Consider the following 43543-nt stretch of genomic DNA (forward strand, 5'->3'; position numbering starts at 1 on the left):
ATTTAAGTGGGCTTATACAAATAATCCGGCATGGATTTTTTACGATATTGTATTAGCTGAACGGTTCGGGCTTGGTAGCCGGATTGATACGAATCAGATAGATAAGTGGGAGCTTTATCGAATTGGTCAGTATTGCGATCAGCTTGTTCCTGATGGGCGGGGTGGAAGTGGTACTGAGCCTCGTTTTACTTGTGACGTGTATATTCAGTCTCAGGCTGAGGCTTTTACAGTACTCCGTGATTTGGCTGCCATTTTCCGTGGCATGACTTACTGGGGAAATAATCAGCTTTGCGCTTTGGCAGATATGCCACGCGATGTGGACTATATATTCACACGGGCCAGTGTGATTGACGGACAGTTCACCTATGGCGGTGGTTCTGAGAAAAAGCGCTACACAACTTCGATGGTGAGTTGGAGTGATCCCGCCAACAACTTTCAGGATGCAATCGAGGCCGTATCTGATAATGATCTGGTTCGCCGCTACGGCGTCAATCAACTCGATATGACAGCTATCGGCTGCATTAGGCAAACAGAGGCAAATAGGCGTGGGCGCTGGGCGCTGCTGACAAATAGTAAAGACCGAACCGTTAATTTCAATGTAGGGTTGGATGGTGCCATTCCGCTGCCTGGTCATATCATTGGCGTTGCGGATGAGATGTTATCCGGTCGGAAGATGGGAGGGCGTATTAGCACGGCGTCGGGCCGTAATATCACTCTGGACCGCGTGGCTGATGTCAAAGTGGGTGACCGGTTACTCGTTAACTTACCTAGTGGCGTGGCCCAAGGTAGAACGGTACAAGCAATAAACGGGAAGGTAATCACTGTCACAATGGCTTACAGCGAAACACCGGAAGCAGAAGGCGGCTGGTCTGTTGATGCTGATGATCTAGCCATTCAGCAATATCGGGTGACCGGAATTTCTGACAATGACGACAACACGTACAGTATTTCTGCCGTCCAGCATGATCCCGATAAATATGAGCGGATTGATACTGGCGCTCGTATTGATGAGCGACCAATCAGCGTAATTCCACCAGGTGTCCAGCCGCCACCAACGAATGTTGTCATTGATAGCTTTTCAGCTCTATCTCAAGGGCTGGCCGTAACAACATTGCGTGTGACATGGGAGCCTGCTGCTAGCGCAATAGCATACGAGGCAGAGTGGCGCCGTGATAACGGTAATTGGATATCAGCGCCACGTACTTCCGCTCAAGGATTTCAGGTTGAAGGAATTTATGCGGGACAATATCAGGCTCGTGTTCGTGCTATTAACCCCTCTGAGATATCTAGTATTTGGGCGAACGCGCAGGAAACAACACTAAAAGGCAAAGAGGGGAATCCTCCCATACCTGTTGGCTTTGCTGCTACTGGCATTCTCTTTGGTATTACCCTGAGTTGGGGTTATCCGGAAGGGGCTGAAGATGCGTTAAAAACAGAGATTGAATATAGTCTGTCTGCTGATGGCACTGATGCCATGTTGTTGAGTGATGTGCCGCACCCGCAACGGAACTACACCATGCAGGGATTGCGAGCAGGGCAAGTGTTTTGGTTTCGTGCGCGGATAGTTGATAAATCTGGCAATCAGTCACCGTGGATTGATTGGGTTCGTGGCATGTCCAGTACAGACACAAGCGCTATTCTCGAAGCGATTGGTGATGATTTCATTAATAATACAGAGGCAGGGAAGCAGTTATTTGATAATGATTTTATGAATGCCGAGGCGATACTGGAAAATGCTCTTGCGAATGATGCTGGTATCGTGCAGCAATGGGCACAATATGGTGAGAATAGAGCCGGCGTTATCCACTTAACGACCACGACTGCTGACGCTGAAAGGGCACTCGCTGAGTTTGAAACATTGGTTACTGCAACATTCGAAGGCCAAACGGCAGCAATCGACCAGAAACTTACCGCCATTGTTGATAGTAACGGCGCAAGCACAACTTACAGCTTACGTGCGGGAATCAACTATAACGGTAATTTAGTCAATGCTGGCATGGTAATTGGTGCGGAGTTTATTAATGGAGTAGCTAAATCATCAATTGGTTTTACTGCTGATCAATTTATATTGCTCTCGGGTCCATCTGGTAATGTTTCATCACCGTTTGCGGTTGTTAATGGGCAAACATTTATCAATGACGCATTTATTCAAGACGGCTCTATTAGTAACGCCAAAATTGGTAATTACATCCAGTCAGCTAATTGGAATGGATCTACAATTGGCTGGAATATAGATAAAGATGGGAATGCCACATTTAACAATGCCACAGTTAGAGGACTAATCACAATGGATACAACCACTAGTGGCATCCGGACAGTTATAAATAATTTAGGAATAACCACGTACCACAGTAATGGGCAGGTCGCAGTTAAATTAGGGTATTTCTAATGGCGGAACCTATTCTATATGTCTCCCCCAGCGATGGGGGAAAGGGTGTCTATATGACATCTGGAACACGGTTACTTAGATTTCTAGGAAACTACGACACATTGGGAACAGGCAACCCGCCATCCGTTGTTCTGAATGGGTATACGGGGGGGCAATTATATTTAGTCCCGACATCCTTCGGGGGTGTTAACACCCCCGCGGGGTCGGCCTCTGCCTATGCGTGGTATATTAATGGTTATTCAATGAAGGGTAATCGTATCACTTTTGGCACTACAAATGAGAATAAGGGATGGGCGACATTCTCAGCGTTTGAGATTCCGACATCCCCATCGTTTGGAACCTACGGATTATTCTTGCAAAATTCGGCTAATTTTATGGCAATAACCGACGCGACAGCATTGGGGTTTTGCACATGGAGGGGGCAGGTCACTATATCGTCAGATTGGCAAGTACCAGCAGGGATACCGAACCGTGATAATGCTATCGTGTTTGCCAATTGGAACGATCCTAATGTGTCTTTACTTTACGATAGTCCCAATAAAAATATTCATTGCTTTGCTATCAACTCTACTGGCTCGACGAGTAACGGTTCAGTGGTTGCTAACGTGTGTGTTTTCACTACGGGGTTTTTCCCCGCACCACCTAGCGCGGGAACGGCGGGGCTAGCTATTTTTAATACGTCAGGGCAATGCACATATTCATCCCGATACGCGCCGCTACTTCTGGCAAATACGACACAGCTAAGTTCCACACCTAATACATGGGTAAATACTGGCATAACAAGACCCATGATACCCCTACCTAGCCTTGGTGGGCTGCCAGCAGGACTGGAACAAAGCGGGGGCTTTATAGGGTGGTATCTAACCGCTATGAGGATGTCGGGGTCAAGTATAACGGCAGGACAAGGTGCGTATTTAAACAGCGTCCCAATGAGTGACAATAGATACGGTAATAGCCCGTTAGCTTTACCTGTTCTAAATACTGACACTTACTTTTAAATCAAATTAGGAATAATCATATGTCTTGGTATAAGGCAGGTAAAGTCACGTCCGTAGCCGGAACAAATGTTATTACCGGTACTGGCACGTTATGGAGTAATCCAATATTTGGCATTGCTCCCGGACAAATGCTTTTCGTTCCCGGTGCGGGTCAGGTTGTTATATATGAAATATTAGCTGTTGATAGTGACACCAAAATAAGAACAGTAAGTAATGTAACTTCATCCATTACTAATTCAGATTATGCAATAGTAACAACCGTATCAAATTCAATGTCTGATTTAGCACGGCGAACCGCTGTTCAATTGGCTTTATACCAAGGTTTGCTTGAAGACTGGCAATTAATAACGACTGGCACTGGCAACGTAACAATAATAGCCCCGGACGGCACACAAGTAATAATGCCATCGCTTAATCAGATGAATGAGAATATCAACAGCAAGATAACACAGCAGCAGTTAACAGGCGTTATTGGTACTGCCAGATACGTTACTATGAATGTAACCCTCGCAAGCGCTACTGCTGCACTCGTTGCGGCTGAAATAATTGTGCAAACAGCCGGTGGATTGCAATATAAAATACCGAATTTCAATAAAAGCATAAATCTAGCTACGGTGGGTGCGGGTGGTATGAATGCGGGAACCGCTCCGGCGAATGGATTTGTTGCACTATATGCAATTTATAATCCGTCTAGCACTGCATCAGCATTGCTCGCTGTAAATACAACCGGCAGTGTTGCACCCGAAGTATGCGGTGTAACTATGCCAGCCGGATATACCGCATCTGCACTTATCAGCGTATGGCGAACCGCATCTAGCTTATTAGTTGAGGGGCAGCAGATAGACCGTACAGTAATTATTGCCGCCTCAGCAGTTTCTTCAGGATCTGGAAACGTGACAAGCCAATCATTTAGCCTTGATGCGGCAGCACCCAAAAATACAAAGTCGGCCTTAATTGAAGCGATAATTAATGCGACAGGGTCTGGCAACTCTTTGATAAGGGTAGCGGCATCAGATCGTCAAATTGGACGAGTGTTCTCTCAAATAGGGGGGCCACTTGCGAGTTTTTCTGCGTGGGTACTTGTTACCAAAGCATCGAACGCTTTATTCCTGACAACGGGATCAGGGGTCACCACCCCCAGTTACAGCGTGTATTGCAACGGCTATTCATTTTAAGGATAAATCATGGATTATTTTGCGTTCGAAGATGTTAGCAGACAAAAAATTATTAATTGGTCTTCTGGCGGGATAGATACCGACTATTTTGAATTTACGGGTAATATCGAATTCAGTGATGAGCGATGGTATAACTTTTATTATAGCTTTCCGGACTTCATGCGTGAGTTTCTTCCTGTGCCGACATATGTCCCGCCAGCAGAGAGTGAGATTAAGAAAGAGTAAGTTAATTCATTTTCCTTTCAGCAATTACCTTAAACTCTTCTTCATACTCAAACTGACAGGTAGCAACAGGTCCTGATACTGGTTCAAGCCTTGAAACGCCATCCCACCACATCATATCGCCGTCAATTATTACTTTCTTTGAGGCCCACTCAGGTGCGCCCGTAAAGCTCTCTTTATTTCCAGAGATAATGTTCCATTTCATGAGTATGTGTCCTTTGATGTGGTGGCGATAGGGTATGAATTGATCAGCAAACATTCAAATTGGTTAGACAGATCAATGATTGTTTATTGATCGGTTAAAACGATCAATCTTGGTTGGCGTAGAATTTTGAAGCAGATGGTAATATTGACAGTGTGATTGTTGGCAGGGATGCCTGTGGGAGTGGTAAGTAGTGAGTGGGGCAAAAATGGGGCAAAAAATTACCGCAAACTAACTCGAACTATGCCAATCACAGTTGAGACACTTTGCGGTAAGTCACTGCCAGCCACGAAGTTCACACGAACTTACGCGAATTTAAAAACAACCACTTCACATAATGAATATGGGTGTCTAATAATTTTTTTCATCTCTGAATAGTGTCAGCGCAATTTTAAATAGCTTGGGTTTTGTGCAGTGAAATGCCAACCCAAGAGATTCCTATCCTTTAGCAATAATTCACTTCGCACCTGAGAGCAAAATTTCATTCAACACTTATGTAACAATTTGAAGCGATAGTTATTATTTAAATCAATTGATACAGGTGGTTGTGATGAGAGTTTATTTAATGTTATTTCTTGCCTTTTTCCCCGCATTTTCATTTGCTAGTGAACCTCAAACCCTCTTGGCGGTACCCGCAATCATGAAAGTTTCTGAGGCAGTTTGCAGTAATCGTTATGCAAAAAAAGAACGTATTGCCTGCATGAAATTAGTCGACTCTTCGATTCTTAAGGCTTACTGGGTAGGGCAAATGAAGAATACCTGCGCCTCAAAGTTTAATGTGTCAAAACCGGGCTGCGTCAATATTAAAAGGCTGGTGAAAGCATTAGATAAAATGGGCGATCAATATCTTGAAGAATAAGATAAACAACCCGTAGTTGCTATGAAGTGCATCACGGGTATTATTCAATTTCTTCGTGTGATAATGCCCACAGATAAAGAGATGCGGTTGTTCCATAAGGCGCGTAACGGCGACGATATTTTTCAAAACGTTCACGTGGCAGTGTTTTATGACGATATAAATTCATCATGCCACGGCGGATCGCCAAATCCCCCCAACTGAGCACATTCGGGCGGGAAAGTGAGGAGATAAGCAGCATTTCCGCAGTCCAAACACCCACACCATTCAGGCTTGATAACTGAGTAATCACTTCATTATCGGGTAACTGGGAAAGAGCCGATAAATCTAACGAACCATCAAGTGCAGCCTCAGCCGCGCCTTTAATGTATCCGGCTTTTTTCATGGTCATTCCGCAGCCTTGAATCGCTTCGATGGGAGTTGCTGCAACGGCCATAGGTGTTACGGCACCTAATAATGCCACCAGACGTGTATTGACGGTGAGGGCGGCTTTAACTGAGATTTGTTGATCAACGATATTTCTGATTAATGCAGCAAATAAATCGGGTGATAACGGGCGGACGATCATCCCTAGTCGTTCAATGGCCGCGGCCATCTTTTTATCCCGCTTTTTGAGGTGATTAATCTCTATCTCACCGTAGCTATAATACATACCTAAAAACTCCCTCGTGTTGTGTGCGAAAAATAAAAAGCATAGCGCTAATTCCTTGCGACGCACACTCCGTTTCTTGCTTGTTGTCGTTAAGCGCTTTCAGCCAATGAAATATCCTGATGACCAATCCTCTGCAGTAAGACTGAGATATCAATAATATCCACTTTATCCGCTTGCAAGTGAGTCGTGGCATATTCATACCAAATGCCGGATTGCAGGAATAAAATGAAAAGCTCTCTGTCCAGATGATTCTCATTCACCATATTGACCATAATATTCAGTGCTTCAGATAATAATTTCCCTGGTTTGTAGGGACGATCTGCCGCGGTTAGTGCTTCAAATACGTCGGCAATTGCCATCATCCGCACCGGGATGCTCATCTGTTTGTAAGTCAGCTGATAAGGATATCCTTTGCCATCCATACGTTCATGATGCCCACCGGCAATGGTTGGCACATTTGCCATTGTGCGTGGGAAGGGGAGTTTTTTTAGCATCACAATCGTCTGCATAATATGCTCATTTATTTTATAACGATCTTCTTCCGTCAGTGTCCCACGGCGAATACTGAGGTTATAAATCTCCCCACGGTTATAAAGTAAGGTTGGCTCTGGCACTTTGAAATCATAATATTCTGGACGTCTGTTTTTATTATCGCGATAAATAATATGTTCTTCTTTATCTGCCAGCATAGGTTCTTGTACTGGCAATGATGCGGCTGGCTGCCGGGCTTTACGTGCTCGTTCCTCATTAGCAATACCTGCGTTATCATCCAATGTACGCGTCCAGCGATAACCGGCAATTTGCTGGATACGGGTTATTGCTTCATCAGACATAAATTCGCCGCCGACATTACAATTAGCGATAAAGTAAAAATCTTCATCTAATTGACGTAATTCGTCAGCCAGCAATTGTTGGTCAGTGTCACTGGCAGTGACATTTGCATGGCGACGCAAGAAAGCAATTTCTTTCTCGCGTTTTAATACTTCGAATCTCATACGGACTTCATGGATACGGTCATAAATTAATTCCAGTTTTGTTGATTTATCGACAACAAATTCAGGTGTTGTTATTTTGCCGCAGTCATGTAACCAGCAGGCAGTATGCAATTCTTCCCACTCATTTTCTGATAAAGTAAAGTCCGCGAATGGCCCTTCTTTAACATTAACGGCGGCTCGGGCCAGCATTTTGGTTATTTCAGGTACGCGCTGACAGTGTCCACCGGTATAAGCACTCTTGGCATCTATCGCTCCGGCAATAAGCTCGATAAAGGCATTGAGCAGGTTTTTTTGTTCTTGCAACAATCTCTGTGTTTCCACAGAGACAGAGAGACTACCCACCAAGGCGTTTACTAACTGAATCTTCGCGCGTTCACGTTCCGTATTTAATACATAAGGGTTAAATAGCAGCAGGAAACCTAACAGTTGCTCATCATGGGTTTTCATTGGTACAGCAATAAAACGTAGTGGTAAATATGGCTGTAGAAAATCCTGTAATTGGCTAAATATGTTTTCTTTATTCAGTGTTCCGGTGATGGTTTTTCCTTCAAGTACCGGTTGGAAAGTAGTGAAATTATCTTCTGCTACTTGCAATGAAGACATCTCTGCTACGGGAATATTTTGACCATTCCAGCGAAATGCTGTTGGTGTAAAGACGCCCTCATTTTTATCGGCAAGAAAGATAATTCCTCCCGTCATAGCAGCAATGTCGGTAGTTTCACTCAATAATCCCTGCATCTGACGGAAGAAGTTATTTTCAGCGGTCAGCATATTACCCATTGAAATAAACTGTTTCAGTGTCGATTTCATTTTCGACATTGATTTGTGCAGTTCATCCACTTCTTCAATCACGGAGTGTTCTAGCTCTCGCTCCTCAAAATATAAGTTACTGATTGAATCAGCATCCTGACGTAAACGAATAAGGGGCTTGGATATCTTTCTTGAGAAATACCAAACAATTGGCAAACTGAGCATTAGTAAAATAAATGCAATAAAGGTTGAATGATTACGAATAGAATTTGCATCCGCAGTTAGATAGCTTGCAGGTGTAGCAATAACCAATTGATATCGATTCCCACTGTTATTAATGTCAACAACTGAGCCATACCAACTTTGGTTTTGGGCTTCAAACAGAATACTACGATTATTATTATCGCCATTTGGACTACTTCCCGACGTGCTATTTTCTTGAGCATTAAGCAAGGTTTGCAATACTGGGATCTGCTTGTCAGTGTGAGCCGAAGCGGTCGTGTTCCCTTTATCTTTAGGTAGGCTGGCGATAACCTCACCGCGAGAATTAATAATAATAGCCTGACTACCCGACGGTAAATTTTGCCTTATTAAAAACTGTGATAAGGATGCGAGAGAAACATCCAAACCAATAATTGCCTGTTTATTCTCCGCTTGCCGGCTATAGGTAAAACCGGCTTCTCCTGTGCCTTTAAAAATATAGATAGGGGAGGTGATCAGTGTCGGACTAGCTGAGGCCAAAATAAACCAGTCTCTGCGCCGGGGGTCATAGTTATCATTATCGCGAGGCATAACTGCAATAACTTGTTGCTGTTTATCCAGATAAATAAAGCGTTTTTCCGGCAAGCTATCCAGAAAACGATTGCTTTGGATCATCCATTCGGCATTTTCTGGGGCATGAAATAATATACGGTTGGCATCCGTCAGCCGCCGTAGCATGAATAAATCCCCGTTAGGATAGGCACTATATACGGCACTGGCGTAGTCATTTTGCTTTAAGATTTCAATAAATTTACCGACAAATCCCATTCTCTGTTCAAGGGTTGTGAATTCCGTAATTTGCATGCTAGCCAGAATATTAACAGACATCATCATTGGCCGAGTCACGGCATCCAACTCGGCGGCAATGGCTTCACCTGTTTTTTGATACTGCCTATTGGTACTGATCTCAGTCAGTTTGGTCAGTTGGCTATGACCAAAAATAATGATTACGGTGCCGATTGAAACAATCAGCAAGGTAAAGAGTGCCGCAATCTGGATATGTAAGGGATAGCGGTTTTTTAGTCCGAACAGGTTGCTTGGCATCATAACCGCCCCGAAAGATTATTATTTCATCAATTCTAATCATAGAATGTGCCACTCTAATTAACATATTCCTCTTTCTTTCAGTGGCTTATGGTTAATTATATGATTATGAAAACTTTTTTAGAGATAGTGTCAGGATTGTTGGATGAAAAAACTGATGACTGAGCTAAAAAAAATGTTTTAGCGCGCAGAATACCTAAAAGCAGTATTTAGCAGTCCGAATGACGACCAGTAGAAAGGATGTGAGATATCTAAATAAATAGAAATGTATTGGTAGGTAAGGAGATAAACACAAGTCGTAAAAACGATCTGATGCCCGTTTGTGATATCCAGAGCTTTAATCCGGTGTGTGGAGGCTTAAATAGTCATGATAATGCAGAGACGCAGGGTCATTATCTGATGGCTGCAATCGATGATGTCCTCTAATTGCAGTGGGGGCAAAACCAAAACGTTTGCGAAAACGTTCAGCAAAACGTGATGCGCTCTCGTAACCGACTTGGCTGGCAATAAGTGAAATTGGCCAGTCTGTTCCTTGTAATAGGCGTAAGGCACTGGTCATTCGGACATCAATCATCAAGTCACGTAATAATGTATTTTCTGCAGCCAATTTCCGCCGTAATACCACTTCGCTCATTGCCATATGTGCGGCGACTTCAGAGGCTGACCATATTTTGTGTGGATCAATTGCGAGACAACGACGAACCTTTTCACTTAATGAATTGCCTTCACTGAGTATAAATTTAACACCACGTTGAGCTAACCAAAGCAGTAATTCAAGCATGCGGTGCCTGACGATAGTCGCAGGGATATCACCTGTATCTGATATTGCTTTAAAAGTATTGCTGAAAGTATTAATAAATTCGGGTGCTAAATTGCGTACGGGCATAACGCCAGGAATAACATCAAGACAGGCTGAGGCCGGATGATTGGCAAAAGTAGCAATCAACCGAGGATCACAGCGAAGTTGGTGACTGAAAAATAACCCATCATCCGATAGGCTATTAATGACATCGACGGTCTGGCCGCTGCTGACCGCGACTATTTCGCCGGATTGGACAATACACTCTTGATTATCCCAACGGATAACCTTATGTCCACGGTTCACCATAATGAGCAAAGGATGCTCAATATAAACAGAGGTGAGTAGTAGCTCTGTGTGTTGAATAACATGTGCCGAGCTACCCACACCAGGGCAAAAATTAATTGTACGTTCCATCGATATTCATTTCACAATTTAAGCCTAAGAATATCTTTACGCCTTGAATAGCAGACTAGCAACTTATTTTAATAGAAAACTCACAGTAACTGACTATTTTAGCGAAAAGTATTAAGTATGAGAATAATAGCCAGTTAGATATGGGTAATTGTTACTGCCAATATAATTACATGTTAAAAACAATGACAATCAATCATCATGTTAATAATTGCATTGGCAAGTAACTACTGAGCGGTCAGCCAATATATAGCGACTATCTGAACTGCCGATTACTGTGTTTCACCCAGCAGTAATGCATGGTCAGGGAACTGACCATAGGTATTATTAACAGCCTGTTGTCGGGTAGATTGCCCAACCAACTCACTTAAGGCATTGAGGCGCAGTTGTAATAAGCGTTTGATCTCAACTTCATTATCCAAAATAGCTTTTAGCTTCTCTCGTAATAACTCTTGTAATGCCAGAGATGAGCAGGAGGATATAGTGATATTTGCGGTGCTTTCTATGGCTTTAAGGTAAGTCATTTCCAGATCAACCAGCGTATCCCATTTTCCTTCAGTAGCCAGCACAAGCATTTGCTCACTGAGAATCAGGATTTGTTGATATTCGGACAAAAGGTGCTGGTGACGTTCCATTAAATGGGGTCCTAATTGGGTTGATAATTGGGGCCGATCTGCCGCCAGGCATCCGCAATGTTCTCTAGCAAAGATGCGACTTCATCAATAGCCTGTTCGTCATTATATAAATTAGCATGTAATAAGCGCCGTGACATGTAGTCATACAAGGCTGACAAGTTTTCTGCCAGCTCGCCGCCTTTTTCTATATCGATACCTGCGCTCAGACCATTATTAATAATGTTGATCGCTTTAGATATCTCAGCCCCTTTGGCTGGGATATCACCTTGAGTCATCAGAATTCGTGCACGAACCAGGGCGCTTTGCGCCCCGTCGAATAGCATCACGATCAACTGATGAGGGCTGGCACTCATTACGCCACTTTCCAACCCTACTTGCGCGTAGGTTTGGCTCCCTGATCGGTTATACATACACTATCCTTTATGAACTGAATTGCTGTGTTAAGAAGTTAGCCGTGCTGTTTAATGAGGTCATCATTTTATCTAATTGCGTAAACTGTGTTTTATAACGCGCAATAGTGGCAGTGATGCTCTCAGTGGTAGCAGTAACTTGTTTGTCTAAACTTTTTAATGACTTATTGATACCGTCAGTGGCATTTTTCAGTGAGCCATTAGTTGTATCGAGAGCAGTATTAAGCAAGTTATCAGTTAGGGTAGCAAAACCGGTGGTTTTACCATCGCCGACAAAGAATGCAGTGACACTGTTGGGTTTATCTTTTAATGCAGCATCAAGTTTGTCTGAATCAACGACTAATTTCCCATCAAGATCCTGTGTAATGCCTAAACTGGTGAGAGTTTTAATATCGCCGGATTGAGCCGACCCGATTAGACCTTTCAACTGAGTTTGGATATTACGTAAAGTGCCATCACCAACTAATGCCCCATTACTGGTGGACTGGTCGGCACCGGCTTCAACTGCTGTATATTTCGTTAAAGAAGCAAAGGTGGTTTGCAGCGAGTTATATGCATCAACAAAAGATTGGATTGCCGTTTTAGTCGCTGAGTTATCACGAATGATGTTTAATTGTTCTGGTGCGCCAGCCTTTGTCTCTGATTTTAGATTAATTGTTACGCCTTGAGGCGCATCTGTAATTGTATTGCTTTGACGTACAATGCTGGTGCCGTTGACCGTTAATTCAGCATTCTCTGCGGCGACTTTTTGTGTCATCCCACCACTACCACCGGTAGCACTTGGCGTATAGTTCAGAAAATCATTTAAAGTATCATCGCCAGTCACACTCACAGTCATTTCTGACTGAGTTCCGGTATCTTTAGCTGTTAATGACAAATAATAGGTATTGTCATCGGCTTTCATAATACTGGCGCTGACACTGCCTTCTTGTTTATTAATAGCGTCACGAATATCAGTCAGTGAGGTTTTTCCACTCTCTAACGTGACTTCTAGAGGTTTTTTCTGCCCTGGTTGACTAATAGTAATAGTTCGGCTGGCATTACTATTACCCAACTGCTCGGTTGCGGTTGCGACGTCAGAGGACAACAGTGATTGTGCTTTAGCAATATTAGTGACTTCAATAGTATAAGAGCCCGCAGTGGCTTTGCTGTCCGTGGTTGCACTAAATGCGGTATTACTACCACTAACAGTTGTGGTGTTTATGGTGTCTGCTTTTTTTAATGCTGCGGCTGAAGTTTCTAATTTTGCTAGGGCACTTTGCAGCACACCAAAGGCCGTCAATTTGCCTTTATAGCTGGTTTGCTGTTGTGTTAGTGGGGTTAAACGCCCTTGTTCTGCAGTACTTAACTGATCTAACAAAGACGTTAAATCTAATCCTGAACCGGTGCCCAATGCACTGATACTTGCCATATCTAATCCTTAATTTTCAAGTGTCGTTGCAATGGTTATCGGCTGAGGAGAAAGAAAGTTTACACATAAAAGTAAATTTATAATGGCTGGAATAACAGGGGATAACAGGGGGCTATTTCTGCCATTGAATAGGTAAGTAATATAAGGAGGAAAGGCAGAATAATATTATAAATTTTTAAAATTATTTAGTGGAATGACTAAAGGTTCCTTAAAGAGCGCCGATACAAGTTGTGACGGTGATGAAGCCGTGGGCAGTAAGCCCAAACCATAACCCAACAGCATTTAAGGAATAATACTATGGCGGTAATTAACACTAACAGCTTGTCTCTGATGACTCAGAACAACCTGAACAAATCCCAGTCTTCTTTAGGCACCGCCATTGAGCGTTTGTCTTCTGGTCTGCGTATCAACAGTGCGAAAGATGATGCTGCGGGTCAAGCTATTGCTAACCGCTTCACCTCTAACATCAAAGGCCTGACTCAAGCAGCTCGTAACGCTAACGATGGTATCTCTATCGCTCAGACTACTGAAGGTTCACTGAACGAAATCAACAACAACTTGCAACGTGTTCGTGAATTGACCGTTCAAGCGCAAAATGGTTCTAACTCAAGCAGCGATTTGACCTCAATCCAGGACGAAATCAGCCAACGTTTAGGCGAAATTGACCGTGTGTCTTCACAGACTCAGTTCAACGGCACTAAAGTTCTGGCTGAAAACACCACCATGAACATTCAGGTTGGTGCAAATGATGGCGAAACTATCTCCATTAATCTGCAAAAAATTGATGCACAGAGCCTGGGTCTGGGTAGCTACAGTGTTAGCGGTGTGACCAACTCACTGTCTGCATTGACTTCAACAACTGGTGGTGTAACCACAACTACTGCTATTGATATGACCGCGGTTAATACTATCGCAGGTGATAAAGGCTCAACTGTACACGGCGTTGGTGCTGCAAAAGCTGACGGTACATATGATGACTACGTTATCCGCACTACTGATGGTAAGCAATATAAAGGTGCAGTTGCTGCAGCTACTGGTGCAGTAACTTTCGCTGATGCTGCAATTACTGACACGGCGACGTTGAAAACCGCTGCTCAATATACCCCTACTGGCGCAGCAACAGCTTCACCATTGGATACTTTGGATAAGGCTATCAAACAAGTTGATGGTTTCCGTAGCCAACTGGGTGCGGTACAAAACCGTTTCGAGTCTGCTGTCACCAACTTGAACAACACCGTAAACAACCTGACTTCTGCTCGTAGCCGTATCGAAGATGCTGACTATGCAACAGAAGTATCTAACATGAGCCGTGCGCAGATCCTGCAACAAGCAGGGACTTCTGTACTGTCTCAAGCAAACCAGGTTCCACAAACTGTTCTGTCTCTGCTGCGTTAATTCCACAGCGACTTTACACGTTTTCAAACCCCGCTGCGGCGGGGTTTTCTCTGGCCTTGGCGAAATAACAAACAGAGCTATTTCGCCAGGAGTGAGTTCAAATCAGGCGGTAATTGTTCGTTTTTAATGCTTTTTGTCATTACTTTTCGCTCTGTTTTTTCAATATCAGCAATGTGTTAACAGTAAAAGTTACTAGCATAAGCCAAATAGCCGCCTTTTTATGGGCTTATTCAGGCGATTGTCTGACGGGCCTGACAGGATAATGGTACGACTCTCTTACCCTTAGGTGCCTGTCTAGTGAGCGATCTGTATACCGCCGAAGGCGTGATCGATAAAAATTCCCTCTGGCAACGCTATGTTCCCTTGGTTCGCCACGAGGCACTGCGTTTGCAGGTGCGCCTGCCAGCAAGTGTGGAATTAGACGATTTGTTGCAGGCTGGTGGCATTGGTCTGCTGAATGCTGTGGAGCGCTACGACGCTTTACAAGGAACCGCGTTTACCACTTATGCCGTACAGCGTATTCGTGGCGCTATGTTGGATGAATTACGTAGCCGAGATTGGGCACCGCGCAGCGTACGGCGTAATGCCCGTGAAGTGGCCAGTGCGATGCAACAAGTTGAACAGCGTGTTGGACGCCCGGCGACCGAGCAAGAAGTGGCACAAACGTTGGATATCGATTTGGGGGAGTACCGCCAAATCTTGTTAGACACCAATAACAGCCAACTTTTCTCCTATGACGAATGGCGGGAAGAGCATGGTGAAAGTGTCGAACCTCTGCTGGAAGGGCACGAAGATGCCAATCCGTTGCAACATTTATTGGAAGGAAATTTGCGCCAACGCGTCATTGAAGCGATCGAGGCATTGCCGGAACGCGAAAAAATGGTGTTGACGCTGTATTACCAGGAAGAGCTGAACCTGAAAGAAATCGGAGCCGTGCTTGAGGTGGGGGAATCTCGCGTCAGCCAGCTTCATAGTCAGGCGATAAAACGCTTACGTGCCCGCCTGAATAACGACTCTTAATTCACTTTCGCTCAGTGATATCACGGTGTTTAACTTTATTAATGCAGGTCTTCTCATGCCAGAACTTCAGTTAAAAAAGCGGCCACTGAGCCGTTATTTAAAAGATTACAAGCACGGCCAAACTCATTGTTCACACTGTCATAAACAACTTGATCGTATGGCGTTGGTTTTTCGCGGACAAATCATTAATAAAGAAGCGATCTCCGGAATGGACCAACCCATCGATGATCAGGTCTGGTTGAAGCTTCAAAATGAACTCACTGCATTATGTCGTTTTTGCAGTGAAATATATTGTAATAGTGCGCCGGGTTATTTTGATATTATGGCGTTCAAACAGTACCTATTTGAGCAAACTGAGATGAGCCACAGCACTGTTCGTGAATATGTTGTGCGCTTGCGTCGATTAGATGAAATGTTGGTTGCTACGAATTATCCAGCAGAAAAATTCGCCAGCGAAACTATGCACCAGCGCATTATCGATGAACTGCCCAATGCGGCGCATAACAATTACCGCATTGCTTTGCGTAAATATGATCAATATTTGGCGTGGCAAAAAAATTATTAACGGTTAACGGCAAATACCTTGCTTGCGACTTTGTTACAACACCGCGCCCGGTTCAGTTTCCTACTTGCCGGGCGTTTTGTTTTTCTCCTCTCTATCCCCGCAGTACTATTTCTCAGTGAAATTATTTTCCAACATCTATAATAAAAATAAGTGATTATTAACCTTACATCTGATAAATCTATTAAATAGCTACAATTCGTGAATTCCTTGGGGGAACCGTGACTCTTCAACAACAGTTGGCGCAATTTCCGCGTCTAGACTTGGTCGGTAGTGCCACTCCGCTGGAGAAACTGTCTCGTTTATCAGAATATTTAGGTCGCGATATTTATATTAAGCGCGATGATGTTACACCACTGGCATTAGGGGGTAACAAGCTCCGCAAGCTTGAGTTTTTGGCGGCAGATGCCTTACGCCAAGGGGCCGATACACTGGTCACCGCAGGTGCTATTCAGTCTAACCATGTGCGCCAAACGGCTGCTGTTGCCGCAAAACTGGGGCTACATTGTGTGGCGTTGCTTGAGAATCCTATCGGCACTTCGGCAGAAAATTATTTGACCAATGGCAATCGATTGCTGTTGGATTTGTTTAATGTTGAGGTGGTGATGTGTGAGGGTTTGCATGACCCCAATCAGCAATTGGCAGAGCTGGCTACCCGGATTGAGGCACAGGGTTTTCGTCCGTATGTGGTTCCTGTGGGGGGGTCGAATGCCTTAGGTGCATTGGGTTATGTGCAATGTGCTTTGGAAATTGCGGCTCAATCGTCCGGGCATGTTGCGTTTAGCTCAATAGTGGTTGCTTCAGGCAGTGCGGGCACTCATGCGGGCTTGGCGGTCGGTTTGCAGCAACTTTTACCTGAGGCTGAACTAATTGGTGTGACGGTATCGCGCCATGCAGATGAACAGCGGCCGAAAGTCGTCGATATTCAGGAAAAATTGGCTGTATCGCTGGGGATTGACGGGCCGCAGGCTGAAGTCACCTTATGGGATGACTATTTTGCCCCGCGTTATGGCGAGCCAAATGCAGAAGGGTTGGCGGCAATTAAGCTATTGGCGGAACTTGAAGGAATATTGCTGGATCCCGTCTATACCGGTAAAGCGATGGCGGGTTTACTTGATGGCCTTGAGCAGAAAAAGTTTCGTGATGATGGCCCCATTCTGTTTATCCATACGGGGGGGGCTCCTGCATTATTTGCTTATCACCCGCAGGTGTAACCTTTAGTTATGGCTTATTCCATTTATGGCTATCGTTATTAGTTTATATTCCTTTATTCCATTAACAGCACTGATAAAGTGCTGAATATCAAAATAAACATGACAGCTGGGGTATGTATGGGTTTTTCAATTGTACGTCGTCGAGTCGTTCTGGGTATGGTGGCGGTTGCATTGGCAACTGGCCTTAATGTGAAGTCTTACGCAGCCGGTTCTTTGTTAGATCAGGTCAAGGAGCGCGGCACTCTAATCGTAGGGCTGGAAGGGACTTATCCCCCGTTTAGCTTCCAAGGTGAAGATGGCAAGCTGACGGGCTTTGAAGTGGATTTTGCCAATGCACTGGCTCAACATATGGGCGTCAAAGCCAAAATCACTCCAACTAAATGGGATGGGATGCTGGCTTCACTGGAGTCCAAGCGTATTGATGTGGCGATAAACCAAGTCACCATTTCGGATGAGCGCAAGAAAAAATACGATTTCTCAACCCCGTATACAATCTCCGGTATTCAGGTGCTGACTAAAAAAGGCAACGAAGGCCAATTTAATAAACCCGAGGATTTGGAAGGTAAGAAAGTCGGGGTGGGTTTGGGTAGCAACTACGAACAGTGGTTACGTGACAATCTGAAAGGTGTTGATATTCGCACTTATGATGATGACCCAACTAAATATCAGGATCTGCGCGTAGGGCGGACTGATGCTATTTTAGTCGATCGGTTGGCTGCATTGGATCTGGTGAAGAAAACTAATGACACCCTTGCTGCCGCTGGCCCAGCATTTGCTCGCCAGGAATCGGGTGTAGCACTGCGTAAGAATAACCCTGAGTTATTAGCGGCAATCAATAAAGCGATTGCTGAGATGCAGGCAGATGGCACATTGGCCAAAATTTCTGAAAAATATTTTGGCGCGGACGTAACTAAATAATGCAAGAAAGTATTCAATTGGTGCTGGATTCAGCACCATTTTTATTGAAAGGTGCTTGGTTTACCCTCCAGCTGAGTCTGGGGGGAATGTTTTTTGGTCTGGCATTAGGTTTTATGTTGGCCATGATGCGGCTATCTCGCTTCCTGCCATTCTCACTCCTTTCTCGTTTTTACGTCTCCATTTTCCGTGGTACTCCGTTAATTGCCCAACTGTTTATGATTTACTACGGTTTACCGCAGTTTGGGATTGAACTGGACCCTATGCCAGCAGCCTTGATCGGCTTATCACTGAATACGGCGGCTTATACATCAGAGACATTGCGTGCTGCAATTTCATCGATTGAGAAAGGGCAGTGGGAAGCCGCAGCCAGTATCGGGATGACTCGTTGGCAAACACTTTATCGAGTGATATTGCCACAAGCAGGTCGAACAGCCTTGCCTCCATTGGGCAATAGCTTTATTGGCTTAGTCAAAGACACCTCTCTGGCAGCCACTATCCAGGTTCCCGAACTTTTCCGACAGGCACAATTAGTCACTTCCCGCACACTGGAAGTTTTCACTATGTATCTGGCGGCCTCGTTGATTTACTGGATTATGGCGACATTATTGTCAGCATTACAAAATCGACTGGAAGCACATGTTAATCGTCAGGATCAGGAGTAGCCATGAGTACCATCGAGGTTAAAAAACTGACCAAACAGTTTAAAGGTCAACAGGTACTGCATGGTATCGATCTTGAGGTAAACAGTGGCGAAGTGGTGGCGATCATTGGGCCAAGCGGCTCTGGGAAAACAACGTTGCTACGTAGCATCAACCTGCTGGAGATCCCTGATTCGGGAATTATTCGAGTCGGTGATATCGAGATTGATGGCAGCATACCGATCAGTAAGCAGCAACGTCAGGTGCGAGCACTGCGCCAACAAGTGGGTTTTGTGTTTCAGAGCTTCAATTTATTTCCACACCGCTCGGTGCTGGAAAATATCATTGAAGGACCGGTGATAGTGAAGGGCGAAAAACGTGCCGAGGCTGAAAAACGGGCGCGCGAGTTGTTAGCAAAAGTTGGTTTAAGCGGTAAGGAAGATGCGTATCCTCGCCGTTTATCCGGTGGTCAGCAACAGCGCGTTGCTATTGCACGGGCATTGGCGATGCAACCTCAGGTTATTTTGTTTGATGAACCGACCTCGGCGCTGGATCCTGAGCTGGTGGGAGAAGTATTAAATACTATCCGTGCACTGGCTGAAGAAAAGCGGACGATGGTTATTGTCACACATGAAATGAGTTTTGCCCGTGACGTCGCAGACCGAGCCATTTTTATGGATCACGGACGCATTGTAGAGCAAGGCACGGCGAAAGCTTTGTTTGCACATCCGCAACACGAACGTACTCGGCAGTTCCTTGATAAGTTCCTCAATAATCACTAAGCCGTTTGTTTTCTTGTGATAGCAATAAAAGTGGGGCGCGATAAGGTGGCCCCATTTTTATCTGATGTGTCTCTATTATAAGAAGGCTTCGAGTTTAAGACGATGAGCGGTTATTTTCACTTCTTTCATGCGACCATGACCGGGTAAGACTTTTGGTTCAACCGTGACCAGCCCCGCTTTTTGCAAAATAGCCACATCGCGCGTGACAGCACTGCGGTCTCGTTTGAGTCGTGTTGAAAGAGAAGTAATAGAGCCGGGATACTTTTTGACTGCTCGCAGTAAAACAAGGCGAGCGGCACTTAACACGCGCACCATTTCTAGTGGGTCTTCGAAGGTAATTGTATGCTCTGCGGGTAATGTTTGCCCGGTATCAGCTAATACAGCGAGTTGCTTACCCCGCTTGAAAAATTCATCTTCCGTTGCTGTTTTGATGACTAGCTTGTCCATTAACTTCTCCTTAGTGAAGTCCAATCCTTTTGAAAGCAATCCTCTATTTGTTCAAAGCTGACAAAATTAACCGCTTCAATGGCGCCTAAGTAATGGCGATGATGAAACCCGTGAGCATTGTCATAACCGATAACCCGACCATTATCACCCCGCGATAAACAGTGATTGATATAGGCTAAATTATAACGGGTAATGCTACCTGACCGGTCGGCCCATATCTCGCGGCGTAATTGACCATTACCGCGCCGGCTAGCAATTTGATGAGTCTCATCAATAATCTTTTTATCAGCCATGAATATAAATATCACCTCTGAAGGTTGCTGTATACAATATCTTCACTAAGAAGAAAGCTAGGCACACAAGTCGCTCAGTTGTTTGCTTGAATTAATAGTGAGTTAGGCATAGTAAAGTGACAAGAACACGAAGTTAGAGATGCGGAATGTTGCCAGAGAAAAAAAGGATTGTTGCGGTTTTGCACGCGACAGTGCGGGGCAACTCGAGAAGTAAATTCTCACTATCAGGCAAATAATAAGGCCCGAAAGGGCCTTATTATGCTGACTAAATAATCGGAAATACGAAAAACTAGCCGATAGTCATCAAGCTGGCGTTCCCACCGGCTGCGGCAGTATTCACACTCAGTGAATGCTCAATTAACAAGCGCTCAAGCAGAATGTTGGTTTCGCCACGGGCAAAGCCTTGTACTGAGACAATTGGTCCATCAATTTGGGCTATTTGCTCACATAAGATGCGTAGCTGATCGGCATCTCCGTGATAGATAACGGCATCAAAGCTGATGTTGGCTGTTTGCCAATCTTGAGTAAGAGTAATGCAAGACTGCACTGCCGCCGGTAATTTTTTGAGCAAATCACGCTGTAGCGCATCTTCTAACCATAAGACGTGACACCCGACAGCCAGCACGGCGGCCAATTGTGTCAGTGCGTCGGTTTCGTTATCTGCCAGACACAGCACGCGCTCACGGGGAAGCAGTGCATAAGTGTTACGCTCACCGGTCGGCCCCGGTAACAACCAGACGGTTCCACCTTGAGCCAACTCACCATAGCGCTGTGCCAGTTCAGTCAGCACATTGTTTTGCTGCTCGCCAGCCCATTTGATCAATGCGTGATGCGCGGTTTGTAGCATTTCGCGACCAGAGACATTTTGCACGGTTTCATTATGCTGATGGGACAGTGTATTTATCACCGCATCTTCCGGGCGGCTGCACAACAGGCGATACAGATAGAGTGGCCCACCGGCTTTCGGGCCAGTACCCGACAAACCTTCGCCACCAAATGGTTGTACGCCAACCACCGCACCGACCATGTTGCGGTTAACATACAGATTCCCCACTTTGGCTTTTTCCGTGATATGGGCAATGGTTTCATCAATACGAGTATGAATACCCAAGGTTAAACCATAACCCGAGGCGTTAATTTGATCGACTAACGCACTGAGATTCTGGCGCTGGAAGCGCACGACGTGCAGTACGGGGCCGAAAATCTCTTTTTGCAGCTCGTCAAAACTGTCCAGCTCTATCAAGGTTGGCTTGATAAAAGTGCCGCGTGCCCACTCTTTTTCATCCTGATTGTTGCCGCGTGCCGCTTGATAAACTTTGCGTCCTTTGGCCCGCATGGCTTGAATATGGCGTTCAATACCCGCTTTGGCATCAGCATCGATAACTGGCCCGATATCTGTAGACAGGCGCTCAGGATTGCCCATGCGACATTCAGCCATTGCGCCACGTAGCATCTGCAAGGTATGTTCGGCAACATCATCCTGAATACAAAGGATGCGCAAAGCTGAGCAGCGCTGGCCTGCGCTGTCAAAAGCGGAGGCGACAACATCCGTCACCACCTGCTCGGTCAGGGCCGATGAGTCAACAATCATCGCATTGAGGCCACCGGTTTCAGCAATCAGTGGAGTAGGGCGGCCTTGAGGGTCAAGCCGGCCAGCAATGCTACGTTGTAAAATGCTCGCGACCTCTGTGGAGCCGGTAAACATGACGCCGCGCACCCGCTCATCGTTTACTAACGTTGCCCCAACACTGTCACCCTGTCCGGGGAGCAACTGCAAGACACCCTGCGGGATCCCGGCTTCGAGCAAAATCCGCACAGCCTGAGCGGCAACCAGTGGTGTTTGTTCAGCCGGTTTTGCCAACACACTATTACCAGCCGCTAAAGCAGCGGCAACCTGACCGGTAAATATAGCGAGCGGGAAGTTCCATGGACTAATACAGACTACCGGTCCGAGGGGGCGGTGGCTGTCATTAGCAAAGTTATCACGCACCATCCCCGCGTAGTAATGAAGGAAATCAACGGCTTCACGCACTTCTGCTATGGCATTACTGAAGGTTTTACCGGCTTCACGCACCAGTATTCCCATCAATGATTGCATTTGATTTTCCATCAGTTCAGCAGCGCGTATCAAAATAGCGGCGCGCTCAGCGGGTGGTGTAGCAAACCAAATCGCCCCGGCATTGGCGGCTGCATCCAAGGCCCGGCTGACCTCTTCTTTTGTTGCTTCACGCACGTAGCCGACAATATCGGTTGGCTCTGTGGGGTTGATCACGGGCAGATCAGCACCATCATCAAGCTCGGCATCAATGATTGGTTCAGCCCGCCAGACTTGGCTGGCACTGGTGAGCAAGGCACTGGAGAGCGAGGCCAGACGATGTTCGTTCGCCAAATCCAACCCACTGGAATTGGCGCGCTCTGTGCCGTACAGATCGCGTGGTAATGGAATACGTGGATGAGGTAATCCGAGTTGCCCTTCACTTGCGGCAATGGCTTCGACAGCACTGACGGGATCGGCGACTAATTCATCCAGCGGTAGAGTGGCATCGGCAATACGGTTAACAAACGAGGTATTCGCGCCGTTTTCCAGCAGGCGACGTACCAAATAGGCCAGCAAGGTTTCATGAGTACCCACTGGGGCATAAATACGGCATGGGCGGTTAAGTTTGCCCTCGGCAACTTTCCCGACCACTTGTTCATATAGGGGTTCACCCATGCCATGCAGGCATTGGAACTCATATTGTCCAGGATAGTAATTTTGCCCGGCAAGATGATAAATCGCCGATAATGTATGCGCGTTATGAGTCGCAAATTGCGGATAAATCAGGTTCGGCACGGCCAGTAATTTACGTGCGCAGGCCAAGTAAGAGACATCGGTATAAACTTTGCGGGTATAAACGGGATACCCCTCTAAGCCGTCCATTTGTGCGCGTTTAATTTCACTGTCCCAATATGCACCTTTAACCAAGCGAATCATCAGGCGGCGGCGACTGCGCTGGGCCATATCTATCACAGCATCTATGGTGAAAGGACAGCGCTTCTGGTATGCCTGAATAACAAAGCCAATACCATTCCAACCGGCTAACTTTGGCTCAAAGCAGAGTTTCTCCAGCAGATCGAGTGAAATTTCCAGACGATCGGCCTCTTCGGCATCAATATTAATCCCGATATCATACTGGCGAGCTTGCAAGGTGAGTGACAACAGTCGTGGATAAAGTTCCTCCATGACTCGCTCATATTGAGCGCGACTATAGCGGGGATGCAGCGCAGAAAGTTTGATTGAAATCCCAGGCCCTTCATAGATACCCCGACCATTTGAGGCTTTGCCGATGGCATGGATAGCCTGCTGATAGGAGAGCAGATAGGCTTGCGCATCCGCTTCTGTTAGTGCCGCTTCACCCAACATATCGTAAGAGTAGCGGAACCCTTTATCTTCCAGTTTACGGGCATTAGCCAATGCTTCTGCGATGGTTTCACCGGTCACGAATTGCTCGCCCATCAAGCGCATCGCCATATCTACGCCTTTGCGGATCAGCGGTTCGCCCCCTTTACCGATAATGCGATTTAAAGCGCTAGAGAGTTTGGCTTCATTGTGGGTAGAGACCAAATGGCCGGTAAATAGCAGGCCCCAAGTGGCGGCATTCACAAACATTGATGGGCTGCGGCCCAAATGAGAGTGCCAATTACCATTGCTAATTTTATCGCGGATCAGTGCGTCACGAGTGGGTTTATCCGGAATACGCAGCAGCGCTTCGGCCAGACACATCAGTGCCACACCCTCTTGTGACGACAGTGAAAACTCTTGCAGCAAGCCTTGCACTATCCCGGCACGACCATTGGCACTTTTTTGATTACGCAGTTTTTCGGCAATGGAATAAGCCAGCTTGTGTGTCGCTTGTGCTTGTTCTGCGGGTAAACGCGCCTGCTCCAATAACATAGGAATGGCTTCAGTCTCTGGACGACGATAAGCCGCAGTGATAGCCGCACGGGCAACAGATTGTGGCAGCACTTGTTCGGCAAAATCCAGGAATGGCTGGTGAGTACTTTCTGTGACTTGCGCCATCATGTCGTCCACTTCCTGAGAGGAAGACGCATGCGTTGTTGTCAGCTCCGGCAGTTCACTGTTACTTTCCAGCCGCTCCAAATAGTTAAAAATGGCCTGCTTAATTAACCAATGTGGTGTGCGGTCAATATTCTGTGCTGCGGCTTTAATACGGTCACGTGTCGCTTCATCGAGTTTCACGCCCATTGTGGTGCTAGCCATGCGGTCTATCTCCTTTAAGAAGGGGAGTTATGATTTTAATTCCGACAATATCAGGGATGTTGCAACTTTGTGCAACCTTGTTAAATGAAGGGCGTGTTTGAACTGTGAATTCAGTCTTGTTTTTAACAATTATTCATAAGTGATATTTGCTTGAATATTACGCATACACGTAGGAGTTGCTAATAATCTTAGGGGTTGTAAGGAGTTTGCCTAAGGTGTAACTCATTTTGTTATGCCGGGTATCACTGTCGACAGAGGTTAATGTGATGCAGGGTGAATTTTTTGTAAAAATTTTGTTTAAATTGTTGTGAGTGGAGAAAAGAGTCCACTAGGATAGCAACCGCAAATGACGGTTTGCTCGCAAATAGTTGTACTGGTAGTTTATTAACGCTTTCGCGTTCATCTCCGGTGCAATTTTACATCAATCGGGTATAAAGCATGACGCCGCGTTAGGCGAGAAGAACTAAAAATAGCGGGATCAATTAAAACGATAATACGCACTATGGAGACGTTGCATGACCATGAACACGCCGATGCTGGTGACTTTTTTAGTTTACATATTTGGGATGATACTTATTGGTCTTATGGCCTACCGGGCAACGAATAACTTTGATGATTATATTCTGGGAGGTCGAAGTTTAGGCAGTGTTGTAACCGCACTGTCTGCAGGTGCTTCCGATATGAGCGGTTGGTTATTAATGGGATTGCCGGGGGCGATTTTCCTATCCGGTATTTCCGAGAGTTGGATAGCTATTGGTTTGACCATTGGTGCTTATCTTAACTGGAAATTAGTGGCTGGTCGTTTGCGCGTTCATACGGAAGCCAATAATAATGCTCTGACACTCCCCGATTATTTCACCAGCCGTTTTGAAGACAAAAGCAAGTTACTGCGGGTTATCTCTGCGGTGGTTATCTTAGTCTTCTTTACTATTTACTGTGCTTCAGGGGTTGTTGCTGGTGCACGTTTATTTGAAAGTACTTTTGGCATGAGTTATGGCACTGCATTGTGGGCCGGTGCTGCTGCGACCATTGCTTATACCTTCATCGGTGGTTTTTTGGCTGTGAGTTGGACAGACACCGTGCAGGCAACATTGATGATTTTCGCCCTGATTCTGACACCCATTATCGTCATTTTGGCGGTGGGTGGCATCGATACCTCAATGATGGTGATTGCAGCGAAAAATCCTGCCAACATTGATATGTTTAAAGGGTTGAATCTGGTTGCTATCCTTTCTCTGCTGGGCTGGGGGTTGGGTTATTTTGGTCAGCCACACATTCTGGCACGCTTTATGGCGGCAGACTCTCATCGTACTATCCGTAGTGCTCGCCGCATCAGTATGACGTGGATGATCTTGTGCCTGGCGGGGACTATCGCGGTAGGCTTCTTTGGTATCGCTTATTTTGAAAACCATCCAGAACAAGCCGGAAGTGTGACGCAAAACGGTGAGCGTGTCTTCATTGAGCTAGCCAAGTTGCTGTTTAATCCGTGGATCGCCGGTATTTTGCTGTCGGCCATTCTGGCGGCCGTCATGAGCACCTTAAGCTGCCAGCTACTGGTGTGCTCCAGTGCTTTGACAGAAGATCTGTACAAAGCTTTCTTGCGTAAAAAAGCCAGCCAGAAGGAGTTAGTGTGGGTGGGGCGCGCCATGGTGTTGTTGGTCGCGTTAATTGCCATCGCGTTGGCAGCAGATCCTAATAACCGTGTTCTTGGTTTGGTGAGCTATGCATGGGCAGGATTCGGTGCGGCATTTGGCCCAGTGGTATTGATTTCAGTAATGTGGCCACGCATGACCCGCAATGGTGCACTGGCGGGGATGCTGATTGGTGCGATTACGGTGATTGTTTGGAAGCAATATGCATGGTTAGATTTATACGAAATCATCCCAGGTTTCTTGTTCGCCAGCATTGCTATTGTGGTCGTTAGCTTGTTGGGCAGCACGCCGAGCAATGCTATTACCGAGCGTTTCCGCAATGCAGAAGCCGAGTTTAAAACTATCTAATTATGGACTTGCCATCTCTTTGATATAACGACGCGGCTGGTTTAACGTCTAATTAAAAAGCTCCCGATAAAATAGGGGGCTTTTTTTGTGTTTTTATGACAAAGAATCTAACTCAATATTAATGATGAACGAATTTGTATCCTGATGAATTTGTTTGTTATTTAACGTGGCAGAAACAACTTGCCACAGTTTGTTTAACAATATTCTTATTCAACCCCTTGAATTTCTTTTTGCCAGAATGATAATCACTATCGTTTTACTTATCTTTACGTTTACTGACACTGTCTATAATCATAGATCTCTACCGACAGCCATACCCATTAGGGGTGCATAGCATGTTTGTCCCATTTCTTATTATGTTTCGTGAGGGGCTGGAGGCGGCTCTAATTGTTAGCCTAATTGCCAGCTATCTTAAACGTACTCAACGCGGTCAATGGATGGGGGCGGTATGGATTGGCGTTATCACCGCCGCAGCATTGTGCCTCGCTATCGGTATCTTTATTAACGAAACCACCGGTGAGTTTCCACAGAAACAGCAAGAACTGTTTGAAGGGATTATCGCTGTGGTCGCCGTTTGCATATTAACCTATATGGTTTTTTGGATGCGCAAAGTATCCAAGTCAGTCAAAGTTCATTTAGAAGGGGCGATTGATACTGCACTAAATTCAGGGCGTCGTCAGGGATGGGCATTAGTGGCCATGGTGTTTTTCGCTGTTGCTCGCGAAGGTCTTGAATCCGTTTTCTTCTTATTGGCGGCATTCCAGCAGGATGTTGGTATTGGTGCGCCTATTGGTGCGATATTAGGCTTGGTATGTGCCATTTTAGTCGGCATGGCTATCTACTGGGGTGGTATCAAATTACATCTGGCGAAATTCTTCAAATGGACCAGCCTGTTTATTCTTTTTGTCGCCGCTGGTCTGGCCGCAGGAGCAATCAGGGCCTTCCATGAAGCCGGCCTGTGGAATCATTTCCAAGATATCGCATTTGATTTAACCAATGTACTCACCACTCATTCACTACTGGGCACTTTCCTTGAAGGTATGTTTGGCTATCAGGAAGCCCCGAGCGTCAGTGAAGTGGCCGTCTATTTCCTCTATCTGATTCCGGCATTGATTTTCTTTTTCCTTCCACCTCGCACTACGGCGGCCTCAACCGCATCTGCTGCGCGGAAAACTAACTAATAATTCAGGGATTTATCACATGTCTAACCGGTTTTTCCGTCGTACCGCTTTACACGCCGCTTTACTGGCTTTGCCTGCTATGGTCATTAGTGCGCAGGCGGCTGATATTCCTCAGGTTAAGATCACGGTCAATGATAAACAGTGCGAGCCAATGGCGCTGTCGATCCCTGCCGGCAAAACGCAGTTCATCGTCCATAACGTGAGCCAAAAAGGTTTGGAGTGGGAGATCCTCAAAGGGGTCATGGTGGTTGAGGAACGTGAGAATATCGCCCCCGGTTTTACCCAGAAGATGACGGCAAATCTGGAACCGGGTGAATACGACATGACCTGTGGCTTGCTGAGTAACCCGAAAGGTAAATTGACCGTCACCGCTGCGGCGGGCTCTGAGGTGGCGGTGAAACCTGATGCTATGGCACTGGTTGGTCCGATTGCCGAATACAAAGTCTATGTCACACAAGAAGTCGCTCAATTAGTGACACAAACTAAAGCCTTTACGGATGCAGTGAAAAAAGGTGATTTAGCGTTGGCTCGTAAACTCTATGCGCCAACTCGTCAACATTATGAGCGTATTGAGCCGATTGCTGAATTGTTCTCTGATTTGGATGGCAGTATTGATGCCCGTGAAGATGATTTTGAACAAAAAGCGGCCGATCCGAAATTTACGGGTTTCCACCGTTTAGAGAAAATCCTATTTGGTGATAACACCACCAAAGGCGCTGATAAATTTGCCGATCAACTGTATCAAGACACTTTGGAGCTGCAAAAGCGTATTAGTGGCCTGACATTTGCGCCGAACAAAGTGGTGGGCGGTGCGGCTGGTTTAATCGAGGAAGTGGCGGCCAGTAAAATCAGTGGTGAAGAAGATCGCTACAGTCGCACTGATTTGTGGGACTTCCAAGCCAACGTAGAGGGTGCACAGAAAATTGTAAATCTGCTGCGGCCATTGCTGGAGAAAGCCGATAAACCGCTGCTGGGAAAAATTGACGCCAACTTCAAAACTGTTGATAGCATTTTGGCAAAATATCGCACCAAAGATGGCTATGAGTCTTATGAGAAGTTAACTGATGCCGACCGCAATGCATTGAAAGGGCCAATTACGGCACTGGCAGAAGACCTTGCGCAGCTTCGTGGTGTATTAGGTCTGGATTGAGGCACGAAGATGAGTAAGAAAATCGGTCCGCAAAACGGGCCGTATCAGCAAGACAGCGGGGCGGCTTTGCCGTCCCGTCGACGTTTATTGCTTGGTATGGGCATGATGAGTGGCGCATTGGCTCTGGGCGGTGCAAAAATAGCACGCGCAGCGGATTGTCCAGCACCTGAGGCGGCACTTGCTCAGGATGAACGTTGGCAGAAACAGCCATTTTACGGCCAGCATCAATCTGGGGTTCTGACCCCACAGCAGGCAGCAATGATGCTGGTGGCATTTGATGTGCTGGCAACTGACAACGCGGCATTGATCCGGTTATTTAAGTTGTTGACCGAGCGCATTGCTTTCCTGACCACCGGTGGGCATGCGCCGTCAGTCAATGCCAAATTGCCACCATTGGATTCAGGCATTATGGGGCCAGAAATTTACCCTGATAATTTGACGATGACGGTATCGGTCGGAGACTCGTTGTTTGATGAGCGTTTTGGCTTGCAGCAGCACAAACCATTGCGGCTTCAGAAGATGACCCGTTTCCCGAATGATTCGCTGGATGCCAATTTGTGTCATGGCGATATCTTGCTGCAAATTTGCGCCAATACCAATGAAACCGTGATCCACGCCCTGAGAGATATTATCAAACACTCGCCGGATCTTCTCAGTGTTCGCTGGAAGCGAGAGGGCTTTATCTCTGCCCATTCGGCCCGCAGTAAAGGTAAAGAGACACCGATTAATCTGTTGGGCTTTAAAGATGGGACGGCAAACCCGAAAACCAGTGATAAGCCTTTAATCAATCAGGTGGTATGGGTGTCGGAGAATGCGGGCGAACCGGCGTGGGCTGTCGGGGGAAGTTATCAAGCCGCCCGGATTATCCGCTTTAAAGTGGAGTTTTGGGACAGAACGCCGTTGCAAGAACAACAAACAATCTTTGGCCGCGATAAACACAGCGGGGCACCTTTGGGAATGGCCCATGAACATGATGAGCCGGACTACAGCAAAGACCCCGATGGAAAAGTGATCAAATTGGATGCGCATATCCGTCTGGCGAATCCACGCACGACTGAAACCCAAAGTAATTTGATGTTACGTCGTGGCTATAGCTATTCACTGGGTGTATCAAATTCTGGGCAATTAGATATGGGGCTGCTGTTTGTGTGCTATCAATCTGATTTGGAAAAAGCCTTTCTCACGGTGCAAAAACGGCTAAATGGTGAGGCGCTAGAGGAGTATGTCAAACCTATTGGCGGGGGCTATTTCTTCACCTTGCCAGGGGTAGTTGATACTCACCACTATCTGGCGCAAGGTTTGCTTGAGGCTTAATGTTTCCGTTTGAAAAATAGCACCGCTTTTACGCGGTGCTTTTATTTTTTATAGCAACTTAACTTTTTAATTTTGCAGTGATTTTTGCTACATGTTCACCTTGGAAACGGGCGATAGCCAGTTCTTCAGCACTTGGCTGGCGGGAACCATCGCCACCGGCAATCGTGGTTGCGCCATAGGGAGTACCACCACGGGTCTGCGAAACGTCAAATAATTCTTTCGCGCCATAACCGATTGGCACAATGATAAAACCGTGATGTGCCAGAGTGGTCCAAGTGGAAGTGATAGTGTGCTCTTGCCCGCCGCCGGTGCCAGTAGAAGAGAATACGCTAGCGACTTTGCCGTACAGTGCACCAGATGCCCACAAACCACCGGTTTGATCGAGGAATGTCCGCATCTGCCCAGCCATATTACCAAAGCGGGTTGGTGTACCGAAAATGATGCCGTCGTAGTCGGCCAGTTCTTGTGGCGTAGCCACGGGCGCTTTTTGGTCAGTTTTACCGCCAGCTTTGGCGAAAGCGTCGGCAGGCATGGTTTCCGGCACGCGCTTGATAGTCACTTCGACACCGCTGACCTTTTTGGCACCTTCAGCTATTGCGCCAGCAAGTGTCTCGATATGTCCATACATGGAATAATAAAGCACTAAAATTTTCGCCATCTCGCTTCGCTCCCATCAAGGTTATTAAATAATACTGATATTGAATGATGCTGATGATGTATTCATAGTCGCTGATTATGATACTTATTAACAATACGCCAATACAACCAAGCTGCAAGATTGACCGCACAGAAGGTGCACGAAGTGGGAGGATAATTTGGTCCTCCTGACTTTTCAGATCTTACGACAAATGACGTAACTTTTTTTGCAGGCGTTTTTGCTGCCAGCGTTCCAACCAGTTACCCAAGATGAAAGTATTTATTGCCCGCAAACCCAATGGGATGCTTAGCCCAAGCACCACCCACCACGCCCATATATAGCTGGGGGAGGTAAACCAGTTAATCGCAAACAGGACGGCGCAGAGGATGACGGCTCGCAATAATTGGCGTAGGAAAGCCATTTCATTTTCAACAGCATCCCGTGCATCCAGCACTCTCTGATCAACAGCATCTACCGGCACATCTTGTGGCTGGCTCGCCTCGGGTGAGTAGAGTTCGCTTGCTTTTAAATCAAAAACCGCCGCAATGGCACCCAAAGTCTCAAGACTGGCTTGTTCACCATTCTCTATCCGTTGGATAGTGCGCACACTGAGGCCACAAAGTTCCGCTAATTGCTCTTGCGACCAAGCTCGGGCTTGGCGTAATTCACGAATACGGTAAAGATTCATATTAAGCTCTCCAGGGGGAAGGTATCCCAACAACCCTATGTGCAAGCATGTCACAGCACCACGACAGCAACCAGACAGCAATATGACATGAAGCAGACAGCCTATCTGGTGGTTAATTATCTAACTATCTCAGCCTAAATTATCTTCAAGCTATTGGGGTATTTATCACAGTTACTGGCCATTTACATTGACAGCGCTGGGGGCGAGTAATAATTTTAATGGCAGTAAAACTCCACTTTAAATATAAATATGGAGTTTTGTTTTCCTGATTATCGCCAAACACAAACCACTCAACTTATTGATCAATGAGGAACACCGTCAATGACTCAAATACCCCATCAATATAAGAAACCCTTAAATACAAAAACAGTTTTGTTTAGCGCCTTGGCGCTCATGGTTTCGTTCTCAGTGCCTTATGCCAATGCAGAGCGCTATCCAGATGTGCCTGTTCCCTTTAAGTATGGTACTGGTGCGCGAATAGATAACAATTTATATATTGGCCTGGGTAGCGCAGGTCAGTCGTGGTATCGCCTTGATACAAATAAAACCAGCGGCGGTTGGCAAAAGATAGCGGATTTCCCCGGTCAACCGCGCGAACAGGCCGTCACCGTTGCACTGGATGGGAAATTGTATGTCTTTGGTGGTGTGGGTAAAAATAGCGCCAGTGACACTCAGGTGCGTGCACTCAATGATGCTTATCAGTTTGATCCGCAAACCAATCAATGGCAGCGATTGGCAACACGTGCGCCTCGTGGTTTGGTCGGGACGGTAGCGACCACCTTAGATGGCTCTCAAGCGCTATTATTGGGCGGGGTAAATAAGGCTATTTTTGACGGTTATTTCGCTGACCTTGCCGCCGCGGGAAGTCATGAGACACAGAAAAACGCGGTTATTGATGCGTATTTTGAGCAAGCTCCCGCCGACTATTTCTATAACCGCGATGTACTGATTTACGATCCGGTTAAAAATCAATGGAAAAGCGGTGGTCAGGTGCCGTTTCTAGGTACGGCGGGATCGGCAATCACTGTTATGAATGACAATTTGATATTAATAAATGGTGAGATTAAGCCTGGCCTGCGGACCGCGGCTGTATGGCAGGGGAAAAAGCAAGGGGCCGAACTGGCGTGGCAACAACAGCCTGACTTAGTGAGTGCTGAAAAAGGTGTCGCCCAAGAAGGATTGGCTGGGGCATTTTCTGGTAGCAGCCAGAATGTGGTTCTGGTGGCGGGAGGCGCTAATTTTCCCGGTGCTTGGAAACAATTTAATGCAGGGCAGTTATATGCGCATAAAGGGCTAAAAAAACAGTGGCAACAACCCATTTATGCACGAGTGAATAATCAATGGCAGATGGCAGGTAAATTGCCTCAACCATTGGGGTACGGTGTTTCTATTCAAGCTGGTGATAAGTTGATTTTAGTGGGGGGAGAAACCACCGGCGGTGTTGCAACATCAGCAGTGACACAAATGTCCTGGCAAGGTAATCAGCTACATATCGAGTAAATCAGCGGACAGAATGATGTGAGTAACGCTCTGTATTGAGCTTTAGGGCATAATACCAGAGCGTTATGGCACAATGTTGGCACGCCTGTTTGCGTAAGCTAGCCACTGACCTTACAGGAGAATGAACATGAAAAAAATAGCACTGTCTTTGGCTATCATGGCGGTTTCATTATCGGCTCAGGCGCAGACTTTTAGCGTAAAAAGCAGCGATATGTCACAAAGTAAGCCTTTGCAAAACCAACAAGTGTTTAACGGATTTGGCTGCACTGGTGAAAATCAATCTCCACAGCTTTCGTGGCAGGGAGCGCCAGCGGAAACAAAGAGCTTTGCCATCACGGCTTATGATCCTGATGCGCCAACAGGCAGCGGCTGGTGGCATTGGACAGTGGTGAACATTCCTGCCAATGTCCATGAATTGCCCACCAATGCAGGACAGCGTACAGAGGCTGCGCCAGCAAACAATAGCACTTTACCTCAGGGGGCAATTCAGGGCCGCAATGATTTTGGTTATGCTGGATTTGGGGGGGCCTGCCCACCGGCAGGAGATAAACCTCATCGTTATCAGTTTACGGTTTGGGCATTGAAAACGGATAAATTACCGTTGGATAGTGAAGCCAGTGGTGCGTTGGTGGGCTTTATGCTCAATAGCAATGTTATTGCGAAAGCCGAACTGGTTGCCACCTATGGCCGTTAACTGTTAACCCAAGAGCAGAGATATGTCGCAGATAAACCATAGCCAGATAGCTATTTCCAGTGCTGAAATTGTTGCCCGTCGCGCGCACACCTTGCATCGGGTAACGGTGTTTTCACCTGCGCTATGCCATGTTCGCCAAGGCAGTAAATTGGTGCAATGGGGGGAGCAAGCCGCTAATGCAGGGCAATCAACACTTATTTTGTTCCCTGCCGGAGCCGAAGTCAGCATTGCTAATACGCCAGAACATGGTCATTACTGCTCTGATATGGTTTATCTGTCGCCGACGCTAATACGCCAGTTTCGTCAGTGGTACGGTGCGCAGTCTGTGGCACCGGTAACATCAGCTTCTTTATGTGTGCCTTTAGATGTAAATACCCGCAGAGCTTGGGAGAGTTTGTTACTCAATCTCAAAAATCAGGTGCCGGATGTGCTGTCGCAGCACTCGGCCATGGGGGTTTTATTGGCGCTGAGTCTGGGCGGACATGCAGGCCCTTTACTTATCGATCGTCGCGATAAATTGGCTGAACAGGTGCAACAAATTTTCTTGCTCGATCCCGCCCGTGACTGGAGTGTGAGTGATGTCGCCCAATCACTGCATATGGGCAATTCTACCTTGCGGCGCAAGTTGATGCAGGAGGAACGGCAGTTTCGCGTCATTCTGGAAGACGTGCGTATGGGATGTGCGCTCAATGCGTTACAAACCACATCACTCTCAATCGGGGAGATTGCCGCACAACACGGATACATTTCGCCGTCCCGCTTTACCTCACGCTTTCAGCAGCATTTTGGTTTAACCCCGAGCCGATTACGTGAAGCAATTACCGCCCCTTAGCTTACTGTGACAAAATAACCTTACTCTCCGCCAATCCTGAGCAGAGAATAAGGAATAACCATCACTAGCTGTCTTGTGGCAATGGCTTACCGTCACGGCCTAGTTGCGGTAGTGCTTTACGGCGTTGCAGCAGCGCATTCAGCAATATTGCACCGAACGTCGCTGTGCCGATGCCTCCGAGGGTAAAGCTGCCCAGAGTGAGCGCGAAGTTCCCTGCGCCTAATACCAGCGTCACCGCAACCATAATCAAGTTACCGTTATCACTGAGGTCGACTTTGTTTTGTACCCAGATACGCGCTCCGGCGACGGCGATCAGCCCAAAGACCACAATAGATGCGCCGCCCAATACTGGACCAGGAATGGTGTGAATCAATGCGCCAAACTTAGGTGAAAAGCCCAATAAAATCGCCACCAGTGCCGCAGCCACAAAGACGAGTGTGGAATAGATTTTAGTCACGGCCATCACACCAATATTCTCGGCATAAGTGGTGACGCCGGTGCCGCCAACAGAGCCGGATAACATGGTTGCTAGCCCGTCACCGACAAAAGCACGCCCCATATAAGGGTCCAAATTTTGCCCCGTCATTCCGGCAACGGCTTTAATGTGCCCTAAATTTTCTGCCACTAAAATGACTGCGACGGGGGCTATGAGTAACATGGCATGGGCATCAAATACCGGGGCTGTGAATTGTGGCCATCCCAACCAAGCCGCTTGACTGATGGGGCCGAAATCAACCGGCGTACCCCAACCGAAACCATTACTGACAATCAGATAGATAGCATAGGACAGAATCAGGCCAACCAAAATCAGCAGACGTTGAATCATTCCTCGGGTAAATACGGCAACCACACCAATACATAAGATAGTCACGACCGCCATCCAACTGTTAAATGACGAGCCGGAGACACTATTAACCGCGATGGGTGCCAGATTTAAACCAATGGCCATTACCACCGCACCCGTGACCACCGGCGGCATCAAGCGCTCAATCCAGCGAGTACCGACACTCATCACAATAAAACCAATCAGTGTATAAATCGCCCCACAGGCAATAATTCCGCCTAATGCCAAGGCAATATTGGGATTAGGGCCGCTACCGGTATAGCCGGTAATGGCAATAACCAATCCAACAAAGGCAGCACTGGAGCCGAGGTAGCTGGGAACACGGCCACCGACAATCAGGAAAAATAGCAACGTGCCGATACCGGACATCAAAATAGCCAAATTGGCATCAAACCCCATCAATAAGGGCATCAGCACTGTTGCGCCAAACATCGCCACCGCATGTTGCAGCCCCATTATCAATGTTGATCCTAACGGGAGTCGCTCATCAGGAGCAATAATGGCTCCGTCCAAATTGCCGCTACGTTTACGCCATATTGGAAACCAGCTATTCGCCATAATGTACTCCGTGAGTCATTGTGAAATATCAATAAGTTACCTAAGGGAAATCCATTGATGACTGTCTAAATCAACTACTCTGGCGCAGTAATGGATGATAGCGGCGGTCAAAATAGGCCAACCCATGTTGATCATCGTTATGAATAACCGCTGCGGCCTGACAAAACAGAATGTCGTGGGTTCCAACCGACATCACTTGCGTAATGTGGCAATCAAAAGAGGCTACCGCGCCACTGAGTACAGGTGATCCGGTCACAAGGGTGGACCAGCGGGCGGCGGCAAAACGCATTTCCATTGGGGTTTTGCCACCAAACAAATTGGATAGCGACTCATGTTCGGCACATAACGTATTGACACATAAAGTCTGGTTTTGCTGAAACACGGAGTAGACCGAGGCGGAGCGATTCAGACAGACCAATAAGGTAGGGGGGGCGTCGGTAACACTGCATACTGCTGATGCGGTAAATCCAGCACGACCTGCTGGGCCGTCAGTAGTAATAATGTTGACCGCAGAACCGAGCCGCGCCATCGCATCGCGAAAATCTTGTTTATCCACCGCGACACTGCGTAATGCTGACGATGTGGGTAAAAGTTGTGTTTGCATAATCCACCTCATGATTAAAAGTCAGTTCATTAAAAAATAAGCAGATAAATCAAAGTACCTGACAGGCTTCGTCAAAATCTAAACGCGGCGAACGTGCATACAGCTTATTGCTATCGCCATAGCCGATATTCACTAACAAATTGGATTTCCAGCCTTTTTCAGCCAAAAATGTTGTATCGATTAACTCGTTGTTAAAACCGGACATCGGGCCGGTATCAAGCCCCAGCGCCCGGCAGGCAATAATGAAATATGCCGCTTGCAAGCTGCTGTTACGAAATGCAGTTTCTGTCGCCAACTCAGGGCTGGAGGTAAACCACGAGCGGGCATCGCCATGTGGAAACAGCTTGGGTAAGGCATCATAAAAAACCGGGTCATAGGCAATGATGGCGGTAACCGGGGCTTGGAATGTCTTGTCTCTATTTCCACTGGATAAAGCGGGTATGAGACACTCTTTGGCGTGCGGGGAGCGAATAAACACAAAACGCGCGGGGCAACAGTTGGCAGAGGTCGGCCCCATGCGTGCCAATTGGTATGCTTGTTTAAGGAGTGCGTCATCGACAGGTTTATCCTGCCAACCATGGTGCGTCCGGGCGTCGGTAAATAAGGTTGCCAGCGCATCTGGGGTTAATACTTGTGCCATATCAGCTCCATTAAATGTTTCTGAGAGAAATGTACTAGATTGATTTATCGAAAATTTGTGGCCGAATCGCCAGTATCCATCAGCAAATAATTGAGTAAAATGTCATTAAACTGTTCGCTATTGGTCACACTCATGGCATGACCGCCATAACTCATTTGTGCCCACTCGCCATAGGGCAAAAGTTCGGCCAACGCCTGGGAGCAGGAGTAAGGCACGAGCAGATCATCGGTGGCGCACAGCAACAGCGTCGGGGTGTTAATTTGTGCCAATACTGGGCGGAAATCGCCATTCATCAAGGCATTCAGCCGGCGTAATAAATTTTCCATTCCTTGGAAGTGGGTGATTTGATGGGCTTCTTCCTGTTCAAGCCGCAAGGTATTCCGTGAGAGCCAATCTGCCGGGTAGAGAAATAGCGGCTGGGCGCGTACATAAGCGGCGACGCCGCTGTTGAGCAATAAATCCTGACGAACGTGGAAGCACCGGCGTGTCTGACTATCGAGCACCGGCCAACTATTGACCGCTACCAGCCTGTCTAGGCACTGTGGGTGAGTCAGTGCCAGTTGCAAACCTATCATTCCCCCCAATGCGTGGCCGACAAAGCAGTAGCGCTCAATATGCTGGCGCTGTAATAGGTCCGCCAATTCACTTGCCATGTCTGCTAACGTGTAGCCGGAGGGGATCACGCCGGGGCTTCGCCCAGTACCATATTGGTCATAAATCACCACCCGGAAATGCTTACCTAATGCAGTGAGTTGGGGTTGCCAAAAGCTGCCGCTCCCACCTAAGCCGGCAGATAACACCACTGTTTTCGCGGATGGCGAATTCTGACCACTTATCTCGAAATACATTGTCACGCCTCCGGCATTGAGTGCTGCGGCTATCGGGAAAGATGCGCGACTGAGGCTATCTCAATCAGTGCATCAGGTTTAACCAGACCGCACTGAATACAGAAGCGGGCGGGCTTATCACCGGGAAAGTATTCGGCGTAAACTTGATTAATGGCGGCGTAATGCTGCCAGTCGGTCAGAAAAATAGAATTAAAGGTGACGTCATCTAGTGTGCCGCCTGCCGTTTCAATCACACTTTTTATTGTCTCCAGTACATGGCGGGTTTGTTCTGCGGCATCGCCTGCATGCACGATATTATTTTGCTTATCAAACGCTAGCGTGCCGGAGACATACACCACTCCGTCAGCCAAAGTGCCGGGAGAAAAAGGGGCGAGAGGCGTACCACTGCCCGGCGGAGTAATCAGGGTTTTAGGCATAACAATCTCCAATGCAAAGCTGTAGGGGGCGTAAGGCCAATTTCAAACGCATTCATTATGCCGACTGGCTAAGGTGCGCCGAGGGCGCAATACAGGAGCAAAAAGTCTCGACGTCAGAGACCCAGCCAAAGAAGGTTTCGATATTGTATAAGGCGGCTTTTTGGGCAAAATCAGGCCCGGCCTGATGAGTGGCGTCTTCCAGCACCACACCAAAGTATTCAAAGAAGAAACCATCACGCAGGGTTGATTCCACGCAAACATTGGTGGCAATACCGGTAAAAATTAAGTGATGAATACCTTTAGCTCGCAGAATACTGTCGAGTTGAGTATTGAAAAATCCGCTATAGCGCGGTTTAGCGATGACGATATCGCCGGCCTGTGGTTGCAGTTCATCCACGAGTTCATAATCCCAATCTCCTTTTGCCAGTAGCTTCCCCATCAGTTCGGGTTGTTTGCGCATGGTCTTTAGAGCATTGGATTTGTGCCAATTGGGTGAACCTTCTCCACCGGCTTCAACATATTGCGGATCCCAGCCATTTTGGAAAAAAATCACCTGAATACCTGCCACTCGTGCTGCGGTGATGGCGCGCTTGATATTGGCAATCACCGGAGCGGTGGCTGACACATCAAACCCCGCTAAGTCGAGGTAACCCCCCGGAGAGGCATAGGCATTTTGCATATCAACCACAATCAACGCACTGGCTGAGGCTGGGAAGGCGATAGGTTCCGGGCGCGCATTCAGAATAACTTCATCGCTGCTGATCCCCGGATTACGGCGTACCGGGTGTTTTGGCTCATTGGGTTGCAGGTTTTTGACGATTTTCATCATGCCACCTCCCTGGCGGCAATTTGCGCGGTGTTGTTGATATCAGAACGGCTGCGCATCAAGGGCTGGATACGTTGACCGAAGTTCTCAATGCCTAACAGGAAGTCATCAAAGGTCAGCAGAATACCGTCAGTGCCGGGAACAGTGGCAATCTCGTCCATCATCTTCGCCACATTGGCGTAAGAGCCAACTAAAGTGCCCATATTGATATTCACGGCAGACGTCGGGTCAGCCATTTGGCGCACATTGGTATCCGTGCCAGATTGAGTATCTTTGCCACTTTGCTCAGTCAACCAGGCCAGTGCTTCGCTATCGGCTCCGGCTTTATAACTTTCCCACTTAGCTCGAGCTAATTCGTCGGTTTCATCGGCGATTATCATAAACAGCACGTAGCTGCTGACATCTCGTCCGGCCTGTTCAGCGGCAGTTTGTAGCCGGGCAGCGGTAGGGGCAAAGGCTGTGGGGGTATTCACTCCCTTACCGAAACAGAAGTTGTAATCGGCATATTTAGCCGAAAAGGCCATGCCAGCATCACTTTGTGCAGCACAGATTAATTTGATGGGCGTTTGTGGTTGTGGGCTAACACGGCAGTCATTCATTTGGAAGAATTCGCCTTTAAAATCAGATTGCCCAGCCCCCCAAAGATCCTGCAATACTTCAACATATTCAGAAAGATAGTCATAGCGACGGCTGAAATAATCGTCCCCTGGCCACAACCCCATTTGCTCATATTCTGGTTTTTGCCACCCGGTCACCACATTCAATCCAAAGCGGCCATTGGAAATGGAATCAATGGTTGATGCCATTCGAGCAACAATGGCTGGGGGCAAGGTTAAGGTCGCGGCGGTGGCATAAATTTTAATTCGAGAGGTGACGGCGGCTAATCCAGCCATCAGGGTGAAAGACTCCAGATTGTGATCCCAGAACTCGGTTTTACCGCCAAATCCGCGTAGCTTTATCATCGATAAGGCAAAATCAAACTGATAATGTTCGGCTTTTTGCACGATCGCTTTATTCAACTCAAAGCTCGGCATGTATTGCGGTGCATTGCTAGAGATTAACCAACCGTTGTTGCCGATAGGGATAAATACGCCAATTTTCATTTGAGTACCTCTGCATGGTGAGTTGGACTATCTGTATGCCTGCGTCAGTACCTAAGCAAACGCAATGCCAGTTTTTATAATGTCAACTCAATCAATGAGTTGATAATTTATGGTGAATAAAATATTGAGCAAATGGTCAAAAATGGACTGTTTGGTAAAATATTTGTGCACAAAAAACAGGCGTGACTGCCCAGTGGCGGTGCAGGGCGTTACGCTAAAGAGGTATTTTTGGCAGAGGAAAGCGTGCTATAGGTAGGGTTGAAAGCCTTTGCTATTATCTGTCTCATTAATGCTTATAAAGGGATTATCAGTGAAATCAGCCAATAACAAGCTATCAGCCCCGGTAGGTTCAGAGTCGGTAAAGCCTTCTCGGCGCAGCAAAGCAGGGGCAGCGAAACGGCAGGGTATCATGGTCGCGGCTCTGGATTTGTTTTCACGCTATGGTATTCATGGAACCAGCCTTGATCAGGTTGCCGAGCGGGCTGATATCTCGAAAACCAACTTGCTATATTACTTCCCGTCGAAAGAAGCCCTTTATATCGCAGTGCTGAAAGATATTTTGGCTATCTGGTTGGCTCCATTAAAAGCATTGCAGGTAGATCAACAGCCCATTGAGGCCATTAGCCACTATATTGAGCTTAAATTGGCAGTATCTCGCGACCACCCACAAGCATCGCGCCTGTTTTGCCTTGAGATGATTCAGGGGGCGCCGTTGCTAAAGCAAGAGCTGGTAGGGGACTTGAAAACCCTGTTTGACGAGAAAATATTGATTATTCGCAGTTGGATGGATAACCAGCAGATAGCCAAGGTTGACCCGCAGCATTTCATTTTTATGTTATGGGCCACAACACAACATTACGCCGATTTTAGTGTGCAGATTGAAGCTATTACGGGGAAAAATCTGCGTGATAAATTATTCTTTCAACAGACAGTTGCCAGTGTGCAGCAATTGGTGATTGATGGAATTATCTGGCGCGAGGGGGCTAATTCTTAGAGCCGGCGTCAGAAAGTACTGACGCCGGGCAAAGGACTAATGACTACAATTTGGTGATATTACTGTCGTACAGCCGTGCTCTGCGTTTTTTCAAGATGACATAACCGATGGTCAAAATAACAAACCACAGTGGCGTCACCATTAGCGCCTGACGAGTATCACTTTCCAGCGTTAATAACACCAACACGAAGACAAAGAACGCCATACACACCCAAGACATGACAATACCCGCAGGCATTTTGTAGATGGATTTTTTATGCAGTGCTGGGCGTCTTTTGCGGTACACCAAATAAGAGCAAAGAATGATAGTCCAGACGAACATAAATAGAATGGCGGAAACCGTAGTGACCAGTGTAAAGACGGTCATAACGTTCGGGATCAGATAAATCAGCACCACGCCACCGAGCAGACAAATACAAGAGAATGTCAGGCCGGAAGCGGGAACAGAGCGACGTGATAATTTACCAAATTGTTTTGGTGCATCCCCTTCTTTTGCCAAACCGAACAACATACGGCTGGTGGAAAACACACCGCTGTTAGCGGAAGAAGCCGCGGAGGTCAGAACGACAAAGTTGATCACACTAGCCGCGGCGGGCAGCCCGACCAGAACGAATAACTCAACAAATGGACTTTTATCTGCAACCACTGAACTCCATGGCGTCACTGACATAATCATAATCAATGAGAAAACATAGAACATGATTATGCGGATAGGAATGGAGTTAATTGCGCGTGGTAATACAACTTCAGGGTCTTTGGTTTCAGCCGCAGTGGTTCCGACTAATTCAATCCCCACAAAGGCGAAGACAGCAATCTGGAAGCCAGCAAAGAAGCCACTAATACCTTTCGGGAACATTCCGCCATCATTCCATAAATGAGTAAATGATGCAGTAGTCCCCGATGGAGACTGATAACTCATTAATACCATGGTCAGGCCGGCAAATATTAACGCCACGATAGCCACAATTTTAATCATGGCAAACCAGAACTCCATCTCACCGAACATTTTTACTGTTGCTAGGTTGAGAGACAGTAGCAGTAAAACCACTAATAATGAGGCGACCCACTGGGAGAAGTCGGGGAACCAAAATTGTGCATACGCGGTAATGGCAACAACATCAGCGATCCCGGTGATGACCCAACAAAACCAGTACGTCCAGCCAGTGAAAAAGCCAGCCCAAGGGCCTAACAAATCTGCGGCAAAATCACTGAATGACTTATATTTTAAATTTGAGAGCAGCAACTCACCCATTGCCCGCATCACGAAAAACAACATAAAGCCGATTATCATATAAACGAAGATAATTGACGGCCCAGCAAGGCTGATGGTTTTGCCCGATCCCATAAACAACCCGGTACCTATGGCCCCGCCAATGGCAATCAACTGAATATGGCGGTTGGAGAGACTTCGTTGAAGATGCTCTTCGGGTTCTGGCAACGGTTCTGCCACTATCTTGGATTGGTCTACCATCTTTCCCATTCCCTCTTCCTGTATTTGTGAAATTGTTGAGCTCTATGTTGGCTCTTTGGTCTTAACCTGTCTGTCTGTCTGTCTGTCTGTCTGTCTGTCTGTCTGTCTGTCTGTCTGTCTGTCTGTCTGTCTGTCTGTCTGTTAGATTTTCTGTATGTTTTAAGTACAATTTGCGAATTATTTAATATCTCCGCAACAATAATTACACAATGCGCTTCGTTTTCCAGTGTTTATATTTCACACACTGAAATTTGTTAAGTTCATCACAGCACGTGGAATTACAACATGAAGTTACATAACTAACAATAATCGTAAGTGCCAGAGGCATAATTAATCTGTAGTGGCGAATATAGTGCAGTATAAAGAGAAAAATCTGACGAAACGTTTGACAGCCAAGGTCAACAGGAGAATAATTATCGCCGTTGGGTCGTTAGCTCAGTTGGTAGAGCAGTTGACTTTTAATCAATTGGTCGCAGGTTCGAATCCCGCACGACCCACCA

General features: G+C 46.7%; 40 protein-coding genes and 1 tRNA gene (1 of these 41 only partly in view). 21 read left to right on the forward strand and 20 right to left on the reverse strand.

The window, feature by feature from the left end; translation table 11 throughout:
* The 4 genes in view from HUZ92_RS14240 to HUZ92_RS14255 are tightly spaced (at most 20 nt apart) and all read left to right on the forward strand, a layout consistent with a single transcriptional unit that may run on beyond the window.
* Positions 1 to 2389 carry the 3' portion of a TipJ family phage tail tip protein gene (locus HUZ92_RS14240; protein ID WP_145579790.1) on the forward strand. 812 nt of this gene lie to the left of the window's left edge, so only the last 2389 of its 3201 coding nucleotides appear in the window; its start codon lies off the left edge, out of view; it ends in the stop codon at positions 2387 to 2389.
* Positions 2389 to 3387, forward strand: a complete 999-nt coding sequence (locus tag HUZ92_RS20890; protein WP_145579791.1) for a DUF6453 family protein — start codon at positions 2389 to 2391, stop codon at positions 3385 to 3387. The genes HUZ92_RS14240 and HUZ92_RS20890 overlap by 1 nt, the downstream gene beginning before the upstream one ends.
* Positions 3388 to 3407: 20 nt before the next feature.
* On the forward strand, positions 3408 to 4562 hold the full coding sequence (locus HUZ92_RS20895; RefSeq protein ID WP_235941874.1) for a hypothetical protein: 1155 nt from the start codon (positions 3408 to 3410) through the stop codon (positions 4560 to 4562).
* A 9-nt stretch (positions 4563 to 4571) separates the two neighbouring features.
* Positions 4572 to 4787, forward strand: a complete 216-nt coding sequence (locus tag HUZ92_RS14255) for a hypothetical protein (protein ID WP_050296514.1) — start codon at positions 4572 to 4574, stop codon at positions 4785 to 4787.
* Position 4788: 1 nt separating this feature from the next.
* Here the strand turns inward: HUZ92_RS14255 and HUZ92_RS14260 are convergent, their stop codons facing one another.
* The gene (locus tag HUZ92_RS14260) at positions 4789 to 4989 is read right to left on the reverse strand and encodes a hypothetical protein (RefSeq protein ID WP_174846846.1); all 201 of its coding nucleotides are present in this window, start codon (positions 4987 to 4989) and stop codon (positions 4789 to 4791) included.
* Positions 4990 to 5536: 547 nt separating this feature from the next.
* On the opposite strand from HUZ92_RS14260, the gene HUZ92_RS14265 reads away from it, so the two are divergent.
* Positions 5537 to 5845, forward strand: coding sequence for a hypothetical protein (locus HUZ92_RS14265; RefSeq protein WP_074007010.1), 309 nt, complete (start codon positions 5537 to 5539; stop codon positions 5843 to 5845).
* 40 nt (positions 5846 to 5885) lie between these two features.
* Here HUZ92_RS14265 and HUZ92_RS14270 read toward each other — a convergent pair whose 3' ends face one another.
* The 6 genes from HUZ92_RS14270 to fliD form a co-directional block, all read right to left on the reverse strand.
* Entirely contained in the window at positions 5886 to 6494 is a 609-nt protein-coding gene (locus HUZ92_RS14270; protein WP_145579536.1) for a DNA-3-methyladenine glycosylase family protein, read from the reverse strand.
* An 89-nt stretch (positions 6495 to 6583) separates the two neighbouring features.
* Positions 6584 to 9544, reverse strand: a complete 2961-nt coding sequence (locus tag HUZ92_RS14275; protein ID WP_145579568.1) for an HD domain-containing phosphohydrolase — start codon at positions 9542 to 9544, stop codon at positions 6584 to 6586.
* A gap of 337 nt (positions 9545 to 9881) precedes the next feature.
* Positions 9882 to 10760: a helix-turn-helix transcriptional regulator gene (locus HUZ92_RS14280; protein WP_050098334.1), complete on the reverse strand. Its 879-nt coding sequence runs from the start codon at positions 10758 to 10760 to the stop codon at positions 9882 to 9884.
* Positions 10761 to 11029: 269 nt separating this feature from the next.
* Complete coding sequence (fliT, locus tag HUZ92_RS14285) at positions 11030 to 11392, reverse strand: flagella biosynthesis regulatory protein FliT (RefSeq protein WP_128451028.1); 363 nt, start codon at positions 11390 to 11392, stop codon at positions 11030 to 11032.
* 11 nt (positions 11393 to 11403) lie between these two features.
* Positions 11404 to 11802, reverse strand: a complete 399-nt coding sequence (gene fliS, locus HUZ92_RS14290) for a flagellar export chaperone FliS (RefSeq protein WP_050098332.1) — start codon at positions 11800 to 11802, stop codon at positions 11404 to 11406.
* Positions 11803 to 11812: 10 nt separating this feature from the next.
* The gene (gene fliD, locus HUZ92_RS14295; protein ID WP_050098331.1) at positions 11813 to 13213 is read right to left on the reverse strand and encodes a flagellar filament capping protein FliD; all 1401 of its coding nucleotides are present in this window, start codon (positions 13211 to 13213) and stop codon (positions 11813 to 11815) included.
* A gap of 297 nt (positions 13214 to 13510) precedes the next feature.
* On the opposite strand from fliD, the gene HUZ92_RS14300 reads away from it, so the two are divergent.
* The 7 genes from HUZ92_RS14300 to tcyN all read left to right on the forward strand — a co-directional run bounded on the left by HUZ92_RS14300 (position 13511) and on the right by tcyN (position 19742).
* Entirely contained in the window at positions 13511 to 14608 is a 1098-nt protein-coding gene (locus HUZ92_RS14300; RefSeq protein ID WP_050098330.1) for a flagellin FliC, read from the forward strand.
* A 297-nt stretch (positions 14609 to 14905) separates the two neighbouring features.
* The gene (locus HUZ92_RS14305; RefSeq protein ID WP_050098329.1) at positions 14906 to 15628 is read left to right on the forward strand and encodes an RNA polymerase sigma factor FliA; all 723 of its coding nucleotides are present in this window, start codon (positions 14906 to 14908) and stop codon (positions 15626 to 15628) included.
* Between the two features lie 55 nt (positions 15629 to 15683).
* Positions 15684 to 16193 carry a flagella biosynthesis regulatory protein FliZ gene (gene fliZ / locus HUZ92_RS14310; protein WP_145579537.1) on the forward strand — a complete coding sequence of 170 codons (510 nt, stop codon included), beginning with the start codon at positions 15684 to 15686 and terminating at the stop codon, positions 16191 to 16193.
* A 218-nt stretch (positions 16194 to 16411) separates the two neighbouring features.
* Positions 16412 to 17404, forward strand: coding sequence for a D-cysteine desulfhydrase (locus HUZ92_RS14315; protein WP_050098327.1), 993 nt, complete (start codon positions 16412 to 16414; stop codon positions 17402 to 17404).
* A 117-nt stretch (positions 17405 to 17521) separates the two neighbouring features.
* Complete coding sequence (gene tcyJ / locus HUZ92_RS14320) at positions 17522 to 18322, forward strand: cystine ABC transporter substrate-binding protein (protein ID WP_050098326.1); 801 nt, start codon at positions 17522 to 17524, stop codon at positions 18320 to 18322.
* The gene (tcyL, locus tag HUZ92_RS14325; RefSeq protein ID WP_032910792.1) at positions 18322 to 18984 is read left to right on the forward strand and encodes a cystine ABC transporter permease; all 663 of its coding nucleotides are present in this window, start codon (positions 18322 to 18324) and stop codon (positions 18982 to 18984) included. Before tcyJ ends, tcyL begins: the two co-directional genes overlap by 1 nt.
* Positions 18985 to 18986: 2 nt before the next feature.
* Entirely contained in the window at positions 18987 to 19742 is a 756-nt protein-coding gene (gene tcyN, locus HUZ92_RS14330) for an L-cystine ABC transporter ATP-binding protein TcyN (protein WP_145579538.1), read from the forward strand.
* A gap of 75 nt (positions 19743 to 19817) precedes the next feature.
* Here tcyN and HUZ92_RS14335 read toward each other — a convergent pair whose 3' ends face one another.
* The 3 genes from HUZ92_RS14335 to putA all read right to left on the reverse strand — a co-directional run bounded on the left by HUZ92_RS14335 (position 19818) and on the right by putA (position 24743).
* Positions 19818 to 20189, reverse strand: a complete 372-nt coding sequence (locus HUZ92_RS14335) for an HVO_A0114 family putative DNA-binding protein (protein ID WP_050098324.1) — start codon at positions 20187 to 20189, stop codon at positions 19818 to 19820.
* Complete coding sequence (locus tag HUZ92_RS14340; RefSeq protein WP_050098323.1) at positions 20189 to 20482, reverse strand: toxin-antitoxin system TumE family protein; 294 nt, start codon at positions 20480 to 20482, stop codon at positions 20189 to 20191. The genes HUZ92_RS14335 and HUZ92_RS14340 overlap by 1 nt, the downstream gene beginning before the upstream one ends.
* A gap of 289 nt (positions 20483 to 20771) precedes the next feature.
* Positions 20772 to 24743: a trifunctional transcriptional regulator/proline dehydrogenase/L-glutamate gamma-semialdehyde dehydrogenase gene (putA, locus tag HUZ92_RS14345; protein ID WP_145579539.1), complete on the reverse strand. Its 3972-nt coding sequence runs from the start codon at positions 24741 to 24743 to the stop codon at positions 20772 to 20774.
* Between the two features lie 515 nt (positions 24744 to 25258).
* Between putA and putP the strand changes: the two genes are divergently transcribed.
* The 4 genes from putP to efeB all read left to right on the forward strand — a co-directional run bounded on the left by putP (position 25259) and on the right by efeB (position 30388).
* Positions 25259 to 26743 (forward strand): sodium/proline symporter PutP, encoded by a 1485-nt coding sequence (gene putP, locus HUZ92_RS14350; RefSeq protein WP_050098321.1) that lies wholly within the window; start codon positions 25259 to 25261, stop codon positions 26741 to 26743.
* A gap of 335 nt (positions 26744 to 27078) precedes the next feature.
* Positions 27079 to 27924 (forward strand): iron uptake transporter permease EfeU, encoded by an 846-nt coding sequence (gene efeU / locus HUZ92_RS14355; protein ID WP_050098320.1) that lies wholly within the window; start codon positions 27079 to 27081, stop codon positions 27922 to 27924.
* 19 nt (positions 27925 to 27943) lie between these two features.
* Positions 27944 to 29074 (forward strand): iron uptake system protein EfeO, encoded by a 1131-nt coding sequence (gene efeO / locus HUZ92_RS14360; RefSeq protein WP_050140813.1) that lies wholly within the window; start codon positions 27944 to 27946, stop codon positions 29072 to 29074.
* Between the two features lie 9 nt (positions 29075 to 29083).
* Positions 29084 to 30388 (forward strand): iron uptake transporter deferrochelatase/peroxidase subunit, encoded by a 1305-nt coding sequence (gene efeB / locus HUZ92_RS14365; RefSeq protein ID WP_050098318.1) that lies wholly within the window; start codon positions 29084 to 29086, stop codon positions 30386 to 30388.
* A 58-nt stretch (positions 30389 to 30446) separates the two neighbouring features.
* On the opposite strand, the gene wrbA is transcribed toward efeB, so the two are convergent.
* The gene (gene wrbA, locus HUZ92_RS14370) at positions 30447 to 31046 is read right to left on the reverse strand and encodes an NAD(P)H:quinone oxidoreductase (protein WP_050098317.1); all 600 of its coding nucleotides are present in this window, start codon (positions 31044 to 31046) and stop codon (positions 30447 to 30449) included.
* A gap of 181 nt (positions 31047 to 31227) precedes the next feature.
* Positions 31228 to 31713 (reverse strand): helix-turn-helix domain-containing protein, encoded by a 486-nt coding sequence (locus HUZ92_RS14375; protein WP_145579540.1) that lies wholly within the window; start codon positions 31711 to 31713, stop codon positions 31228 to 31230.
* Positions 31714 to 32034: 321 nt separating this feature from the next.
* Between HUZ92_RS14375 and HUZ92_RS14380 the strand changes: the two genes are divergently transcribed.
* The 3 genes from HUZ92_RS14380 (at position 32035) to HUZ92_RS14390 (ending at position 34739) form a co-directional block, all read left to right on the forward strand.
* Complete coding sequence (locus tag HUZ92_RS14380) at positions 32035 to 33213, forward strand: N-acetylneuraminate epimerase (RefSeq protein ID WP_050098315.1); 1179 nt, start codon at positions 32035 to 32037, stop codon at positions 33211 to 33213.
* Between the two features lie 127 nt (positions 33214 to 33340).
* On the forward strand, positions 33341 to 33907 hold the full coding sequence (locus tag HUZ92_RS14385) for a kinase inhibitor (RefSeq protein WP_050098314.1): 567 nt from the start codon (positions 33341 to 33343) through the stop codon (positions 33905 to 33907).
* A gap of 22 nt (positions 33908 to 33929) precedes the next feature.
* A complete protein-coding gene (locus HUZ92_RS14390; protein ID WP_050140816.1) occupies positions 33930 to 34739 on the forward strand; it encodes an AraC family transcriptional regulator in 810 nt (269 codons plus the stop codon).
* A 64-nt stretch (positions 34740 to 34803) separates the two neighbouring features.
* On the opposite strand, the gene rutG is transcribed toward HUZ92_RS14390, so the two are convergent.
* The 7 genes from rutG to rutA all read right to left on the reverse strand — a co-directional run bounded on the left by rutG (position 34804) and on the right by rutA (position 40578).
* Positions 34804 to 36141 carry a pyrimidine utilization transport protein G gene (rutG, locus tag HUZ92_RS14395; RefSeq protein ID WP_050296409.1) on the reverse strand — a complete coding sequence of 446 codons (1338 nt, stop codon included), beginning with the start codon at positions 36139 to 36141 and terminating at the stop codon, positions 34804 to 34806.
* 70 nt (positions 36142 to 36211) lie between these two features.
* Positions 36212 to 36745 carry an NADH-dependent FMN reductase RutF gene (rutF, locus tag HUZ92_RS14400; protein WP_050098311.1) on the reverse strand — a complete coding sequence of 178 codons (534 nt, stop codon included), beginning with the start codon at positions 36743 to 36745 and terminating at the stop codon, positions 36212 to 36214.
* 49 nt (positions 36746 to 36794) lie between these two features.
* Complete coding sequence (locus tag HUZ92_RS14405) at positions 36795 to 37385, reverse strand: malonic semialdehyde reductase (protein ID WP_145579541.1); 591 nt, start codon at positions 37383 to 37385, stop codon at positions 36795 to 36797.
* A 44-nt stretch (positions 37386 to 37429) separates the two neighbouring features.
* Positions 37430 to 38233, reverse strand: coding sequence for a pyrimidine utilization protein D (gene rutD, locus HUZ92_RS14410; protein ID WP_050296408.1), 804 nt, complete (start codon positions 38231 to 38233; stop codon positions 37430 to 37432).
* Positions 38234 to 38262: 29 nt separating this feature from the next.
* Complete coding sequence (gene rutC, locus HUZ92_RS14415) at positions 38263 to 38649, reverse strand: pyrimidine utilization protein C (RefSeq protein ID WP_050098308.1); 387 nt, start codon at positions 38647 to 38649, stop codon at positions 38263 to 38265.
* A 55-nt stretch (positions 38650 to 38704) separates the two neighbouring features.
* Positions 38705 to 39478 (reverse strand): pyrimidine utilization protein B, encoded by a 774-nt coding sequence (gene rutB / locus HUZ92_RS14420; RefSeq protein ID WP_174846847.1) that lies wholly within the window; start codon positions 39476 to 39478, stop codon positions 38705 to 38707.
* Positions 39475 to 40578: a pyrimidine utilization protein A gene (rutA, locus tag HUZ92_RS14425; protein ID WP_128451018.1), complete on the reverse strand. Its 1104-nt coding sequence runs from the start codon at positions 40576 to 40578 to the stop codon at positions 39475 to 39477. Before rutA ends, rutB begins: the two co-directional genes overlap by 4 nt.
* 310 nt (positions 40579 to 40888) lie before the next feature.
* On the opposite strand from rutA, the gene rutR reads away from it, so the two are divergent.
* Positions 40889 to 41572 carry an HTH-type transcriptional regulator RutR gene (rutR, locus tag HUZ92_RS14430; RefSeq protein WP_235895123.1) on the forward strand — a complete coding sequence of 228 codons (684 nt, stop codon included), beginning with the start codon at positions 40889 to 40891 and terminating at the stop codon, positions 41570 to 41572.
* Positions 41573 to 41615: 43 nt separating this feature from the next.
* Here rutR and cycA read toward each other — a convergent pair whose 3' ends face one another.
* Positions 41616 to 43043 (reverse strand): D-serine/D-alanine/glycine transporter, encoded by a 1428-nt coding sequence (gene cycA / locus HUZ92_RS14435; protein WP_174846855.1) that lies wholly within the window; start codon positions 43041 to 43043, stop codon positions 41616 to 41618.
* A 424-nt stretch (positions 43044 to 43467) separates the two neighbouring features.
* Between cycA and HUZ92_RS14440 the strand changes: the two genes are divergently transcribed.
* Positions 43468 to 43543, forward strand: a tRNA-Lys gene (locus HUZ92_RS14440).

It is taken from the genome of Yersinia vastinensis (assembly GCF_902726565.1).
Taxonomy (GTDB): Bacteria; Pseudomonadota; Gammaproteobacteria; order Enterobacterales; family Enterobacteriaceae; genus Yersinia; species Yersinia vastinensis.

What these genes read in the sequence shown, in the direction of transcription:
- tcyJ (WP_050098326.1), top strand. Translation starts at nt 17,522, where the DNA reads ATGGGTTTTTCAATTGTACGTCGTCGAGTCGTTCTGGGTATGGTGGCG.
- HUZ92_RS14405 (WP_145579541.1), bottom strand. Translation starts at nt 37,385, where the DNA reads ATGGCACAAGTATTAACCCCAGATGCGCTGGCAACCTTATTTACCGAC.
- HUZ92_RS14270 (WP_145579536.1), bottom strand. Translation starts at nt 6,494, where the DNA reads ATGTATTATAGCTACGGTGAGATAGAGATTAATCACCTCAAAAAGCGG.
- HUZ92_RS14385 (WP_050098314.1), top strand. Translation starts at nt 33,341, where the DNA reads ATGAAAAAAATAGCACTGTCTTTGGCTATCATGGCGGTTTCATTATCG.
- HUZ92_RS14255 (WP_050296514.1), top strand. Translation starts at nt 4,572, where the DNA reads ATGGATTATTTTGCGTTCGAAGATGTTAGCAGACAAAAAATTATTAAT.
- cycA (WP_174846855.1), bottom strand. Translation starts at nt 43,043, where the DNA reads ATGGTAGACCAATCCAAGATAGTGGCAGAACCGTTGCCAGAACCCGAA.
- HUZ92_RS14265 (WP_074007010.1), top strand. Translation starts at nt 5,537, where the DNA reads ATGAGAGTTTATTTAATGTTATTTCTTGCCTTTTTCCCCGCATTTTCA.
- HUZ92_RS14275 (WP_145579568.1), bottom strand. Translation starts at nt 9,544, where the DNA reads ATGCCAAGCAACCTGTTCGGACTAAAAAACCGCTATCCCTTACATATC.
- fliT (WP_128451028.1), bottom strand. Translation starts at nt 11,392, where the DNA reads ATGGAACGTCACCAGCACCTTTTGTCCGAATATCAACAAATCCTGATT.
- HUZ92_RS20890 (WP_145579791.1), top strand. Translation starts at nt 2,389, where the DNA reads ATGGCGGAACCTATTCTATATGTCTCCCCCAGCGATGGGGGAAAGGGT.
- HUZ92_RS20895 (WP_235941874.1), top strand. Translation starts at nt 3,408, where the DNA reads ATGTCTTGGTATAAGGCAGGTAAAGTCACGTCCGTAGCCGGAACAAAT.
- HUZ92_RS14280 (WP_050098334.1), bottom strand. Translation starts at nt 10,760, where the DNA reads ATGGAACGTACAATTAATTTTTGCCCTGGTGTGGGTAGCTCGGCACAT.
- tcyL (WP_032910792.1), top strand. Translation starts at nt 18,322, where the DNA reads ATGCAAGAAAGTATTCAATTGGTGCTGGATTCAGCACCATTTTTATTG.
- efeU (WP_050098320.1), top strand. Translation starts at nt 27,079, where the DNA reads ATGTTTGTCCCATTTCTTATTATGTTTCGTGAGGGGCTGGAGGCGGCT.
- HUZ92_RS14375 (WP_145579540.1), bottom strand. Translation starts at nt 31,713, where the DNA reads ATGAATCTTTACCGTATTCGTGAATTACGCCAAGCCCGAGCTTGGTCG.
- HUZ92_RS14335 (WP_050098324.1), bottom strand. Translation starts at nt 20,189, where the DNA reads ATGGACAAGCTAGTCATCAAAACAGCAACGGAAGATGAATTTTTCAAG.
- rutC (WP_050098308.1), bottom strand. Translation starts at nt 38,649, where the DNA reads ATGCCTAAAACCCTGATTACTCCGCCGGGCAGTGGTACGCCTCTCGCC.
- tcyN (WP_145579538.1), top strand. Translation starts at nt 18,987, where the DNA reads ATGAGTACCATCGAGGTTAAAAAACTGACCAAACAGTTTAAAGGTCAA.
- HUZ92_RS14260 (WP_174846846.1), bottom strand. Translation starts at nt 4,989, where the DNA reads ATGAAATGGAACATTATCTCTGGAAATAAAGAGAGCTTTACGGGCGCA.
- rutD (WP_050296408.1), bottom strand. Translation starts at nt 38,233, where the DNA reads ATGTATTTCGAGATAAGTGGTCAGAATTCGCCATCCGCGAAAACAGTG.
- efeO (WP_050140813.1), top strand. Translation starts at nt 27,944, where the DNA reads ATGTCTAACCGGTTTTTCCGTCGTACCGCTTTACACGCCGCTTTACTG.
- rutB (WP_174846847.1), bottom strand. Translation starts at nt 39,478, where the DNA reads ATGATGAAAATCGTCAAAAACCTGCAACCCAATGAGCCAAAACACCCG.
- putA (WP_145579539.1), bottom strand. Translation starts at nt 24,743, where the DNA reads ATGGCTAGCACCACAATGGGCGTGAAACTCGATGAAGCGACACGTGAC.
- HUZ92_RS14380 (WP_050098315.1), top strand. Translation starts at nt 32,035, where the DNA reads ATGACTCAAATACCCCATCAATATAAGAAACCCTTAAATACAAAAACA.
- rutA (WP_128451018.1), bottom strand. Translation starts at nt 40,578, where the DNA reads ATGAAAATTGGCGTATTTATCCCTATCGGCAACAACGGTTGGTTAATC.
- HUZ92_RS14390 (WP_050140816.1), top strand. Translation starts at nt 33,930, where the DNA reads ATGTCGCAGATAAACCATAGCCAGATAGCTATTTCCAGTGCTGAAATT.
- fliS (WP_050098332.1), bottom strand. Translation starts at nt 11,802, where the DNA reads ATGTATAACCGATCAGGGAGCCAAACCTACGCGCAAGTAGGGTTGGAA.
- efeB (WP_050098318.1), top strand. Translation starts at nt 29,084, where the DNA reads ATGAGTAAGAAAATCGGTCCGCAAAACGGGCCGTATCAGCAAGACAGC.
- HUZ92_RS14340 (WP_050098323.1), bottom strand. Translation starts at nt 20,482, where the DNA reads ATGGCTGATAAAAAGATTATTGATGAGACTCATCAAATTGCTAGCCGG.
- rutF (WP_050098311.1), bottom strand. Translation starts at nt 36,745, where the DNA reads ATGCAAACACAACTTTTACCCACATCGTCAGCATTACGCAGTGTCGCG.
- rutG (WP_050296409.1), bottom strand. Translation starts at nt 36,141, where the DNA reads ATGGCGAATAGCTGGTTTCCAATATGGCGTAAACGTAGCGGCAATTTG.
- fliD (WP_050098331.1), bottom strand. Translation starts at nt 13,213, where the DNA reads ATGGCAAGTATCAGTGCATTGGGCACCGGTTCAGGATTAGATTTAACG.
- wrbA (WP_050098317.1), bottom strand. Translation starts at nt 31,046, where the DNA reads ATGGCGAAAATTTTAGTGCTTTATTATTCCATGTATGGACATATCGAG.
- putP (WP_050098321.1), top strand. Translation starts at nt 25,259, where the DNA reads ATGACCATGAACACGCCGATGCTGGTGACTTTTTTAGTTTACATATTT.
- fliZ (WP_145579537.1), top strand. Translation starts at nt 15,684, where the DNA reads ATGCCAGAACTTCAGTTAAAAAAGCGGCCACTGAGCCGTTATTTAAAA.
- HUZ92_RS14300 (WP_050098330.1), top strand. Translation starts at nt 13,511, where the DNA reads ATGGCGGTAATTAACACTAACAGCTTGTCTCTGATGACTCAGAACAAC.